52 protein-coding genes (1 of these 52 running past the window's edge) are annotated in these 56,924 nt (G+C 70.0%); 2 read left to right on the forward strand and 50 right to left on the reverse strand.

Annotated features, from left to right (window positions below):
- The 18 genes from D1643_RS11630 to lepA all read right to left on the reverse strand — a co-directional run.
- Positions 1-355, reverse strand: a 355-nt coding sequence (locus D1643_RS11630; protein ID WP_236643241.1) for a hypothetical protein, incomplete at its 3' end; no start/stop codon positions are given.
- Between the two features lie 5 nt (positions 356-360).
- Positions 361-2,985, reverse strand: coding sequence for a DUF87 domain-containing protein (locus D1643_RS00005; protein ID WP_160707372.1), 2,625 nt, complete (start codon positions 2,983-2,985; stop codon positions 361-363).
- Complete coding sequence (locus D1643_RS00010; protein WP_160707374.1) at positions 2,924-3,313, reverse strand: PrgI family protein; 390 nt, start codon at positions 3,311-3,313, stop codon at positions 2,924-2,926. Before D1643_RS00010 ends, D1643_RS00005 begins: the two co-directional genes overlap by 62 nt.
- Before the next feature lie 7 nt (positions 3,314-3,320).
- Positions 3,321-3,536: a hypothetical protein gene (locus tag D1643_RS00015; protein ID WP_160707376.1), complete on the reverse strand. Its 216-nt coding sequence runs from the start codon at positions 3,534-3,536 to the stop codon at positions 3,321-3,323.
- A gap of 634 nt (positions 3,537-4,170) precedes the next feature.
- Positions 4,171-6,765, reverse strand: a complete 2,595-nt coding sequence (locus tag D1643_RS00020; protein WP_160707378.1) for a type IV secretory system conjugative DNA transfer family protein — start codon at positions 6,763-6,765, stop codon at positions 4,171-4,173.
- 2 nt (positions 6,766-6,767) lie between these two features.
- Positions 6,768-8,045, reverse strand: a complete 1,278-nt coding sequence (locus tag D1643_RS00025; RefSeq protein ID WP_160707380.1) for a hypothetical protein — start codon at positions 8,043-8,045, stop codon at positions 6,768-6,770.
- Between the two features lie 99 nt (positions 8,046-8,144).
- Positions 8,145-8,426 (reverse strand): hypothetical protein, encoded by a 282-nt coding sequence (locus D1643_RS00030; protein WP_160707382.1) that lies wholly within the window; start codon positions 8,424-8,426, stop codon positions 8,145-8,147.
- A complete protein-coding gene (locus D1643_RS00035) occupies positions 8,423-9,610 on the reverse strand; it encodes a helix-turn-helix domain-containing protein (RefSeq protein ID WP_160707384.1) in 1,188 nt (395 codons plus the stop codon). Before D1643_RS00035 ends, D1643_RS00030 begins: the two co-directional genes overlap by 4 nt.
- Before the next feature lie 514 nt (positions 9,611-10,124).
- On the reverse strand, positions 10,125-11,117 hold the full coding sequence (locus D1643_RS00040) for a DUF4031 domain-containing protein (protein WP_160707386.1): 993 nt from the start codon (positions 11,115-11,117) through the stop codon (positions 10,125-10,127).
- Positions 11,118-11,138: 21 nt separating this feature from the next.
- Positions 11,139-11,588, reverse strand: a complete 450-nt coding sequence (locus tag D1643_RS00045; protein WP_370520226.1) for a low molecular weight protein-tyrosine-phosphatase — start codon at positions 11,586-11,588, stop codon at positions 11,139-11,141.
- Positions 11,589-11,604: 16 nt separating this feature from the next.
- A complete protein-coding gene (locus D1643_RS00050) occupies positions 11,605-12,147 on the reverse strand; it encodes a flavodoxin family protein (protein ID WP_160707390.1) in 543 nt (180 codons plus the stop codon).
- A gap of 112 nt (positions 12,148-12,259) precedes the next feature.
- The gene (hemW, locus tag D1643_RS00055) at positions 12,260-13,372 is read right to left on the reverse strand and encodes a radical SAM family heme chaperone HemW (RefSeq protein WP_160707392.1); all 1,113 of its coding nucleotides are present in this window, start codon (positions 13,370-13,372) and stop codon (positions 12,260-12,262) included.
- Positions 13,353-14,384 carry a tRNA dihydrouridine synthase DusB gene (gene dusB / locus D1643_RS00060; protein ID WP_160707394.1) on the reverse strand — a complete coding sequence of 344 codons (1,032 nt, stop codon included), beginning with the start codon at positions 14,382-14,384 and terminating at the stop codon, positions 13,353-13,355. Before dusB ends, hemW begins: the two co-directional genes overlap by 20 nt.
- On the reverse strand, positions 14,384-15,001 hold the full coding sequence (locus D1643_RS00065; RefSeq protein WP_160707396.1) for an AAA family ATPase: 618 nt from the start codon (positions 14,999-15,001) through the stop codon (positions 14,384-14,386). Before D1643_RS00065 ends, dusB begins: the two co-directional genes overlap by 1 nt.
- Complete coding sequence (locus D1643_RS00070) at positions 15,001-15,387, reverse strand: helix-turn-helix domain-containing protein (RefSeq protein WP_160707398.1); 387 nt, start codon at positions 15,385-15,387, stop codon at positions 15,001-15,003. The genes D1643_RS00065 and D1643_RS00070 overlap by 1 nt, the downstream gene beginning before the upstream one ends.
- An 83-nt stretch (positions 15,388-15,470) precedes the next feature.
- Positions 15,471-15,698 carry a hypothetical protein gene (locus D1643_RS00075; RefSeq protein WP_160707400.1) on the reverse strand — a complete coding sequence of 76 codons (228 nt, stop codon included), beginning with the start codon at positions 15,696-15,698 and terminating at the stop codon, positions 15,471-15,473.
- Position 15,699: 1 nt separating this feature from the next.
- Positions 15,700-15,972 (reverse strand): hypothetical protein, encoded by a 273-nt coding sequence (locus D1643_RS00080; RefSeq protein ID WP_160707402.1) that lies wholly within the window; start codon positions 15,970-15,972, stop codon positions 15,700-15,702.
- A gap of 2 nt (positions 15,973-15,974) precedes the next feature.
- A complete protein-coding gene (gene lepA / locus D1643_RS00085; protein ID WP_160707404.1) occupies positions 15,975-17,777 on the reverse strand; it encodes a translation elongation factor 4 in 1,803 nt (600 codons plus the stop codon).
- A 366-nt stretch (positions 17,778-18,143) separates the two neighbouring features.
- Here lepA and rpsT point away from each other — a divergent pair, with 366 nt between their 5' ends.
- The gene (gene rpsT, locus D1643_RS11980; protein ID WP_160707406.1) at positions 18,144-18,668 is read left to right on the forward strand and encodes a 30S ribosomal protein S20; all 525 of its coding nucleotides are present in this window, start codon (positions 18,144-18,146) and stop codon (positions 18,666-18,668) included.
- A gap of 59 nt (positions 18,669-18,727) precedes the next feature.
- On the opposite strand, the gene holA is transcribed toward rpsT, so the two are convergent.
- From holA to carA, 12 genes are all read right to left on the reverse strand, one after another.
- Positions 18,728-19,714, reverse strand: a complete 987-nt coding sequence (holA, locus tag D1643_RS00095) for a DNA polymerase III subunit delta (RefSeq protein WP_160707408.1) — start codon at positions 19,712-19,714, stop codon at positions 18,728-18,730.
- Positions 19,715-19,718: 4 nt separating this feature from the next.
- Positions 19,719-22,016 carry a ComEC/Rec2 family competence protein gene (locus D1643_RS00100; RefSeq protein WP_160707410.1) on the reverse strand — a complete coding sequence of 766 codons (2,298 nt, stop codon included), beginning with the start codon at positions 22,014-22,016 and terminating at the stop codon, positions 19,719-19,721.
- Between the two features lie 92 nt (positions 22,017-22,108).
- Positions 22,109-22,786, reverse strand: coding sequence for a ComEA family DNA-binding protein (locus D1643_RS00105; protein ID WP_160707412.1), 678 nt, complete (start codon positions 22,784-22,786; stop codon positions 22,109-22,111).
- A 219-nt stretch (positions 22,787-23,005) separates the two neighbouring features.
- Positions 23,006-24,226, reverse strand: a complete 1,221-nt coding sequence (gene thiI, locus D1643_RS00110; protein WP_160707414.1) for a tRNA uracil 4-sulfurtransferase ThiI — start codon at positions 24,224-24,226, stop codon at positions 23,006-23,008.
- Positions 24,226-24,486, reverse strand: a complete 261-nt coding sequence (locus tag D1643_RS00115) for a DNA-directed RNA polymerase subunit omega (RefSeq protein WP_160707416.1) — start codon at positions 24,484-24,486, stop codon at positions 24,226-24,228. The genes thiI and D1643_RS00115 overlap by 1 nt, the downstream gene beginning before the upstream one ends.
- Positions 24,487-24,493: 7 nt before the next feature.
- Entirely contained in the window at positions 24,494-25,066 is a 573-nt protein-coding gene (gene gmk, locus D1643_RS00120) for a guanylate kinase (RefSeq protein ID WP_160707418.1), read from the reverse strand.
- Positions 25,067-25,072: 6 nt separating this feature from the next.
- On the reverse strand, positions 25,073-25,381 hold the full coding sequence (gene mihF / locus D1643_RS00125; protein WP_160707420.1) for an integration host factor, actinobacterial type: 309 nt from the start codon (positions 25,379-25,381) through the stop codon (positions 25,073-25,075).
- Between the two features lie 309 nt (positions 25,382-25,690).
- Complete coding sequence (gene pyrF / locus D1643_RS00130) at positions 25,691-26,443, reverse strand: orotidine-5'-phosphate decarboxylase (protein ID WP_160707422.1); 753 nt, start codon at positions 26,441-26,443, stop codon at positions 25,691-25,693.
- Positions 26,437-27,369, reverse strand: coding sequence for a dihydroorotate dehydrogenase (locus D1643_RS00135; protein WP_160707424.1), 933 nt, complete (start codon positions 27,367-27,369; stop codon positions 26,437-26,439). The genes pyrF and D1643_RS00135 overlap by 7 nt, the downstream gene beginning before the upstream one ends.
- Entirely contained in the window at positions 27,369-28,166 is a 798-nt protein-coding gene (locus D1643_RS12155; RefSeq protein ID WP_370520228.1) for a dihydroorotate dehydrogenase electron transfer subunit, read from the reverse strand. The genes D1643_RS00135 and D1643_RS12155 overlap by 1 nt, the downstream gene beginning before the upstream one ends.
- Positions 28,167-28,256: 90 nt before the next feature.
- A complete protein-coding gene (gene carB / locus D1643_RS00145) occupies positions 28,257-31,490 on the reverse strand; it encodes a carbamoyl-phosphate synthase large subunit (protein ID WP_160707426.1) in 3,234 nt (1,077 codons plus the stop codon).
- Positions 31,491-32,852 (reverse strand): glutamine-hydrolyzing carbamoyl-phosphate synthase small subunit, encoded by a 1,362-nt coding sequence (gene carA, locus D1643_RS00150; RefSeq protein ID WP_160707428.1) that lies wholly within the window; start codon positions 32,850-32,852, stop codon positions 31,491-31,493.
- Positions 32,853-33,445: 593 nt separating this feature from the next.
- On the opposite strand from carA, the gene D1643_RS00155 reads away from it, so the two are divergent.
- Positions 33,446-34,459: an Ltp family lipoprotein gene (locus D1643_RS00155; protein WP_160707430.1), complete on the forward strand. Its 1,014-nt coding sequence runs from the start codon at positions 33,446-33,448 to the stop codon at positions 34,457-34,459.
- Positions 34,460-34,505: 46 nt separating this feature from the next.
- On the opposite strand, the gene D1643_RS00160 is transcribed toward D1643_RS00155, so the two are convergent.
- The 20 genes from D1643_RS00160 to D1643_RS00255 form a co-directional block, all read right to left on the reverse strand.
- Complete coding sequence (locus D1643_RS00160) at positions 34,506-35,477, reverse strand: FHA domain-containing protein (RefSeq protein ID WP_160707432.1); 972 nt, start codon at positions 35,475-35,477, stop codon at positions 34,506-34,508.
- Positions 35,474-37,378: a hypothetical protein gene (locus D1643_RS00165; RefSeq protein ID WP_160707434.1), complete on the reverse strand. Its 1,905-nt coding sequence runs from the start codon at positions 37,376-37,378 to the stop codon at positions 35,474-35,476. The genes D1643_RS00160 and D1643_RS00165 overlap by 4 nt, the downstream gene beginning before the upstream one ends.
- Complete coding sequence (locus D1643_RS00170; RefSeq protein WP_160707436.1) at positions 37,375-38,529, reverse strand: hypothetical protein; 1,155 nt, start codon at positions 38,527-38,529, stop codon at positions 37,375-37,377. The genes D1643_RS00165 and D1643_RS00170 overlap by 4 nt, the downstream gene beginning before the upstream one ends.
- 659 nt (positions 38,530-39,188) lie before the next feature.
- The gene (locus D1643_RS00175; protein WP_236643242.1) at positions 39,189-40,154 is read right to left on the reverse strand and encodes an ABC transporter ATP-binding protein; all 966 of its coding nucleotides are present in this window, start codon (positions 40,152-40,154) and stop codon (positions 39,189-39,191) included.
- A gap of 14 nt (positions 40,155-40,168) precedes the next feature.
- The gene (locus D1643_RS00180) at positions 40,169-41,173 is read right to left on the reverse strand and encodes an iron ABC transporter permease (protein ID WP_160707438.1); all 1,005 of its coding nucleotides are present in this window, start codon (positions 41,171-41,173) and stop codon (positions 40,169-40,171) included.
- Positions 41,166-42,122 (reverse strand): iron ABC transporter permease, encoded by a 957-nt coding sequence (locus tag D1643_RS00185; protein ID WP_201750869.1) that lies wholly within the window; start codon positions 42,120-42,122, stop codon positions 41,166-41,168. The genes D1643_RS00180 and D1643_RS00185 overlap by 8 nt, the downstream gene beginning before the upstream one ends.
- Positions 42,123-42,183: 61 nt before the next feature.
- Positions 42,184-43,167 (reverse strand): ABC transporter substrate-binding protein, encoded by a 984-nt coding sequence (locus D1643_RS00190; protein WP_201750870.1) that lies wholly within the window; start codon positions 43,165-43,167, stop codon positions 42,184-42,186.
- Between the two features lie 523 nt (positions 43,168-43,690).
- Positions 43,691-44,983, reverse strand: a complete 1,293-nt coding sequence (locus D1643_RS00195; RefSeq protein WP_160707442.1) for a dihydroorotase — start codon at positions 44,981-44,983, stop codon at positions 43,691-43,693.
- Positions 44,967-45,911 carry an aspartate carbamoyltransferase catalytic subunit gene (locus tag D1643_RS00200; protein ID WP_160707444.1) on the reverse strand — a complete coding sequence of 315 codons (945 nt, stop codon included), beginning with the start codon at positions 45,909-45,911 and terminating at the stop codon, positions 44,967-44,969. Before D1643_RS00200 ends, D1643_RS00195 begins: the two co-directional genes overlap by 17 nt.
- A gap of 3 nt (positions 45,912-45,914) precedes the next feature.
- Positions 45,915-46,511, reverse strand: coding sequence for a bifunctional pyr operon transcriptional regulator/uracil phosphoribosyltransferase PyrR (gene pyrR / locus D1643_RS00205; RefSeq protein WP_160707446.1), 597 nt, complete (start codon positions 46,509-46,511; stop codon positions 45,915-45,917).
- A gap of 374 nt (positions 46,512-46,885) precedes the next feature.
- Entirely contained in the window at positions 46,886-48,559 is a 1,674-nt protein-coding gene (locus D1643_RS00210; RefSeq protein ID WP_160707448.1) for an AMP-binding protein, read from the reverse strand.
- A 34-nt stretch (positions 48,560-48,593) separates the two neighbouring features.
- Positions 48,594-49,157 carry a helix-turn-helix domain-containing protein gene (locus tag D1643_RS00215; protein ID WP_160707450.1) on the reverse strand — a complete coding sequence of 188 codons (564 nt, stop codon included), beginning with the start codon at positions 49,155-49,157 and terminating at the stop codon, positions 48,594-48,596.
- A gap of 1 nt (position 49,158) precedes the next feature.
- Positions 49,159-49,695: a 2-oxoacid:acceptor oxidoreductase family protein gene (locus D1643_RS00220; protein ID WP_160707452.1), complete on the reverse strand. Its 537-nt coding sequence runs from the start codon at positions 49,693-49,695 to the stop codon at positions 49,159-49,161.
- Positions 49,692-50,543: a thiamine pyrophosphate-dependent enzyme gene (locus D1643_RS00225; RefSeq protein ID WP_160707454.1), complete on the reverse strand. Its 852-nt coding sequence runs from the start codon at positions 50,541-50,543 to the stop codon at positions 49,692-49,694. Before D1643_RS00225 ends, D1643_RS00220 begins: the two co-directional genes overlap by 4 nt.
- 2 nt (positions 50,544-50,545) lie before the next feature.
- Positions 50,546-51,616, reverse strand: coding sequence for a 3-methyl-2-oxobutanoate dehydrogenase subunit VorB (locus D1643_RS00230; RefSeq protein ID WP_160707456.1), 1,071 nt, complete (start codon positions 51,614-51,616; stop codon positions 50,546-50,548).
- Positions 51,617-51,623: 7 nt separating this feature from the next.
- A complete protein-coding gene (locus D1643_RS00235; protein ID WP_160707458.1) occupies positions 51,624-51,830 on the reverse strand; it encodes a 4Fe-4S binding protein in 207 nt (68 codons plus the stop codon).
- A 78-nt stretch (positions 51,831-51,908) separates the two neighbouring features.
- Complete coding sequence (locus tag D1643_RS00240) at positions 51,909-52,706, reverse strand: ParA family protein (RefSeq protein ID WP_160707460.1); 798 nt, start codon at positions 52,704-52,706, stop codon at positions 51,909-51,911.
- A gap of 2 nt (positions 52,707-52,708) precedes the next feature.
- On the reverse strand, positions 52,709-54,490 hold the full coding sequence (locus D1643_RS00245) for an AMP-binding protein (protein WP_160707462.1): 1,782 nt from the start codon (positions 54,488-54,490) through the stop codon (positions 52,709-52,711).
- 128 nt (positions 54,491-54,618) lie between these two features.
- Complete coding sequence (locus tag D1643_RS00250; protein WP_160707464.1) at positions 54,619-55,203, reverse strand: helix-turn-helix domain-containing protein; 585 nt, start codon at positions 55,201-55,203, stop codon at positions 54,619-54,621.
- 872 nt (positions 55,204-56,075) lie between these two features.
- Positions 56,076-56,924, reverse strand: the end of a protein-coding gene (locus D1643_RS00255; RefSeq protein ID WP_160707466.1) for a transcription antitermination factor NusB. Its footprint extends 1,122 nt past the window's final position; only the last 849 of its 1,971 coding nucleotides appear in the window; the start codon falls outside the window, past its right edge; its stop codon occupies positions 56,076-56,078.

A 56,924-nucleotide genomic window follows, 5' to 3' on the forward strand; every position in this document is an offset into this window, starting at 1 on the left:
GGGCCGCCGCGGCACGCCGGGCCCGGCCCGCCGCGGAGAGCCCGGCTTCACGGGCGGATGCCGCCCGGGCGAGGGAGCGGTCTCCCTCGTCGCCGTCCTGCCGATCCTCGCCGTAGGCGCCCGCCGCGGCGGAAAGGGGGCCCTTGAGCCCCTCTGCCGCACGCCGGGCGCGGCCCCTGCCGGCCCTGCCCGCAGGCGACTCGGCAGACCCGGGCCCGCGCCCGGCATGTCGCAGGCGGGAGGCTGATCTGCCCTCGCCGTGGGACGGGCGCACGGAGCCGCCCTCCTCGCGGAGGAGGTGGGCCCTGCTCGTGGGCTCGTCGGAGTGGCTGAGCTTGTCGGCGCCGCGTGCCATGCCGCCTACCCCTCCTCGGCGCCCTCGCGGCGCGCGTACTTGTCGGCGTCGGTGTTCCAGAGCTCGTAGAGCCGCTTGTCGGCGCGCGCGTCGATGCGGGCGTTGAACGGGATCTTCATGCCGTCGGCGATGATGAGTCCCTTGCCCGGGTCGGTGCGCGCGTCGATGCAGTCGCGCTGGGAGGACGACAGGGCGAAGGCGTCGGCGATCGTCTCGGCGTTGCCGACCTGCATCGGGAGGAACACGAGCAGCCCCGTGTTCTCATAAAGATGCTTCGCGATCGGGTGCTCGAGCACGCGGGTCGGGTGCTGGGTGACGCAGATCATGTGCAGGCCGAACTTCCGCAGCTCGCCGAAGAACGAGTCGAGCAGGTTGACGGCGGCCGGGTTGCTGAAGAGCACCTGGAACTCCTCCACCACCACGTAGGTGGGGCGCCCGACCCGGTGGTTCGCGAAGGTGGCGTTGCGCACGTGCTGGAGCATGGAGAGCAGGGCGAGCGTCTGGAGGTTGCGGCCGAGCTCCGAGCAGTCGTAGATGTTCAGGTACGGGGAGTCGGCGACGTTGGTGGCGCCGTCGAAGCAGTTCATGAGGCCGATCGAGTATGACTCGAACGCCGCGGCGATGCGGTCGCCCACCTCGTCTCCCTGGGCGACCAGCGCGTCGTAGAAGTCGGAGAGCGTCGGGCGGCCGGTCGTGCCCACATGGGGCTCGTAGACGATGCCCATGCAGCGCGAGATCATACCCTCCTCCTGCTTGGAGAGGCCCCTGTCCATGACGTCCTGGGCCAGGGCGAGGAAGAAGTCAGTGTTCTTTCGCACCTCCTTCATCGACAGTTCGCCGTTGCCGTCGCCAAGGTCGAAGGGGTTCAGGCGGGACTCGTGCGCGGGCCCGAAGCTGGTCACGGTGCCGCCGAGCGCCTCGCCGGTCGCGCGGTACTCGCCGTGCATGTCGAACACGAACCACTGGGGCGCGCAGGGGTCGGCGCACACCTTGGCCGCGCAGGACGGGTCGGGGGACTCTGCGGTTCGAGGCCACATGAGCTGCTGCCAGGTGAGGATGGACTCCACGATCATGCCCTTGCCCGAGCCGGTCATGCCATAGATCATCGTGTGGGGGCTCTTGAGCTCGTCCGGCGAGAGGAACAGCGGTGCGAGGCTCGTGCCGTGCGCCCCGAAGAAGAAGCTCCGCTTCGGGTCGTGGTAGACCTCCTCGGCGGCGAAGGGCACCATGATGGCCGCCTCGGAGGTCGCCAGGGAGCGGAAGTGGCCCTCCAGGCGCGTGCGCGCCAGCGGGAGCCCGGACACGAAGGCGTCCTCCTGGTAGGTGGGCAGCTCCACGACGTCGACAGACCACGCCTGGGCCTCGTCGACGATGAGCCGGACGTATCGCTCCATCTCAACGTCGGACTTCGCGTAGACGGTGATGAGGCCCTGGAAGTGCGCGAGGATCTGGTCCTCCTCCCGGATGAAGGAGAGAAGCTCGCGGCCCTCCTCCTCCTTCTCCTCGAGGGCTGGCGGCAATCGCGTGAAGTCGACGCCCGCGGCGCTCATCTTGGCCTGCATGTCCTGGATCTCGGCCTGAGTGACGTTGATGTTGTTCCTGATGGCCTTGAGCGTCTTGGACTTCGGCTGGGGGGCGAACGTGAGAGCGATGCTCATGGGGATCGGCAGCGACCGGATGAGCCGTATCGCGCGGTCGGAGAGCTCGCTGCCGAAGTCTCGGATGTGGAGAACCTTCACCTGGTGGCCCGGCATGATGATCTTGCGCCGCAGCAGCCGGTCGTCGTCCGGGTACGCCGCCCAGGTGGGAGCCAGGTAGTCGCGGGCGCGGCCGCGGCAGGCGAGGCGCTCGTAGGAAAAGAGGAAGGGCTCCTCGTCGCCCCGGATGAGCTTGTGGAGCACGCTCATCCGCTCCTGGCCGTCCAGGGGCGCGACGCTCACCTGGAGGCGCCCGAAGTGCTTCGTCACCGACTCGCGCAGCGCCGCCAGCTGGGAGGAGGCCCCCTCCAGGTCAGAGGCGGCGACCGAGTAGGTGAGGAAGTTGCGGCGGCGCAGGTCGCGACGGCCCTCGCGCTGCTTGCGCTCGACGATGCGGTTGTACTCGCGGGCGAGCTCGGCGCACTCCCCCACGACCGGGGCGAGCTGGGCCCGGCGCGAGACGGCCGCACGGTCCTCCGGGAAGTTGACCAGGTTGATCGTGTACACGCACGAGGTGGGCATGGAGGCGTGCAGCTGCTGCCACTTGTCGTAGATGTCGTCGCGAACGTCGCGCCGCTCGCCCTCATAGGATGCGTCTTGGAACTCGAGGGTCTGGCTGAACCGCCCGCCCGGCAGCTCGGCCACGCCGTCCTCGTGCATGAGCTCAAAGCCGACGAGGTCGTTCGTCGTCATGATCGGCTCGCGCCCGGTGGAGCGAGCGAGCGCCCTCGCGGCCCTCTTGGGGTTCGGCGCCTTGCCGGCCGCGCGGCGGCGGGCCTCCCTCTCGGCGACGGAGAGCTTGACCCCGCAGTCGGGGCAGTAGACGGCCTTCTCGCCGACCTTGGCGCGGCAAGACGGGCACAGCCGCGCCTCAGGCGCGCCCTCCGCAGGCTCGCTCGCAGCCTTTCCTCTTCTTAGACTTGGCATGGGCACGGGTGATCTCCCCTTCCTCGATCTCTGCTTGCTCCTGCTTGAACGTGATGACCGCTCCCCTCTGCCCGCCCTCCACGGCGCGGCGGACGAACACCTCCGCCGGCATGCCGTAGAGCGGCGCGAATCCCGCTATGACCGCGGGCATGGCCGGGATGACGGCGAGGACGGGGGCGACCGAGACGGACACGCCGAGCGGCACGAGCAGCAGCCAGAGCGAGGCTCCGAGGATGCCGGCGGCCACGCCCAGCGCGATGAGCTGGCGCGTGGTGAAGCCGAGCCGTCGTCGCTCAAAATTACACGTGTCCTGGTGGATCTTTATGGAGGCCATGGCTCGCCTAGCCGATGGCGAAGTTGGTGGCCTGCACGACGGCGGCCGCGGCGCCCGCGGCGACGAAGGCGATGGCGCACTTCTGGAGGTGCGCCTCGGCCATGCCGCCACCCTGCCCGCCCGAGGCGAGCTGGTTCTGCGCGTAGATGAGCAAGCCGAAAATGAGGGCGAGCGCGGCCACCAGGCCGCAGATGCCCAGCAGCACTGCCTTGATGTCTGCCATTGTTTTTCCCTTTCCTCGGAAAGGGGGCCGCCGGCGCTGGGATGACGGGGGGATGGCCCCGCGCCCGCGGGGCCTGGGCGCGACCCTCCTGGGCCGCGTTATGGGGTAAGATACGTCTCGCATCAGGTGGCCGGGGCCTGCCAGCTGTTCAGCCGCCGGATGCTCGCTCTCGGGTCGTCCCCGTCGTCTTCCCAGGCGGCCGGGCCCCCGGGTTCGGTCTTCGGGCCGCCGCGTCCTCGCGGCGGCCCTTCCTCTCTCTTTGATCCTCCTCCCTCGCATGCGCCCTGCGGCGCGCCTTCTCCTTCTATGGGCCGCCTGCGCGGCCTAAATCCCTCTGGGGCGGGACACCTTCCCCCGCGCCTCCCCGAGTGCCTTGGAGTCGGGGAGGCGGGCGACCTCCTTCTCTACCGCTAGCCCATTTTCAACACCTTCCTTCCATCTGCGCCGACGCGCCTTTGCCTCGCCGGCCGCCATGGGGTACACTTCCCCTTGGCGTCCCGTCTTCCTCCGGGAACGGGATACCTTCCTTAAAGCCCCCGCCCAAGGCCCCGTGAGGGGTGGAGCCCGTATCGGATCAAAGCACGGGCGGGGGTGACCGACCTCAAGGCGTCCCCCAGGGGGCGCCTTTCTCGTCTCAGCCCATCCGCCCCGCCTCCCTCCGGCGCCGGTACTCCTCGAAGTCGAAGCGCTCGGCGAAGCGCGGGAGCGGCATGAGGATTGAGCGGGGGTGCGAGCTCGACACGTAGCAGTAGTACGGGTGGCGGTTCGTGCGGAACTTCTTGTCCCTGATGATGGGCAGGCCGCTGATCTGCACGACGAGCTCGTCGTTGGGCATCTTCCTGAGCTGCGCGACGGACAGCACGGCGCGGCCCTGGGACTGGATGGACTCGGAGCTCGACTGCGGCACCGCCCCCGACCCGAACGTCCGGTTGGTGATGCGGGCGTAGACCGTCTCCTCGCCGATGCTCTTCGACACGTCCTCGAGCACGTCGGGCGTGTTGGAGCCCAGAAAGCACATCGTCGAGCAGTTGTCGAAGAGAACCGAGGCCTCCTTCTCCCCGTAGACGAGCTCCGCCTGGGCCTTTGACTGCATGTACATCGAGATGGACATGTTCCTCGATCTCACGACCGCTATGGCGCGGGTGAGGATGGGGATCTTGCCGATGGTCATGGCCTCGTCGATGACGAGGCGCACATGCCGCGGCAGGCGCCCGCCGTAGCGCTTGAAGGCCTTGTCGAGGGTGAGGTCGAGGGCCTGATAGATGATGAGCGCGGTGAGGAAGTCGTAGGGGCTGTCGGTGTCCTTCGTCACGATGAAGAGCGCCTGCTTCTGGCCCGCGTCTCCCAGCGTCTCCAGGTGAACCTCGTCCGCGGAGAGCATGTCGCGCACGTCGGGGGCCAGGAGGTTCACGAAGGCGGCCTGGCACGTCACGATGACGCTCTGGACGGTCTCCGGAGCCCCTGAGGCGAAGGCGTTGTAGCAGTGAAGGGCGAACGAGGAGGACTTGGAGTGCGGCACGTTGGCGGCGCGCACCACGCGCCCGCCGGACGCACGCGTCCCGGATCGCTGGGAGCGCCCCTGGGGCGCGCGCTCGGGCTCGAGGTACTCCCCCTCCTCCCAGCGGCGCATCAGCATGCTAAGGGGCGAGGGCCGGGACATGTCATTGCCCTCCGGGGTGGCCAGGTCGAGCAGGTCCATGCAGACGGGCAGCGTCCAGTGCCGCGGGTCGTCGTAGGCCTCCATGGCGTAGGCGATGAGCGACATGAGGCAGAGGCGCTTGGTGTCCTCCCAGAACGGGTCGCTGGCGGACTGGGCCTTGTCGTCGGTCTTGAGGTTGGCGACGAGGCAGTTCACCGTCTTGGTCAGCATGACGCCGTCAGGCACCCGGAAGGGGGCGATGACGCACCGGAGCGTGAGCCTGACGGGCCGCGGCTCGCCGGCGCGGAACGCCGGCAGGCCGGAGATGCTGACGGTCACGACGTCGTCCTCGGCCGTGGCCTCCACGCTCCCGTAGCGGCCCTCGATGGTCATGGCCTCGTCGGAGGCGGGGATCACGTTGCGGTCGAGGACGATCTTCACCTCCACGTCGGCCTCCCCGTGCGGGTTGTAGGACTCGACGAGGATCTCGTAGTCGATGCTCGTCCGCCGGTAGCCGAAGCCCGCGGCGACGGCCTCGGCCGAGGCGGGCGCCCCGGCCTCGCCGGCCCCCTCCTGCCGCCGCGCGTCGCCGCGCGTCTCGTAGGTCGCCCTGGCGCTGGCCCTGATGGCCGACTCGGCGTCGTGCGCCTCCCGCGCGGGGTGCTCGGCGGTGAGGGCCCCCTCCCCCTCGAAGGCGACGGACTCCTCCCTCCACGCTCCGTCCTCGGCGTGGCAGCGAGCCCGGACGCTTACCGAGCACGACGTCTCCGCGGCGTCCTTGGAGTCGGTCTCGTGCACGGGTATGTAGGCGAGCGGGTTGTAGCGCAGGCCGCGAAAGTCGATGGTGTTGATGACCTTCACCTCGACCCCGGCCGCGGCGAGCATGTTGCCCATGTCCCGCAGGGTGTCGCCCTTGGGGTCGGTGTGGATTATGTCGTAGCCCTCGCCGAGGCCGTCCTTCGAGCGCCGGCGGTTGGCCGTGGGCAGCAGCGGCCGGCCGGCGATGTGCTCGAGGAGGCCGACGGGCCCTGGGCGCACGGGCGTCAGGGCGTCGCCGACCGACTGCATGATGTCGGGCATGCACAGGTGGTAGGTCTTGCCGAGGCCCGACGTCCCGATGGTGTAGCAGTTCATGTTGCGCGACGCCTGGGCGGCGCGCGTCTTGCCGTCGTAGGCGTCCAGGACGATGCCGCTGTGCTCCGAGTAGAGGAGGTTGTTGTAGTGGTGGCGGTGGTCCATGAGGGAGGAGGCCTCCTCCTCCGTGGCCAGGCGCTCCGCTCCGTGCTCCTCGCCCGTGACGTAGCGGCCCCGGAAGGCCCCGGCGGCGGAGACGGCGGTGGCGAGCGCGCAGGCCCCGGCCACCACGGCGAAGGAGGCCGAGACCGCCGGCAGGTGCCAGCTTATGGCGAGCAGGTCGCCCGCGACGGCCCCGGGCAGCGAGGACATGCCGAGGACGAGCCCCGTCACGAGCTCGTCGGAGTACGCCATCCCGTGGGTGGCGACGCGGGCCGCGAGCAGCCCCGCCGCGCAGGACAGCGCGAGCACGGCGACGGCCCAGGGGGCCCTGCGGACGGCTTCCTTCAGTTTCATGCCTACCTGTTCACCACCTTCGACCTCTCCGGGGCGAGCGTCTCGTGGGCGCTCGCCATCCTGCGGCCCTCCACGCGGTCGACGGAGGGCGTGTAGGGCGCACGGCCCTCGCCCCGCGCCTTCCTCGCCGCCTCTCGGGCGCACGTCGCCTCGCCGGCGATGCTGCCGCCCCGGCTCGCGTCGAGCCGCGCCGCGGCGTCCCTCGCGAGCTCCCGGCTGCGCTCCTCGTCGCGAAGCAGCGAGGCGAGGTCTGACTCGGCCAGGCGCTCGCGCCAGTCCGGCTCGGTCAGCTTGACGTACTCGACGCCCTCCTCGGCGTGGGCCTCGTAGGAGACCCCGCACTGGGCGAGGGCCTCCTTGGCGAAGGCCGCCGCCTCCGGCGTCGCCAGGCTCAGGACGGGCATCAGCTCGCCGGGGGCCGCCAGGCACTCGGGGCACGCGGCGGCTCGGAACTCCTCGAGGTTGGCGAAGCGCTCGGGGCCCATGTTCGCGACCGACATCTGGCTCTCGACGAGGGCGAGGGCGGCCGGGGCCTGGGCGGCGTCGACCTCGAAGGTCGCGACGTCGCCGGCGACGGAGCAGGGCGCGGCGAGCCCCGCGCCCTTGAGGAGGTTTCGGAAGTAGCGGCAGTCGCGGTCGAAGGGCAGCGTCCTCACCTGGAGCCGCACGGCCCCGCGCCCGGCCGGCGCGGGCGCCAGGCCTGCCGAGGCCGCGGCGAGGTCGCGCCTGGCGGTCACCTCGGCCATCGACTGGAGCTCGATGAGCTCCGCGAGCTCGGGAGAGCGGCGGATGGCCTCCGCGAGGCGGACGTGGCCCGTCGAGGAGCGGGCGGCGGCATGGTCGACACGGCTGAACGGGGCGTGGAAGGCCGCGATGGGCTCCCTGTCGGGCAGGACGTGGCAGCGCGCCCCCTCGACGAGCGGGGGGTCGATCCAGTCCAGGGACTCGGCGGGGAGGTGCTCCACCTCGGCCTCGTCGAGCATGGACAAAAACGCCTCCTCGTCCTCGGGCTCGAGGTAGACGAGCTCGCAGGGCGCCTCGTCGCCGGGCTCCCCGGCATCGGGCATGCGGCCCTCCTCGGGCTCGTCGGGGCCATCGCCCTCGCGCAGGCCCTCCGCGGCGCGCTCCTCGCGCCGCTCACGCACCCGGTCCTCGATGCGCCGGCGGATCCCGCTCGCGCTCGAGCGCCCGCCGCCGTCAAGGCTGCGGACGAGGTCGGCGAGCGCCTGCTTCCCGTCTCGCAGGATCGCGGCCGAGATGTCGTCTCCGGCATCGGGCATGTGTCCTCCCTTCCCAGTCCTCGTCGGAGCGCGGACGCGCTCCCCGTGCAGATGATTCAACCATGTCGGCGGGCGCCTGGGACGCCCGCTAGGATCGTGTTACACGGCGCTCTCCCGCGGCATAGTCGGGGAATTCAGCCACTCCAGGGCCTCCTCTGCCGTCGCCGTCCAGTCGTGGGGGCCCTCAGGCGTCTGGATCCTGCACTCGAGCCGATCGGGGTAGCCCCACGTGCCCGGGCCGTACACGCAGGACAGGTCGAGGCCGCCGAGCGGTACGCGCGTCCTCTCCAGCCCCTCGGGGGCGCTGCTCTCGCCCACCCAGCGGATCCCCCGGGCGTCGAGGCCCGCGCGCAGCAGGGAGGCCTGGCCGGCGGCCGTCATCGGGCGGCCCCGCATCCGTCTTGCGAGGCGCGCCGGGCGGCTCGCGCACGGTCGCGCAGGATCCGGCGGGCCGCCGCCTTGCGCGATGAGGGGCGGCCGGCGTAGACAGTGGCCTTGGAGAAGGCCGCCACGCGCTCCTGCTCGGTCGGCGCCTCGCGGTTGAGGCGCAGTAGCTCGGCGTAGGAGGGGTCGACCTTGGCGAGCGCCCGCTCGCGCTCGTCCTCGGAGGCGGTGCGCAGCGCGCGCAGCTCTTCGGCGGTGAGCTCATCGGCGCCGGCGGCGTCCTCCTCGGAGCCGATGAGGTCGAAGGCGAGTCCGTCCGGGGACGAGAGCCAGTCGTGGAGCTGCTTCGCGTAGCGGGTGGTGCTGGGGTTGCTCGCCTTGTAGCGCGTCCGGTAGGCGCGGTAGGCGTCGAGGATCGCCTCGGGGGTGAGGCCGTCGCTGAGCTTGCCCTCCCACTCCCGGCGGGCGAGGGCGAGCGTCGATGAGGCGGGCGGCTTGAGAGACATCCGGCAGAGCTGCGCGAAGGGATTCTCCCCGGCGTCGTGCTGGGGCGCGGCCGGATCTATAGATTGATAATTATATTGATTGTTAATTATTGTTTGGTCGTTTTGAACTTGTTCAATTTGAACTTGTTCAAAACGACCAATATCAACTGACCTGGGGTTTTGCCGGTCGTCGGAGTTTTCCACAATTTGATGTTGGTCAAAATGACCAATATCAGCTGACCTGGGGTTTTGCGAGTTTTCCACAATGGAGCCGACTCCAGGCTCCACGTCCTCCGGAGCGCCGCCCGACGCCTCCGGCGCCTCCCCGTCGGTGGCCTTGGCGCGGGCGAGCTTGGCGAGCTCGGCGAGGTTGACCTCGGGCATGTCCACGATCTCGTAGACGTTGGTCTCGCGGCTCTTGCCGGCTGCCTTGTAGCGCGTGTGCACCTTGACGTAGCCGTAGGCCGTGAGGTGGCGCAGGTGCTTGTAGTAGCGCTTCGGGGCCATCCCCAGCTCCTCGAGCATCAGGGCGAGCGGCGGGAAGGCGCAGCTGCCGGTGCCGGTGTACGAGCAGAGGTAGGCGTAGATGGCCTTGGCCTCTGCGGTGAGGCGCTTGTCGCGCATGGGCGCCTTGGCGACGATGCCGTAGCCCTCGCTGCGGATGCCCTTGACCTCGATCAGGTTTGAGACGTCCATGGTCACCCCCTCCCCATAGACGCGAAGGCCCAGGATGCCCTGGGCCTGTGGTTAAATTCTGTAGTTGGGTGTGCTTCGCTTGCACGCCGCTTTGGGCGCGCTTCCGCCATGTGATAATTCACTTCAGGGACGTCCTTACTTGGTCTAAGGATTGATGCTTAGGCGGCATCGGCGTTGGAGCGTCCGATGCCAGCCGGGGTACGAGGGCCCTCGCGAGAGGGCCCTTCGCATGTCCGCGACTTGTCGAGGCCCATTCTTACGGATGGGCAACGGGCGAGTCAAACCGGCACGGCGGCTTCGGGCTCTCTGCCAGGCGTTTCTCCAGTTCAAAGCCTTCTTTTGCCCTCTCTTGCCTGTCGACTGTCTTGATTTATATGTTATGTAAACCTATAACTAAGAAAACGACGCCCTGTTGCCGCCAGGTCATTGCATGCGGATTCTGCCACCGCGCCTCTCCCCATCCTTCGGGAACGCGGTACCAGGATGGCTACACGAGCGTAAGGAAACCGTTCGGCTAGCCTTCTTCATTGAACGGATCGGCGCTCGGCGTTATCGTTCCGAGTGGTATGGGATAACCAGCCCTTGGGAAGGCGTGCGCGTTTCGGATGACGTCAAAGGGCTCGTGGAGCTGAATGGCCTGGATGCGCAGGCCGAGGTCACGCGCGTGGGCACGCAGCTCCTCGTCGTGCTCGACGACGGCGCGCAGAAGGCGCGGGTCGTCGGCGTAGAGATGGCACCACCAGCGCTCGTGCCCCTCGCGACGCTGCCGGTCGTTCTCCCATCGCACGGGGTCGAGGGCCGCTCCGCGCACCGATGCGAGCAGCTCCTCGGCATCTTCCCCGAATACCTGGCAGAAGGCCCGCTTGAGCCTTTGGAGCTCGTGGGCCTCACGCGAAGGCGCCAAGGATGCGCTGCGTGCGCTTCCCGTCCCCGCCGCCGCGCCATTCGTCACGCCGGCAAGCATCGCCTCGCGCAGCCGCTCAGCGAGGCGCGGATCCTCCAACCGGCTCGTGGCGTCTTCCACCGTGGCGGCCGAGGGCGGATCGGGCCGCTCGTCGGTTGTGCGCACGCCTCCTTCGGGCAGCTCGCCGCGCATGACGCGCGCGATGCGCTCGACGGCCTCGGGATACGGCCGTCGAGCGCGCATGTCGAACTTCGACGGCAGGATGCGCAGCTCGTCGTAGTGAATGCCCTCCCGGGCGAGCGCGAGGCGCAGCAGCTCCTGGCGCGCGTCGATGTCCGACCGGATGGTTCCGTCGTCGGCATAGACGGTGCAAAGGATATGGTCCCGGTCGCGGAAGGCGCTCTTGCGCGGCGTGTCGTCCTTGTGGATGTAGAAGCCGTTCACGTGGGCGAGCACGTAGTCGGCAGCGAGCGGGTCATGGCGCCAGACATGGCGCACGGCCTGAGCGAACGCGGCCCGGTACGAGGCGATGCGCATCTTGCGCGCCGCCTCGGGGCCGAAGTCGCCCACCAGGGACGTTATCTCTCCGCCAAGCTCGGGCATCACATCCTCCTTAGCCTGCGTCTAGAGGCGCAGGAAGGCCAGCAGGCCCTCGCAGCCGTCGCGAACGTCGTCGTAGGTGGCCTGGAAGTCGCCGGTGTACCAGGGATCGGCGATATCCCGCTCGCTGCCGGCGTACGCGAGCAGCTTGTGCACCTTACCCGCGGCATCGCCGCCGAACAGGCGCTCCATGTTACGGACGTTAGCCTCGTCCATGCCGATGATAAGATCCCACGCATCATAGTCGTCAGCACGCAGGCGGCGTGCCGTCTTGCCCTCGCAGGAGATGCCGTGCGCGGCCAGGATGCGCCGTGTGCCCGGGTGCACCGGATTGCCGAGCTCCTCAGAGCTCGTGGCGGCCGAGGCGATGACCAGGCGCTCACCCAGCCCGCGCTTTTCGGCCAAGTCGCGCAGGACGAACTCGGCCATGGGCGAGCGACAGATGTTGCCGTGACAGACGAAGAGGACGCGCACCGCGCGCCCCTCTGTCCTAGGCAAGGGAGGCCCCCAGGTCGTAGGCCTCCTGAAGGCCCGGGTTGCCGGCGATGGCGCCCACCTCATAGACGGCCTTCACCACCACCTCGCCGATGCTCTCCTGGCCGCAGTAGGCGGTGTTGACGCGGTAGACGTCGAGCAGCGGCTCGGCGCGCGTCTCGTCCTTGTCCTCGAAGCACAGCAGAAGCCCCGTCTGCTTGACGCCGAAGGGCTTCGCGATGCCGCAGAACATGCGGTCTTGGAAGGCGCGCAGCTGGGCCGGGTAGTTGTAGCAGTACAGCGGCGTGGCCCAGACGATGACGTCAGCCTCGCGCAGCAGCGGGTAGAACTCCTGCATGGCGTCTTGCTGGCAGCAGGCTCCCTCGTGGCTGAAGCAGTACTCGCAGGCCAGGCAGCCGCGGATGTCGGCCCGCCCCACCTCGATGCGCGTGACCTCATGGCCGGCGTCCTCGGCGCCGCGGGTGAACGCATCGGCGAGCTGCGCCGAGTTGCCGTTTACGCGGGGGCTTCCGTGCACCACCAGTACCTTCTTCGCCATGACCTCTCTCCTTTCCGGGTTCTGTGGTTTGTCGCAGACCATTATAAGCCCTCCTCGAAGGGCGCCAGCCTGCGGGAGGAGCGCCCGCCCACCCCGCCGGCTGCCGGCTCCCCTACGGCGCCAGGTCGAGCAGCCGCCCGTAGAGCTCGTTGCCGCAGAGCCAGCCGCGGTCGGTGGGTCGCCAGCGGCCCTCGGCATGGCGCACGAGGCCGAGGGCCTCCAGCTCGCGGAAGGCGTCGGGCACCTCGGGGATGAGGGCGGCCGCGCGGGTCACCGACTCGTCGCTTACGCCTGCCGCCAGGCGCATCCCGAGCATGAGATCCTCGGCCGCCATCTGGCGTGGATCGAGGTCGTCGGTTACCTGACCGTCGGTCACGCGCATGCGTCGCTCAGCGTTCTGGGTCATGGTGGCGGCGGCCCGGCCGAGGCCCAGGTAGGGCACGCCGGTCCAGTAGGCGGTGTTGTGGCGGCACTCGAAGCCGGGCCGCGCGTAGCTGGCCACCTCGTAGCGATGGAAGCCCGCCCCCTCGAGCACCGAGCGCGCCGCCTCCATGGCCTCGGCCTCGGCGTCGTCGTCGGGCTCGGCCATCTCGCCGCGCAGCACGGCCCGGTCGAAGGCGGTGCCTGGCTCGACGATAAGGGGATAGACGCTCACATGCGTCACCCCGCGCTCGACCGCCTCCCGCACGCTCGCCTCGAAGGACGCGGCGCTCTGCCCGGGAATGCCGCACATGAGGTCCACTGACACGTTTTCGAAGCGCTCCTGGGCGGCGCTGATAGCGCGACGGGCCCCCTCGGCGTCATGGGCCCGTCCGAGGATGCGCAGCACGTCGTCGTCGAAGGACTGCACGCCGAGGGACAGGCGGTTCACTCCGAGGGCCCACACGTCGCGCACGAGGCGCGCCTCGAGGCTCTCCGGGTTCGCCTCCATGGTGCACTCCACGTCCGGCTCGAGTCGCATCGACAGCGACAAGGCGTAGAGCAGGCTCGACAGGCGCCGCGCGCCCACGTGGCTTGGCGTGCCGCCGCCCAGGTAGACCGTCTCGACGGCCGCCAGCTCGCCCTCGCGGGCCTTGCGGCGTATCTGGAGCACCAGGCCCTCCACGTACTCGTCGATGGCGGGAGAGTCGCGCTCCACGGCGCTCGTGGCAAAGTCGCAGTAGCCGCAGCGGCGCACGCAGAAGGGCAGGTGCAGGTAGAGGGCCCTATAGGGATCGTGGGGCATCGTCGCTCCCCTCTCGCTCGACAGGTCCCGCGGCCGGGGCGCTCCCGTGGGCGCAGGCGATGGCCAGCAGCTCGTCGAAGACGGCGTCGAAGTCCTCGAGACTCGTGCAGTAGTTGATGCGCCCGCGCGCCGCAGCGGCGCCGGGAAGCCCCGCCAGGTACCACATGGCGTGCTTGCGCATGCGCACGATGTTGCGCCCCTCGCGCTGCTCGAGCAGCCGCGCATGGCGCCGAGCGAGCGCGATGCGCTCGGCGATGGTGGGCGCCGCAGGGGGCTCCTCCCCTGCCAGCGCGGCCTTCACCTGGGCGAACAGCCAGGGGTTGCCCTCGGCTCCGCGGGCTATCATCACTGCGTCGCAGCCGGTCTCGCCCGCCATGCGCACGGCGTCGGCCCCGCTGCGGATATCGCCGTTGCCCACCACGGGCATGGCCACGGCCTCCCGCACGCGCCGGATGACGCCCCAGTCGGCGCTCCCCCGGTAGAGCTGGAGCGCGTAGCGGCCATGCACGGCGCACGCGTCGGCACCGGCCGCCTCCATGCGCCGCGCGAACTCGGGCGCCGTCTCGTCGCCCTCGGCCCAGCCGCGGCGGAACTTCACCGTCACGGGGTGCGCGACGACGGCCTTCACGGCCGCGACGATGGCCGCGGCCAGCTCCGGCTCGCGCATGAGCGCGCTGCCGTCGCCCTTGGTCACGATCTTGCGGGCGGGGCATCCCATGTTGACGTCGAGATACGCGAGCGCATCCCCCATCTCGTCCTCGATCCACGCGGCCTCACGCGCCATCACATCGGGCTCATGGCCGAACAGCTGCACGGCCACCTTGTCCTCACCCGGCGCGAGCGCCAGCAGGCACCGGGTCTTCTCATTGGCATACGAGAGCCCCTTAGCCGACACCATCTCGGTGAAGGCCAGGTCGGCGCCCTGCTCGCGGCAGAGCGCGCGGAACGCCACGTCAGTGACGCCCGCCATGGGCGCCAGCAGCACCCGGTATCCCTCAAACAAGCCGTCCATCAGGTGGTTCCCTCCTTGCTCGCAAGCGAGTCGATGACCTTTTGGTGCCAGGTCGCGGCCGCAGCGTCGCGGTTCGACTCGATCAGGGTGCCGCGTTGGGCGCAGGCGACGTGGGTGAGCAGGCCCGTGTTGTCGAAGAGGTTGGCCTCGTCGCAGAGCGGGAGCGCCTGGCGAAGGTTCGCAAGCGAGGCCTCCCAGCGCCGCTCGACGAGCGCCGGATCGACGAAGTGGCCGCCGCAGCTGGCCCGATGGGCGATGCGCGCGTTCGCGATCTGCGGGCTCTCCACGCCCACGTAGTGCATGACGACGCGATAGCCCCGCTCGTGGGCATCGCGGATGACGCGCAGCGCCGAGCGCCCTGAGAGCGTCGTCTCCTGGTTGAATGAGCGGCCGGCGGCCAGGTGGCCGCGGATGAGCCGTACGGCCTCCTTTCCGGCGAGCAGCTGATGCGCAGGATCGGCCCAGTTCCAGCCGCGGGCGGCGATGATCTCGTCGGGGTTGACGCGCGGTATCTCGGGTGCCGGTGCGTTCCGCTGCCAGAGGCCCGAACGGTAGAGTGTCGACTTCCCCGCTCCGTTCACGCCGGCGAACAGCAGGTAGAGCGGCTGGCTTGGCATCAGAACACGCCCTCGTCGATGAGCGCGCGCTGGCGCTCCTGGAGGAAGAACGAGGCCACGGCCATGTAGAAGCGCGCCTCCTCGGGAGTGCGTGCCGCGCGGACGGCGTCGACGCCGAAAGAGCCCGCCAGCTGCTCGCGGCAGCCGTCGTAGAGGCGATGAAGCGCCTCGGGCTCGAACGCCGGCGGCTCCGTGGGCGCGGCCGCGCGCTTGCGGCGAGGGCGTCCCGGCTGCACGGGCGATGCGAGCCGCGCGGCCACCGACGCCTCGTCGACGGCCCAGGTCCGGCCGATCTTGGCGCCGCGGAGCGCGCCTGCGTCGAGCAGCGCGCGCACGCGGGCGGCGCTTACGCCGAGCCTCTCCCCCGCCTCGCTCGTGCTGATCATGGGATACCTCCATCTATTGCGTGACAAAAATATTTTCTAATCGCAATAGTAAACAAACCATCGCGGGACGGCAAGCGCCGCGGCTATCCAGCCAGCTTGGGGCCGAGGGCGGCGGCGAGGCAGATGAGGGAGACGAGGCCGAGAAAGCAGGCAAGCGCCCGGCCTGCCTGGCGGCGGGCCTCCTCGTCCATGGTGGAGAGGGCCTTCTCGTCCAAGCCGTTGAGCAGGCGCACGTCACCTTGCCAAAAGCGTGCGGCGAAGAAGAGCAAGAGCGCGCCGACGGCGATGAGGATGACGTCGGCGCCGCTCATCTCAGGCCCCCAGGGCGCCCAGGATGCCGGCGAAAGCGAAGACGATGAGGCCGAGGGCGGCCGCAACCGCCACGACGAGCCCGCAGCCGAGCAGGGGCGACGCCTTGGCCTGCTCCAGGTCCGCGGCGGCCTTGCGCTCGTCGAAGGCGTCGTCGAGCCAGCTGCCCTCCTCGGCGCGCGGCTGACGACGCGGCTCGCGCGCTTCGGCGGCCGGTCGGGCCCCCTCGGCCCAGGGGTCGGCGGCGTCTCGCTCGCGACGGGCGTGGCGCGCCACGGCTACTCGTCCACCTTGAGGATGGCCATGAACGCCTCCTGGGGCACTTCCACGTTGCCGATGGCCTTCATGCGCTTCTTGCCGGCCTTCTGCTTCTCCAAAAGCTTGCGCTTGCGGGTGATGTCGCCGCCGTAGCACTTGGCCAGCACGTCCTTGCGCTTGGCCTTCACCGTCTGGCGCGCGAGCACGCGTCCGCCGATGGCCGCCTGGATGGGCACCTCGAACATCTGGCGCGGGATGATCTCCTTGAGCTTGTCGCACAGCACCCGCCCGCGATCGTAGGCCTTGTCCTTGTGCACGATGAACGACAGCGCGTCAATGGGCTTGCCTGAGAGCAAGATGTCAAGCTTGACCAGGGACGACGGCTGATAGCCCAAGAACTCGTAGTCGAGGGAGGCATAGCCTTTCGTGTTGGACTTGAGCTTGTCGAAGAAGTCCATGATGAGCTCGGAGAGCGGTATCTCCCAGAGCATCTCCACCGTGGTGGGCGACAGGTAGTTCATGGTGACGAAGGTGCCGCGGCGCGCCACGGTGAGATCCATCACCGCGCCGACGTAGTCGGGCGGGATGAGTACCTTCGCCTTGAGGTAGGGCTCCTCGATGCGCTCGATGGAGCCGGGGTCGGGCATCTCCTGGGGCGAGTGGAGCGATACCATCTCGCCGCCCTTGAGGTAGACGTGGTACTCAACCGACGGCGCCGTTGCCAGCAGGTCGAGCCCGAACTCGCGCTCGAGGCGCTCCTTGACCACCTCCATGTGCAGAAGGCCCAGAAAGCCCACGCGGAAGCCGAAGCCGAGCGCGTGGGAGGTCTCCGGCTCCCAGACGAGCGCCGGGTCGTTGAGCGAGAGCTTCTCGAGCGCCTCCTTGAGCGGCTCGTACTGGTCGCCCTCGATGGGGAACAGTCCGGTGAACACCATGGGCTTGGCCTCGCGGTAGCCCGGCAGCGGCTCGTCCACGCCGCCGGTGACGCTCGTGATGGTGTCGCCCACCTTCACGAGGGAGACGTCCTTCAAGCCGGTGACCAGATAGCCCACCTCGCCGGTGTTGAGCGAGGGCAGCGCGCACTCGGCGGGGCGGCGCGCGCCCACCTCCTCCACGAGGGCCTCGGTGCCGGTGGCCATCATGCGGATCTTGTCGCCCTTGCGAAGCGAGCCGTCCACCACGCGGATGAGCGCCACCACGCCGCGGTAGGCGTCGAAGTAGCTGTCGAAGATGAGCGCGCGCAGGGGCGAGTCGGCCTCGCCTACGGGCGCGGGGATGTTGTAGACGACGGCCTCGAGCAGGTCGTGCACGCCCTCCCCCGTCTTGCCAGACGCGAGCACCGCGTCATCGGCGGGGATGGCCAGGCCGTCCTCGATCTCCTGCTTGACGCGCTCAGGCTCGGCGGCGGGCAGGTCGATCTTGTTGATGAGCGGGATGATCTCGAGGTCCGCGTTCATCGCGAGCATGGCGTTGGCCACGGTCTGGGCCTCCACCCCCTGGGTGGCGTCCACCACGAGCACCGCGCCGTCGCAGGCGGCCAGGCTGCGCGACACCTCGTAGGTGAAGTCCACGTGGCCGGGCGTGTCGATGAGGTTGAACTGATACTCCTTGCCGTCGTCGGCCGTGTACATGACGCGAACCGCCTGGCTCTTGATGGTGATGCCGCGCTCGCGCTCGATGTCCATGGAGTCCAGCAGCTGCTCTTGCATGTCGCGCTTGGCCACCGTCCCCGTGAGCTCGAGGATGCGGTCGGACAGCGTCGACTTGCCGTGGTCGATGTGGGCGATGATGGAGAAGTTGCGGATGTGGCTGAGGTCGGTCATGGCTTCTTTCCGTGGTTCGCGGGTACGGGCAGCGAGGGGATCTGTGGACGAATCGCGGGGATTTTCCCCGGCGAGGGAAATTTCCTTTGCGCGTTGCCGCAGGTCTTTGGTATTCTATCGCATTGTGTATCCAGCGATACGTACGCGCGGTGATTCCACCGCCAAATCTGCAGACGTGGCTGCGCTTAGAGATGACGCTCGCTGGCGACCCGGGGACGAAGCGCCCGACGGGTCGAGGAGACGGAGAAATCCCGCCCGCCTCCCGCTCGCACGATGTGCCTCAGGCGGCGCCTTGGCCGCTGCGCGTTCGTGTCGTTGGATACCGCATACGGGATACCGAACGAACGCGAGAAAGGCAATCATCCCATGGCTAACATCAAGTCCCAGAAGAAGCGCATCATCACCAACGAGAAGAGCCGCCTGCGCAACCGCATGGTGAAGTCCGAGCTCAAGACCGCCGTGCGCCGCGTGCGCGAGGCCGTGGCCGAGGGCGACGGCAAGGCTGCCTACGCCGCCGCGTGCGCCGCGTGCCGCCTGATGGACAAGGCTGCCTCCAAGGGCATCATCCACAAGAACCAGGCCGCCAACCGCAAGAGCGGCATCATGGCGCTCGCCAACACCGTGGTGACGGCCGAGGACATCGCCGCCTACGAGAAGGCCGCCCCGAAGGCCCAGAAGACCGGCTCCAAGAAGGCCGAGGCCAAGGCCGCTCGCAAGGCCGCCATGGCCGAGGCGTCCAAGGAGAAGGCGAAGCGCCGCGAGAAGCAGCTCAAGGAGGAGGAGAAGGCCGCCGAGCGCAAGGCCAAGGAGGCTGCTGAGGCCGCCAAGGCCGAGGCGGAGGCCGCTGCTGCCGAGGCCGCCGAGGGCGAGGCCGAGGAGGCTGCCGAGTAGGCTCGCCTCACATCCAGAGACGTGCAGGGCCCCGCATCGCGGGGCCCTTTTTCATGCCCCTAGACGAGCGGGCGGCGCGAGGTGATGGCGATGAGCCAGTCGCGGAAGACGGCATCGGCGTCTGAGCCGCTCTTCATGGCCTGCTCGGCGTCGCGGGCCGAGGCGAGGGCGGCGCGCAGCTCCTCGGCGGTGAACAGGCGCGCCCACTTGGGATGGTTCTTCACGCGCCAGTCGGGCAGCTTGAGCGCCTGGGCGAGCCCGGGCAGCCCGCTGCCGCGCCGCGCCATCGCCTGGGCGCACATGAGCTCGCGCAGGCGGCTTGCGCACATGGCGATGAGCGCGTGGGGCGAGGCGGACTCCATGCGACTGAGGCAGTCGAGGGAGGCGCGCAGGTCGCGTGCGGCGAACGCGTCGACGAGCTCCCAGGGCTTGGGCTCGGCCGTGCGCGCCGTGAGGGAGGCCACCTCCGCATCGGTGACGGCGGCGGTTCCGCGGTGCGCGAGCGCGATCTTGCGTATCTCGCTGTCGAGGTGGACGGTGTCCTCCCCCACCAGCTCGATGAGCTTGACCGCCGCGCCGTCGGTGAAGGTGACGCCGTGGGTGACCGCCATGGCGCGCACCTGGCGCGGCAGCTCGACGCGCTTCGGCGGGGCGCAGTCGATGACGGCTGTCTTGCCGAGGGCCGCGACGGCCTTGTAGAGGCGCGTGTTCTTCGCGAGCTTCTCCGCCTCGAGCGCGAGGACGGTGCTCGGGCAGGGCGACTTGAGGTAGGCGACGAGCGCCTCGGAGTCCGTCTTCTTGAGTTTCTCGGCGTTGCGCACGTAGACGAGGCGCGCGTCGCTCGCGAAGGGGATGGTGTTGCAGGAGGTGACGATGTCGGCGCCGACGGCGGTCTCGCCGTCCAGGTCATCGGAGTTGAACTCCATATCGCCAAGCGCCGACAGGCGCGTGCGCAGCCGGGCGAGCACAGCCTGGCGCTTGAGGGAGTCCTCCCCCACCACCAGGTAGGCGGGAAGGAGCGCGTCGTTTTTCTTCGAGGTAGCCATAGCGCTATTCTACCCGACTTTCCCCACCGGCGGGCCGCTGGGCGTCCACGCGCAGGGCGTCGGGCGTGAAGGTGACGGTGACATCGCCGTGGCGGTCGGTGCGGAAGGTCGTCGCGCCCGCGGCGTCGAGGGCGGCGAGGGGCTCGGGGCGCGGGTGGTCGTAGCGGTTGCCCTCTCCCGCGCTCACGAGGGCCACCGCCGGCGCGAGACGTCGTGCGAGGGCGCCGTCGAGGGAGACGGCCGAGCCGTGGTGGCCCACCTTGAGCACGTCGACGCGCCCGAGCGCGCCCGCGTCGGCCAGCTGGACGAGCGTGGGCGCCTCGGCGTCCCCGGTGAGCAGGGCCGACCAGCTCCTCCCCTCCCCGTCGGCCTTCGCCGTGGCGAGCAAGCAGAGGCTGTCGGCGTTGCCGCCCTCCTCGGCGAAGGCGCGTGGCCAGAGCACTGCCACGTCCAACGCGCCGCAGGTCAGGCTGTCTCCCGCTTCCACGCCCACGATCCCCGCCTCGCCGACGAGGGCGGCCGCCTCCGCGCGCAGGGCCGTGCAGGAGGGGCAGGGGCAGCCAAGCGCGTCGGCGGCCATGATGACGCGGCCCACGGGCACGGTGCCCGCCAGCGCGCCGAGGGAGGCGCAGTGGTCGTCATCGGCGTGGGTCACGGCCACGGCATCGAGGCGCCAGACGCCGTGACGAGCGAGTGCCCGCAAAAGGCGGCTGTCCTGGTTTCCCGTGTCCACGAGCATCGTCGCGCCGCCGCTGCGCAGGAGGATGGCATCGCCCTGCCCCACGTCGAGCATGATGATCTGCGTAGGCGCGAGCAGGGGCAGGACGAGGAGGGCCAGCGCAAGCGCCGCGCCTCCCGCCGCGGCGCCGCCCATGACAGCACGGGGGCGCGGCTGGGGCCAGGCGCGGTAGAGCGCCGCCGCCATCCCGCAGGAGAGCGCCGCCATGGGCAGCACGCCAAGGTCGACGGGGATGCTTGCCTGCGGCAGGGCGGCGAGCGCCTTCGTCGCGATGCTGAGGGGAAGCGTGGCCGCCGCGCCAAGCGCGACGAGGGGCCCAGCCGCGTCTGATGCGAGCGCGACGGCGATGGCGGAGGCAAGGCTCGCCAGGCAGGCGAGGACGAACAGCGGCGCGGCTAAGACGTTGGCGGGCAGCGCGATGAGGGGCAGTCGCGCGAAGAGCGCCGCGGCGTAGGGCTGCGTGACCACGGCCGAGGCGAGCGTGAGCGCCGCCGGCTCGCCCACCGCCTTGCGCAGCGGTCCGGGAAGGAAGGAGAGCCAGGATGCGATGAGGCTCGCGAAGAGCACGATCCCCAGGGTGGAGCCGGCGGATAAGGTGAAAGACGCGGAGAGGGCCGTCGGCGCATCGAGGGCGGGAAACGCGACGAGGCAGCCTCCGAGGGCCGAGAGCGCGGCCGGCCGGCGCCGCGCGAAGAGCGCGCCGAGGGACGATGCAGTCATGAGCGCGGCGCGCAGAGCCGAGACGGGCATGCCGGAGAACACGAGGAAGCCGCCGATGAAGGCAAGGGTGGTGATCGCCTGGGCCTGCCGCGGCAGGCGGAACGCGCGCATGAGGCCGCCGCAGGCGAGCGCCATGAGCGAGAGGTGCGCGCCTGACACCGCCACGAGGTGCGCAAGGCCGCAGGCCTGGTAGGCGCCGTAGCCGCCCACGGCGTCCAGCGGCGCGCGATAGCCGCAGGCGAGCGCCTGCATGAGCGGGGCGCCTGATCCGCCGTAGCGTGCCAGCCCCTCGATGGCCTTCCGCCTGAGGGCGCGCAGCGGGGCGAGCGCGCCCTCAGGCACAAGGAGCTCCCAGGCGCTCGCGGTCATTCGCCCGTCGATGCCGCGCTGCCAGCTGTAGCCGCCGGCTTCCTCGCCGGTAGGCTTGAGGGCGGCACGGGCCTCAACCACGTCGCCTGCGAGCAGGCCCTCCCCTCCCTCAGGGAGGTTGAGGCTGACGAGGAGGGCGCGTCCGCCAGCGTCACGGACGCGCGCGAGGGCGCGGTGGCCGCGATCAGCCTCGCGCGCGTCGTCGACGAGCGTGAGGTGCCAGGTGCCCCACTGGGGCTGCTCGACCGCCGTGGATCGTGCGTCAAGCGCGCCGACGAGGCCGCAGGCAGCACCCAGCACGGCTCCGAGGGCCAGGCACGCGAGCGCCGGCGAGCGCAGGCGCGCCCACAGGACGGCACCTGCCATGGCGATGAGGAGCGCGACGAGGGAGAGCGCGAGCAGTGCGGCGGGCTCTAGGGAGGCCGCGAGCGCGTAAGCGCCTGCCGCGCCGCCCCAGGTGCCAAGCCCAAGCACGAGCAGCGGCGGAAGGCTCGGGCGGACGCTGCGTGGCGCAGGCCGGGTGCGCGCGCGGCTGCGCAGGCGGCTGGCGAGGGGATGCGGCGGCCTCATACGCACACGGCGTCGCGCAGGGCCGCGAGCTTCTTCTCGCCGATGCCCGGGACGCGCATGAGGTCATCTACGGTGGCGAAAGGGCCGTTGGCCTCACGATCGGTGACGATCTTGGCCGCCGTGGCCTCGCCGATGCCGTTGAGCGTGACGAGCTCGGCAGCTGTGGCGGCGTTGAGGTTCACGCGCGCTTTGGCAGAAGGCGCCGGGGCGCCTGCGGCAGGGACGCTCGCCGAAGGCGCGGCAGCCTCCTGATCCTGGAGGGTGGGGATGACCACCTGCTCGCCGTCGACGACCACGCGGGCGCGGTTCACCCCGTCGGGGGCGGCATCTGCGGCCAGGCCCCCGGCGGCGGCCACGGCGTCATCGACCCGCGAGCCCTCCGGCACCGCGTAGACCCCAGGCGCTGCCACGGCGCCGCCGACGTGGACGTAGATGCGCGCGGGCTCCTCCGGCGTGGGGGCAGAGGAGCCCGCGCCGCCCTCCGGCGTGCCTGCCGCAGGAGCCTCGCTCGCGGGACGCACCTCGAAGGCAGGCGGGGCGAGCGCGCCCGCGAAGACGACGATGGCCCCGACGAGCACGGCCGCAGCTGTCAGCAGCACGCCGAGCGCGGCCGGTCGCAGCGCGGTGAGGTGAAGTCGTGAGCGGAGCGAGTCTGCACTGTCCTGAAACGCCATGGCGCCTGCCTTTCCCCGGGTACGTCCGTCCGAGGCTACCCGCCCCCGCCGACGCATGGTCGTCTCGCGGGCGGCGGGGCGAGGTGCGCGGAGCGACCGCGCTTACCCGCCCCGCGCCGCAGAGGGCTTCGAGGGTCGGCGCCCCCGCGGCCCAACGGAGGCTCCTGGCGCAAAAAAAAGGACGCCCGAAGGCGTCCCCTGCTACCGGTTGTCTCGCCCCTACTCCCCTGCGCGCGGCTTTCGCGGCCTGTAGGCAGGGCAGGCGTAGTCGTGGGGCTCAGCGGCTGCGGCCAGCTCCTCCACCCAGCGCTCGATGGGCAGATCGGCCTCGGCGGCCTCCACGTCCTCAAGGCGGGCATGGGTCTCCGGCGAGCGCGGCATGAACAGCGTGCAGCAGTCCGGCGCGTCCATGGACGATATCTCGAAGGTTCCCAGCTGCTGGGCCTGATCGATGATCTCGAGCTTGTCGTTGCCGATGAGCGGGCGGAACACCGGCAGGGTGACCGAGGCGTCGGTGGCGTGGATGTTCTCGAGGGTCTGCGAGGCCACCTGGCCGAGGCTCTCGCCGGTCACGAGCGCGCCGGCGCCTTCCCTCTGGGCGAGGCGCTCGGCGACGCGGAACATGAGGCGGCGGTAGAGGATGATGCGCAGCGAGGGGGGCGCCGTGAGCGATATCTCGCGCTGGCAGTCGCCGAAGGGCACCACGTAGACGCGGCCGATGCAACCCGTCTTCTCGAGCACGTGCGCGATGTCGTCCACCAGGTACTCCGAGGCGTCAGAGGTCTGCGGGCGGCCTGAGAAGTGCACGCCCACGGGCACGGCGCCGCGCCGGGCCATGCGCCACAGCGCCACCGGCGAGTCGATGCCCGAGGACAGCAGGCACGCCACGCGCCCGGACGACCCGACGGGCAGGCCGCCGATGCCGCGCACCGACCGCGCGTAGACGTAGGCGGCGCTCTGCACCACCTCTACCCCCACGGTGACGTCGGGGTTCTTCATGATGACGCGCTTGTCGGGGTGCGCGGCGCACAGCAGGGCCCCCACGTCGCGGTTCATCTGCATGGAGTCGATGGGAAAGTCGGTGTGGTTGCGGCGGGCGTGCACCTTGAAGCTCGCGAACTCCCCCGCCTCGGCGAGCGCGAGCAGCGCCGCCTCGCCCATCTGGCCCAGGTCACGCTCGCACTTGAAGCCGCACGAGACGCGCGCCACGCCCGGCACGCCGACGATGGCGTCCGCGCAGGCGACGGCGGTGCCGCAATCCGTGCCCTCGCGGAGGAACACGCACAGGCGCCCGGCGATGCGGTGGATGGTGACCAGGGGGTAGGCGGAAAGAAGCGCCTCCAGGTTTCTCAGGAGGCGCTTCTCGAATACGCTGCGGTTGTGGCCCTTCAGCCCGATCTCGTGGTAGTGGACCAGGATGATGCGCTGAAACTCCGCCATTAGTGGTTCTTGACGTCGATGGACTCCGGGTTGAAGGAGACCTCGCCGCGGGCGACCTCGGAGAACGCCAGGGAGAGCGGCTTCTTGTCGGCGGCGCGGGCGATCTCGACGGCGGTCTGCAGCTGGATGGCGCGATCGCGCTGGCCGCGCATCATGTCGTTGATGTCGTGGGCGCGCTTGGACGCCAGGGCGCACAGCAGGAAGCGGTCGTTGTCGGTCTCGCCCAGCAGGACGTCGATCTTAGGTTCGATGATGCTCATAGGTTGGTTATCCTCGCGGTTTCTCGGCTTGTTCGTCTACGTAGGCGACCAGGGCGTGGACTGCCTCGTCCAGGTCGTCGTTTACCAGCCGTATATCATAGCTCATTTTCTGGGAAAGCTCCACCTCGGCGGCGGCCATGCGCTCGGCGATGACGTCATCGGCCTCGGTGCCGCGTCCGCGCAGGCGCGCCTCGAGCACCTCGAGCGAGGGCGGCTCGATGAAGACGAGGCGCGCCGCGGGCATCTTCTCACGCACCTGAAAGGCGCCCTGGACGTCGATCTCCAGGATGACCTGGTCGCCTGCGGCCATGTGCTCCTCCACCGAGGCACGCGGCGTGCCATAGCAGTTGCCGGCATAGCGCGCCCACTCGAGCAGCCCGTCGTGGGCGACCTCGTCCATGAACTCCTCCTCGGTCTTGAAGAAGTACTGGACGCCGTCGCGCTCGCCCTCACGCGGGGAGCGCGTGGTGGCCGAGACGGACACCCACGCGTCCGGCACCTCCTGGAGGAGACGGGCCACGAGCGTGCCCTTGCCGGCGCCCGAGGGGCCCGAGATGACGAAGAGGTTTCCGTGCCTCATGCGACCTTAGCCCAGCCGCTCCAGCAGCGCGGTGCGCTGGCGGTCTCCCAGGCCACGCAGGCGGCGGCTCTCAGCGATCTGCAGCTCGCGCATGACCTTCTCGGCCTTGGCCTTGCCGTAGCCGGGCATGGTCTCGATGAGGGTGACCACCTTCATGCGGCCCACGACCGGATCCTCCTTCATATCGAGCACCTGCTCGATGGTGAGCTTTCCGGACTTCAGGTCATCGCGCACCTCGGCGCGGCGGATGCGGGCGGCCTTTGCCTTCTCGAGGGCCTCGGCGCGGGCCTCGGGGCTCAGCTGGGGAATAGCCATGGGGTATGTCTCCTTCTCTCCGGATGGTCTCGTGATACTGCCATGGTCGGGGGCGCCGCGTCGGCCCCGAAGGTCCGATTCCGCAGAATGCGCCGAAACCCCCTGATCGGGCGGGGCTTTCGGCGGCGCGGCCGCTTTCCATGGGGCCATTATGGGCAGCCGGCCGCGAAAAAGGCCCCTCAACGGGCCGAATTCCGCAAATCCACTACAAAATACCCGCATATGCTGGGCTTTTGCCGCAAAGCGAGCGAGGGGTGCGTCAGGGGAAGGCCCGCCCCCCTGCCGGGGCGGGCGGGCTCGCGTCGTGGCCTACAGGCCCTCGAGCTCGGCGGCGATGGCGTCGAAGGCCGCCACGGGGTCAGGCGCCTGGGTGATGGGGCGGCCCACCACGATGTGGGAGGAGCCGGCGCGGAAGGCCTCGGCCGGCGTCATGACGCGGCTCTGGTCGCCCAGCTCGGCGCCGGCGGGGCGTACGCCCGGCGTGACGATGAAGGCGTCGGGGCCCAGGATCTCGCGGAGCATGGCCGCCTCGAGGGGCGAGGCCACCACGCCGGAGATGCCCGAGAGGCGCGCCAGCTCGGCGAGCGCCGCCACCTGGTCGGTCAGGGGGCGCGTGACGCCGGTCTCGGCCAGGGCCTCGGCGTTCATAGACGTGAGCACCGTGATGCCGAGGGTGGCCGGCACGGAGCGGCCGGCGTCGGCGGCTCCCAGCTCGGCGCCGCGCTGGGCCGCCTCCATCATGGCGCGGCCGCCCACCGTGTGCATGGTGATCATGTCGGCGCCCGCGGCCGTGGCCGAGCGGGCCGCGCCCTCGATCTGGTGCGGGATGTCGTGGAACTTGAGGTCGAGGAACACCTTGAAGCCGCGGCGCTTGAACATCTGGATGATGGCCGGGCCCTCGGCGTAGTAGAGGGTCATGCCCACCTTCACCCACGAGGCCTTGCCCACCAGGGCGTCGGCCATGACGATGGCCTCCCAGCCGGTGTTGCAGTCAAGCGCCACGATGACGCGGTCGCGCGCCGGCAGCGCGTGAAAGTCGGCGACGAGGTTTCTCTCTAGCATTCGAGGGCTCCTATCAGTTCGTTGACGTCGGACACTCCCTGCTCCTCGCAGTAGTCGATGATGCCGTCGATCACGTCCACGGTGGCGCAGGGGTTGGCGAAGTTGGCGGTGCCCACGGCCACGGCGGTGGCGCCGGCGAGCAGGAACTCCACGGCGTCGGTGCCTGATGTGATGCCGCCCATGCCGAGCACGGGCACCTCCACGGCCTGGGCCACCTGCCAGACCATGCGCAGGGCCACGGGCTTGACGGCCGGGCCCGAGAAGCCGCCCACCACGCGGGCGAGCTGGGGGCGCCGGCGCCGCGCGTCCACGGCCATGCCGAGCAGCGTGTTGATGAGCGACACCGCATCCGCGCCGGCCGCCTCCGCGGCGCGGGCTATCTCGGCGATGTCGGTGACGTTGGGCGTGAGCTTGACGATGAGCGGGCGCTTCGTGGCGGCGCGGCACAGTCCCACCACCTTTTCCACCGAGGGGACGTGGCAGCCCATGGTCATGCCGCCGGCATCCACGTTGGGGCACGAGATGTTCACCTCGTAGGCGGCCACGGGGGCCTCCTCGAGGGCCTCGATGACGGCCACGTACTCGTCGAAGCTGTGGCCGGACACGTTGACGATGGCCGTGGCGCCCACCTCGGCGAGCCAGGGAAGCTCGTGCTCCTTCAGGTGCGCCACGCCGGGGTTCTGAAGCCCGATGGAGTTGAGCATGCCCGAGGGCACCTCGGCGATGCGGGGGCTCGCGTTGCCCTCCCAGCCGTGGAGCGACACGCCCTTGGTGGTGACGGCGCCGAGGGCGGCCACGTCCACGAAGTCGTGGTACTCCCGCCCGGCCCCGAAGGTGCCCGAGGCGGTGGTGACGGGGTTTCTCATGGCCAGGCCGCCCAGGTCGACGGCGAGGCTCACCTTGGTATCGCGGGGGGATCGCTGCATTACCACACCACCTCCGTCGCAGGGAACACGGGCCCGTCCACGCAGGCCCGGCGCTTGCCGTCCACGGTGTCCACCACGCATGACAGACACGCGCCCACGCCGCAGGCCATGCGGCGCTCAAGGGACACCTCGCAGAACACGCCGGCCTCGGCGGCCATGGCGGCCACCAGGCGCATGAGCGGCTCGGGACCGCAGCAGGCCACGTAGTCGAAGGGGCGCCCCTCCGCGGCGGCCGCTGCCAGGGCCTCCTCCACGAGCGGCGTGCAGAAGCCGGCGCGCCCGTAGGTGCCGTCGTCGGTGGAGCAGGCCGGCTCGCAGTCGAGGGCGGCGCAGAAGCGCTCGCGGGCCACGAGGGCGTCGGCGGTGCCGGCGCCCAGGACGGCGGTCACCTCCACGCCGGCGGCTGCCAGCTCGCAGGCGAGCGGGTGCAGAGGCGCGCTTCCCACGCCGCCGGCCACGAGCAGCGCGCGGGAGCAGCCCGCGGGGGGCTGCCAGCCGCGGCCGATGGGGCCGATCAGCTCCACGGACCCGCCGAGGGGAAGCGCCGTCATGCGCTCGGTGCCAAAGCCGAGCACCTGGTACATCATGTCCACGGTGCCCGCCTCTGCGTCGGCGGCGTAGATGCCGAGGGGGCGACGCAGGATGTGATCGTCCATGCCGGGGACGCGGACGTGGACGAACTGCCCCGGCCGCGCGCCGCCCGCGATGGCAGGGGCCTCCACGGTCATGAGCCAGATGTTGCACCCGATCTCCTCGTTGACGAGGATGGGCGCCTTCTCGTTGCAAAGGGTGGTCACGTCCGTCCTTTCCCGCCCCGCAGGGCGTTCATCGGTCTTGCGTCCAGGGGAAGCACTCGCCTCCCCCGCCTGCCGTAGCCTGCGCGCAGGCTACTCGGCGACGTGCTGGGGCAGGTCCTGCAAGGCTATCACCTTGAGTCCGGCGTCGCGCACTACCTCCATGCCGGCCACCATGGCCTGGGCGCCGGCCAGCGTGGTCACGTAGGTGACGCCGTGGCGCACGGCGGCCATGCGCAGCTCGTAGCCGTCGCCGCGGGTGGCGGTGCCGAAGGGGGTGTTGATCATGAAGGAGATCTCGCCGGCGGCGATGCGGTCCATGATGGAGGACGACCCCTCGTGGATCTTGCCGATCTCCTCGCACTCCACGCCCACGGCGCGCAGGGCGCGGGCGGTGCCCTCGGTGGCGGCGATGCTGAAGCCCAGACGCGCGATGTCGCGGGCGATGGGCACGAGCTCGCGCTTATCGCGGTCGTTCACCGACAGGAACGCCGTGCCGCCGGAGGGCAGCGCGTAGCTGATGGCCAGCTGGGTCTTGGTGTAGGCGGCCGGGAAGTTGCGGGCGATGCCCATGACCTCGCCGGTGGACTTCATCTCGGGTCCCAGCACCACGTCGGCGCCGGGGAAGCGGCCGAAGGGCATGACCGCCTCCTTCACGCTGAAGTAGTCGAGGCGCCGCTCGTCGTCGGGCAGGCCCAGCTCGGCCAGCTTCTCCCCCGCCATCACGCGGGCCGCCAGCTTGGCCAGGGGCACGCCGGTGGCCTTGGAGACGAAGGGCACCGTGCGGCTCGCGCGCGGGTTGGCCTCGATGACGTAGATGACCGTGTCCTTGATGGCGAACTGGATGTTGATGAGCCCCACCACGCCCAGGCGCAGGGCCAGGCGCCGCGCGATGGAGCGCAGGCGGGCCTGGACGGCCTCGGACAGCGAGAAGGGCGGCGTGCAGCAAGCCGAGTCACCCGAGTGGATGCCCGCCATCTCGATGTGCTCGAGGATGCCGCCGACGTAGACCTCCTCGCCGTCGCAGAGCGCGTCGAGGTCGACCTCCACGGCACCTTCCAGGAAGCGGTCGAGGTAGACGGGATGGTCGGGCGAGATGCGGGCCGCCTCGCCCATGTACTTCTCCAGCTGGGCGCCGTCGTAGACGATGGCCATGCCCCGGCCGCCGAGCACGTAGCTCGGGCGCACGAGCAGCGGGAAGCCTATCTGGTCGGCCACGGCGCAGGCCTCCTCGAAGGTGGAGGCCATGCCGGCGGCCGGGTAGGTGATGCCCATCTCGTCGAGGATGGCCGAGAAGCGGTCGCGGTCCTCGGCCAGGTCGATGGCCTCCGGACTCGTGCCCAGGATGGTCACGCCTGCCGCCTCGAGGGCCCGGGCCAGCTTGAGCGGCGTCTGGCCGCCGAGGGTGACCACCACGCCGTCGGGCTGCTCGACGTCCACGATGTCCATGACGTCCTCGAAGGTGAGCGGCTCGAAGTAGAGCTTGTCGGAGGTGTCGTAGTCGGTGGAGACGGTCTCGGGGTTGCAGTTGACCATGATGGTCTCATAGCCTGCTGCCGCCAGGGCGTAGCTCGCGTGGACGCAGCAGTAGTCGAACTCGATGCCCTGGCCGATGCGGTTGGGGCCGGCGCCCAGGATCATGGCGCGGCGGCGCTCCTTCGGCGCCACTTCTGACTCCACGGCGTCGTAGGTCTTGTAGTGGTAGGCCGTGGAGGAGGGGAACTCGGCCGCGCAGGTGTCGACGGTCTTGAAGGCCGGGCGCACGCCGCACATCTTGCGGCAGGTGCGCACGGTGAGCTCGTCAGAGCCGGTGAGATGCGCGATCTGCGCGTCGGAGAGGCCGTAGCGCTTGGCCACGAGGAACGCGTCGCGGTCGAGCTCGTCCAGGCGCATGCCGGCAAGCGCGCGCTCGACGGCCACCATGTCGGCCATGCGGTGCAGGAAGAACGGGTCGATGCCCGTGGCGGCCTGCACGTCGGCCACCGAGCGGCCGCGCCGCAGGGCCTCGGCCACGAAGAGGATGCGCTCAGCGGTGGGACGTGCCACGAGGTCGTCCAGGTCCGCGTCGGTGGCCTCCCCCTCGATACCGCGGCCGTCGCCGCCCAGGCCGGCGCGGCCGTTCTCGAGCGAGCGCATGGCCTTGCCGAGCGCCTCCTCGAAGGTGCGCCCGATGGCCATGATCTCGCCGACGGCCTTCATGCGGGTGGACAGCGTGTCGTCGGTGCCCTGGAACTTCTCGAACGCGAAGCGCGGCACCTTCACCACGCAGTAGTCGATGGAAGGCTCGAAGCAGGCCGGGGTGGCCTTGGTGATGTCGTTGGTGATCTCGTCGAGGGTGTAGCCCACGGCCAGCTTGGCCGCGGCCTTGGCGATGGGGAACCCGGTGGCCTTGGACGCGAGGGCCGAGGAGCGCGACACGCGCGGGTTCATCTCGATGATGACCATGCGGCCGTTGGCGGGGTTGACGGCGAACTGCACGTTGGAGCCGCCCGTCTCCACGCCGATCTTCTCCAGGATGGCGAGCGATGCCACGCGCATGCGCTGGTACTCCACGTCCGAGAGGGTCTGGGCCGGGGCCACGGTGATGGAGTCGCCGGTGTGCACGCCCATGGGGTCGAAGTTCTCGATGGAGCAGATGATGATGCCGTTGCCCGCGGCGTCGCGCATCACCTCCATCTCGAACTCCTTCCAGCCCTCGATGGACTCCTCCACCAGCACCTCGCCGGCTGGGGAGAGCTCGAGGCCCTGGGACACGATGAGCCGCAGCTCGTCAAGGTCGTGGGCGATGCCGCCGCCGGCGCCGCCCAGAGTGAAGGAGGGTCGCAGCACCACGGGGAACCCGAGGTCGGCCACGATGGCCTCGGCGTCGGCCACCGAGTAGGCGTAGCCCGAGCGCGCCGTCTCCACGCCGAGCTCGGCCATGCACTCGTTGAAGAGCTTGCGGTCCTCGCCGCGCTCGATGGCGGCCAAATCGCAGCCGATCATCTCCACGCCGTAGCGGTCGAGCACGCCGGACTTGGCCAGGTCGACGGCGGTGTTGAGGCCGGTCTGGCCGCCGAGGGTGGGCAGCAGCGCGTCGGGGCGCTCCCGCTTGATCACCTTCTCCACGAACTCGGCGGTGATGGGCTCGACGTAGGTGGCGTCGGCCAGGCCCGGGTCGGTCATGATGGTGGCCGGGTTGGAGTTGACGAGGATGACCCGGTAGCCGTCCTCCTTGAGCACCTTGCAGGCCTGGGCGCCCGAGTAGTCGAACTCGCAGGCCTGGCCGATGACGATGGGGCCCGACCCGATGACCAGGATGGACTTGATGTCTTCGCGCTTGGGCATTTAGGCCACGCTCCCTTCCGCGGCGGCGCCGTCCTCGGCGAAGCGCCAGCCGGCCAGGCGGTCCTTCGCGATGTCGATGTCCAGGTAGTCGTCCCGGCCGTCCATGAGGCGCGTGAACGCGGTGAACAGGTAGTGGGCGTCGGTGGGCCCGGGGGACGCCTCGGGGTGGTACTGCACGCTGAAAGCGGGGATGTCGAGGCAGGCGATGCCCTCGGCGGTGCCGTCGTTGAGGTTGACGTGGGTGAGCTGGATGCGGCCGAAGCGCTCGTTGGCGACGACGGGCGCGCACGCGGCCCGGGCCCAGAAGCGCAGGTCGTCCTCATGGCCCCTGAAGCCGGCCGAGAGCTCGGGCACAAGCTCGCCGAGCGAGGGGAACACGAGGCCGAAGCCGTGGTTCTGGGCGGTGATCTCCACGCGGCCGGTGCGCAGGTTCATGACCGGCTGGTTGCCGCCGCGATGCCCGAACTTGAGCTTCTCGATGGCGGCGCCGCAGGCCTTGGAGATCATCTGGTGGCCCAGGCAGATGCCGAAGACGGGCACGCGCCCGAGCAGCTGCTCCACCTGGCGATAGGTGCCCTCCACGGCCTCCGGGTCGCCCGGGCCGTTGGAGAGGAACACGCCGTCGGGGCTCAGGGCCAGCACGTCTTCGGCCGGGGTGTCCCAGGGCACCGCGGTGACGTCGCAGCCCACGCGCACGAGGTTCTCGAGGATGGAGCGCTTGGTGCCGCAGTCGTAGGCCACCACCTTGTAGCGGGGCGTGGCGGCGTCGGCCAGGGCGAAGCGCTGGCTGGCGGGCAGGTCAGCGACGGTGAAGGAGGCCGGCTCGGCACGCGAGACGGTGGCGGCCAGATTCACGCCGACGATGGACTGGCTTGCGCGGGCCTTGGCCACGAGGCTCGCCGGGTCGGCGTCGGTGGTGGAGAGCACCGCCCGCTGGGCACCATGGTCGCGGATGTGGCGCACGAGGGCGCGCGTGTCGATGCCCTCGGCGGCCACGATGCCGTGCTGCTCGAGGAAGGCCGGCAGGCTCATCTCAGAGCGCCAGTTGGACGGCGTGGCGCACAGGTCGCGCACGATGAGGCCGCGCAGGGTGGGGTGCTCGGACTGGCAGTCGTCCAGGTTCACGCCGTAGTTGCCGATCTGCGGGTAGGTCATGGTGATGATCTGGCCGGCGTAGGAGGGGTCGGTGATCACCTCCAGGTAGCCCTCGAGCGACGTGTTGAAGCAGATCTCGCCGAAGACCTCGCCCTCAGCGCCCGCTGCGGTGCCCTCGAACACGGCCCCGTCCTCGAGCGCCAGCACGGCGCGGCCGCGCGCGGGCTTCGTCGTGGACGCCAGCAGCTTATCGGATATCTCGCTCAAGCCTCTTTCCCTTCTCTTCTGGGCGACCGGCTCCTCCCCCGCCCCGCCGCGCGCTTCGCGTTGCGCGCAGGGCTCCCTCGCGCCCGGGTTCCCCGGCCCGAGGCGTGAAAACGCCCCCGTCACGGACGAGGGCGCACTGGTGGTGGGGTTAGGTTGTGTGTCGCGCACCTTGTCGGTCTCTCTGTACCGCCTTAAAGGCTGGAAGACAGTATACGCCGCCTGGGTGCGAATGGGCGCGGGAAGCGGGGAATTCCACGGCCGGCCCCGCGAGCGGCCCCCGCGCGGCACCCGCAGGGCGGGCCGTGGAGGGGCCGCGCGGGGCTGGCGCCCAGAGGAGAGCGGCGAAGTGAGCAGAATCGACGGTTTTGCGACGTTTCAGTCCCTCTTCGAAGGCCTTTGGCGTCGACAACGACACGAACGATCGAATATCGGTATCAAACGCGGAAGATCAGGCTATCGCGCAGCCTCCTCATGTCGCAAAACCGTCGATTCTGCTCACTTTGGGACGCCTTGTTGCGCAACGAAAGCCGGCGCTTCTCCCCTAGCATGGCCCCAGCCGGCTTGGAGGCTGGCTGAGGGAAAAGGAGGAAACCATGGGGTATCAGAAGACAATGGCGACGATGACGGCCTTCGCTCTCGTCGCTGGCCTTGCCATGACAGGCTGCGCGACGACGGACGGCGAGGGTCAGGGGGCGTCTCTCGCTGAGACGGGGGTCTCCCAGGCGGAGCCGACGCAGACGGTTGAGTTCGAGGGAGTACGGTTCTCCATCCCTGAGAGCTATCACGAGGGAGCGGCGCCTTCCGATTCCAAGGAATCAGTACTCTACATTGACGAGGAAAAGAACGACTACCTGATCCTCATGAAAGTGGAGCTTCCAAAGGAGGCGGGCACGATGCGGGGCGAGCAGATAGTGCACAGCCTCAAGTCGGCTGCTGAGGCGTTCCCCAAGTCCCTTCTCGGGGAGGAGGTGGAGAGTTACTGCGCCCACCACGACGACTCGTTTGCCATGCCCATCTTCGCTGTCGACCCCTTTGAGTACGAGGGGGATCATTACGCCATTCGATCCATTGGCGTGAACGGCAGCTTTTTCATCGTCGCCCAGGCAGTGTGCTCCGAGGACAACCCCGAGAGGCTGGATACCATGCTGAGCTCATGCGAGTACGTGGACACGCCAAGCTATGACCTCGTCCATGCCGCCACGGCCCTTGTCTGCGGCGAGGATGCGGCCCGGAGTCTTGGGGCACAAGCCAAGAGCGAGCTGCAGAGCGCCGTACGTCAGCAACAGCAGGAACTCGTCGACGAAGCGAGGGCGAAGGCCACGCCTAGCCAGAAGAGCGCCACGGACAGGGCGAAGCGCTACTTGGAGGTCAGCGCCTTCTCCAAGGAGGGCTTGATAGCGCAGCTTGAGTACGAGGGGTTCTCTCACGCAGACGCCGAGTTCGGCGCCACCTGGGTGGTCGTCAACTGGCCGGAGCAGGCCGACCGTAAGGCTAAGAGCTACCTGGAGATAAAGTCGTTCTCTCGATCGGGACTCATCGAGCAGCTTGAGTACGAGGGCTTTACCCGCGAGGAAGCTGAGCACGGCGCAGATTCCGTGGGGCTGTAAGGAGGCGGGGCCGCGTCGGGATGACGCGGCCCCTCTGTTTTTCGCGCTATCCTGGGAGGCCCTCGATGAGGACGAAGGTGGTGGACTCGCCGAGGCGCAGCTGGTCGCCAGGGGCCACCTCCACGGGGGCGGCCTGCCACTTCCGACGCTCGGCGGCGGGCGGCTCCACCGTCATCTCCTCGCCGGTGAGGCCGCTCACGAGCACCGTGCCGTTGCGCGAGCCGAGGCCCTCGACCCACCAGCGCCCCGCGTTGTCGCACCAGAGGCGCGCGTGCAGGCCCGACACGTCGGGGCCCACCTTGCTCACCGCGCCCTCGCCGAGGGCCAGGGCGCCGATCTGCGTGCCCTCCTCGCTCGGGGCAACCCAGTGGGGCTCTCCCACCACCAGGCTGCCCTCCAGGCGCAGCAGGCCGAGCCAGGGGGCGGTCGCCGCGTCGAAGGCCTCCTGGCGGGGAGCCAGCGCATCGGCGGCGGGCGGCGGCGTCATCAGACCGCTGCCGAACATGGAGAAGGCGAAGCCCTGCGTCTCCGTGGCGGCGCGGCCCACGTCAGCTGTGCACGCGGCGGTGATCATCAGCACGAGCGCCGCCTCCGCCCGCTCGGTCTCCGAGAGCGACTCCTCCTGGCGGATGCGCTCCATCAGATTGCGGTAGACGGTCGCGTCCTGGCCGGCGGCCTCCAGGGCCCGGTCCATGGCGCGTCCCTCCTTGCCGAAGACCGCGGCCATCACATCAGAGCGCCCCCGCGACGAGCGCCTGGCCGAGCTCAGCCGCGCGGCCAGGCGCAGGGCCCCGGCCGTGTAGTCGCAGAACAGGTGGTCGCCTAGGGATGCGACCGGCGCGTGCACCACGAAGCGGGAGAGCCACGTGCGATCCTCCACGCGGCTCTGGGGGCTGTGCCCATCGGCGAGGGGCCTCCCGGAGAGGATCATGGTGGCCAGCTCCCGATTGCTCACGCCGCCGTGGCGCTTCATGATGTCGAACAGCACCGCGACGGGGGTGCTCGCAGCAGGACTCATCGCATCTCCTCAGGAACGGGATCATCGAACTCGTAGACGGCCTCCGGCTCGGCCGGGGCGCCATCAGCGTGGGCCGCTGGCGCGCCTGCGGTCAGCGCCGATGCGTCGGCGGCAACCAGGGAGCGCGCCTCCGCGGCAGCGGGATCTGCGCCCCAGGGCAGCACGGGGCGCCGGGCGGGCCCCTCCCCCGCCTTCTTCGCCGCCGGGCGCGGCGCGCGGGGCGGGGCCAGGGCATAGTCGGCCGCGAACAGCGGCATCGGCGCCACGGCGGCCATGAGCAGCGCGCCGAAGAGGGAGTCGCGCACCTCCGGCGCCGGCCAGCTGCCGAGGGCCACCAGGACCGCCGCCGCAACGCCGACAGCGAACGATGCAGCGGCGGCCCGGATGAGGCCGGCGCCCGACCAGCGCGCCCGTCCGCGGGTCAGCAGCCCCGCCAGGCACGGCGCCAGGAGCACTACCGAGGTCGCGGCTCCCGGCAGCGGCCCCGACCACCAGGGGTCGCCGGCCGGCAGGCTCACCGCCATGCCGTCTGTCAGCAGTCCGGCGGACGCCGCCACAGACGCCACCAGGGCCGCGGAGACAGCGCCGATCATACCCCGGGCCACCTTGCGGCCGAGGCCGCGCCGTCTCGGCGAGCCTCCCTCGCCATCGGGGCCGCAGGGCGCGAGGGGCTCGCCACGCAGAGCGCAGCCGATGTTGCCCGCGTAGTTGCGGCAGAAGCGGTCGAGGGCGTCGCGCAGGGCGGCCGCTGACGGCCGCCGCTCCTGGTCAGGCGAGAGGGCTGCTTCCAGCAGCGGCTCCAACTGGGAGTCCACCGAGGTGAGCGCCAGGCGCACCGCGTTGCCTGAGGGCGCGCTCTCCAGGGCCGCCGACGCCTGGCCCACCGCCACGGCCACCTCCGGCTCCTGGCCGAGGATGCCGGCGATGTCCGCCGCCGCCCCATGGGCGCCGCACAAGGGCTCGAAGGCGAACTCCGTCTTGATGCGGTAGGCGGAGCGGTGCCCGCGCTCGGCGCGGCCGGCAAAGCTGAGGTCGTAGGGCGGGTGGCCCTCCAGCAGCCGGTAGAGCACGCTCGCGGCCGCGTAGACGTCCACCGCCGGCGAGTGACGCAGCGCCTCGGCGGCGGCCACGTCCTCGGTGAGCATCTCCGGCGGGGCGTAGTCGGCGGTGGCGCCACGGTGCTCGCCGAGGCGCCCGGTGACGGCGGTGCTGCCTTCGTCGAGCACCGCCGAGGAGCCGAAGTCGATGAGACGCAGCTCGAAGACGCCCTCTTCCACTTGGTCGCATAGCGAGAGGCGCGCGGTCTCCACCATCACGTTGGCGGGCGAGATGTCCCGGTGAGCCAGGCCGCACTTCAGCAGGTCCATGCGGGCGAGCAGGTCGAACAGATCGCGCCCGATGCGGGCGGCGGTGAGGGGGCTCAGGCGCCCGGCATCGTCCACGGCCAGCTGGCGGGCCGCGCGCTCGAGCGTGAGCCCCTCGATCCACTCCATGACCACCACGGGCACGCCATCCGCCAGGCCGCGGCCGTAGAGCCGAGGGAACCCGCGCAGGCCACTCAGCCGCTGGTGCGCGCGGAACTCCTCCTCGAACGTCGCGCGGAGCGCTGCCTCGGCAGCCTCGTCGGCGCCCTCGGGGAGCACCAGGAACTTGAGCGCCAGGCGCTCTCCCCGCGGGTTGGCGGCCCGCAGGACCCGTCCGACGCCGCCGCGGCGCTCGGAGGCCTCGTCGACGAACACGGTGGTGAACCGGCGCAGGTAGCCCTCCCGCGCGCCGTCAGCCAGGTACTCGACCGGCTCGAAGCCCTCGATGCGCACGAGCGACATCGCGGACGCGGGCTCGGCGGGATGGGACACGCCGACGTTGGCCGGCTGCGCCATGAGCAGGGTCGCGTCGCTCACAGGCGTATCTCCGCGGCCGTCTTGCGGTACTGGTCCCAGCTGACGGGATTGCCCGTGCTGGAGCTGTAGGGCAGGTGCGCGCTCCACGCCTGCACGTCGTTGTTGGGATCCTCGTTGCGGACGTTGGCCTCCCACGCCTGGGACAGCTGGGACATCAGGGTCTCGAGCCGGCTGTAGGCCTCGGTCATCTTCACGTAGGCGCCGTACCAGCGGGACTGCGACCAGACCTGCATGCCGTCGCTGCTGTTGCAGACCGCGCGCATGCGGTCCGACACCCGGACGAGCCGCTCGTGGATGGGGTAGATCTCCTCCGCGCAGCCCTGGGCGGCGGCCTTGCGGGCGCCGTAGTCCGTCGACCGGCTGAGGCTCTCGTACTGCTTGATACGCGACCAGGCCTTGTCGGAGCAGGCCTGCAGGCCCGCCAGCTCCTCGACGAGCACCTGGTGGATCTGGGCCTCCATGGCCTCGGGGACCGGGCCGCCCTGCTCGGGGGAGAGCGCGGGCTCTGGCTCAGGTTTCGGCGCCGGCGCAGGCGCGGGATCGGGAGTCGACCCAGCGGAGCCTTCGGGCGGGGTCGTGGTCGTCGGCATGTCGGCGGAGGCGCCGCCCGAGCCGCTACCGCTCGAGGACGCACCGCCTGAGGAGGGCGTTCCGGACGAGGAACCCCCGCCGGCAGAGGCGCCCCCGGAGGCCGCATTCGCGGCCGAGCCGAGCCCGCCGAGGCTGGCGAGCGGTCCTCCCGATCCGCCGGTGGGAAGGGAAAGCCCCAGGGTACCGCCTGCAGCCAAGGCGCTCGTGCCGGGAAGGGCGGTCCCTGCGTCTGAGCCGCCTGCGGCTGCGGGGGCCATGCCGCCCTCCGTCTGGGCCAGGCTCCCGTCGGCCGATGCCGTGGCCGGCTCGCCGTCGACTGTCCGCTCCGTTCTCCCGAGCGGCCCCCAGGGGACATAGCCGCCTGACGAGCGTCCCTGGCCGGCCATCATCTGCAGAAGCGGGCTCTGCGCTGCAAGGCCGGGAAGCGCCTGGGCGTAGGTCAGCACGCCGGCGCCGGCAACGACGAAGGAGAAGGCAAGCACCGCCAGCAGCTTGGGGGTCAGGGAGGCGCGTGCGAAGGCGCGGCCCGCAATCGGCCACGACCGAGAAAGCCTGCTCACGAAATCACCCCATCTTCCCCTGATCGTCGCGGAAGCGCCGCGGTTTCCCTTCTCCTCCGCGCACCCGACGCGCTCGATGGGGAGAGTGTAGCACGAAGCCGCGCCGCCGCGGGGGGCGCGGAGCCGTTCGCCAGCATCGCGGCGTTGGCGGGTCGGCGAGGTCGCGAAGTCTGCGGGTCGTCGCCCCCGACTCCGTGCCCGGCGTACCCGGGGCCCACGGCTTCGCCGGCTAGGGGCTTCGCCGTCGGATGCGCTCCCCCTTCGTCCGGCGGATGCCGTAAGAAGAAAGTTTGACAGCAAATTCCGACGGTTTGTTGCGCAACAAGTCAGGGCGGCGTGCAAAACTGGCCAAAAAAGACGACCTGACGACGAATTCAGGGCGAAGGCGGGCGCGTGGCGCGGAAAGAGCCCGCGGCTGCTGAGCGTGACCTGGGGTTTTGCGTAAGGCACCGCGGGCAGGCGCTCACAGAGGGCCGACCTTCGTCGTCAAGTCGTCTTTTTTGGCCAGTTTGGGCCGACGGTCTGCGCAAGGCGACGAACAGCCGGCGAAGAAGTCGCCTCCGGCGGCGCCGGGCAAGCGTCCCGCCCGCGGCCTCAGAGCCGCGTCCAGGCGGCCCGCACGCAGGTGGACGGGCGGGGGGAGGCTCCCCCCCCCCGCCCTACTCCCCGGCCAGGCGGTAGCTCACGAGGGAGGGGCGGCCCGTCCAGGGGTCGGGCTCGATGAGCGCGTCGAGACCGAACACGTCGCGCAGCAAGGGGGCGGTCATCACCTCGGCGGGGGTGCCGGCGGCACGCACGGTCCCGTCGCGCAGCGCGATCATCCAGTCGGCGAAGCGCGCGGCCAGGTTGAGCTCGTGGATGACGAGCGCGATGGTCTTGCCCTGCTCGCGGTTGAGGGCGCGCAAGAGCTCGAGCACCTCCAGCTGGTGGGCCATGTCCAGGTAGGTGGTGGGCTCGTCGAGCAGGATGAGCCCGGTGTCCTGGGCCAGCGCCATGGCGATCCAGGCGCGCTGGCGCTGGCCGCCGGAGAGCGCGTCGAGGGAGCGGTCGGCGAACGCGTCCAGGTGCGTGAGGTCGAGGGCCCAGTCGATGATGGCGCGGTCGTCGCGGGTGAGCCGCCCGAGCCCGCGCTGGTGCGGATAGCGCCCGTAGGCCACCAGCTCGCCCACGGTGAGGCCGCCGGGGGCCTGGGGCGACTGGGGCAGGAGCGCCATCTGGCGCGCCACCTCGACGGTGGGCAGCTCGGCGATGGCCTGCCCGTTGAGGTAGACCGCCCCGCCGCGCAGGGGGATGGTGCGCGCGAGCGCCTTGAGCAGCGTGGACTTGCCGCAGCCGTTGGGGCCGATGACGGCGGTCACGCGCCCAGCGGGCACGGCCACGTCCATCGGCTCGATGATGACGCGCTCGCCGTAGCCCACCGAGATGCCCTCGCCGCGCAGGGCCGCCTCGGCGAAGCGCTCGCAGGAGCTGTCGCAGCCCTCGCAGAGGGCGGGCTTTGCCTCGGCGCTCGCGGCCGGGGCGGGGCCCGTCGCGCGCTCAGGGGCGTTCGCCTCCGAGAGGCCGCGTCGCCCGGCCGCCCCCTCGCGCTCTGGGGACGCGCCAGACCGCGCGATGCGCTTGTCCATGGCCTTCTCCTTCCTCACGACTTCGCCAGCAGGTACAAGAAGTAGGGCGCGCCGATGACGGCGGCCACGATGCCCACCGGTATCTCGTTGGGCATGAGCAGCGTGCGCGACACGATGTCGGCGGCCAGCATGAGCACGGCCCCCACGAGCACGGTGGCGGGGATGAGCACGCGGAAGTTGGGGCCCACCAGGCGGCGGGCCAGGTGCGGGCAGACGAGCCCCACGAAGGTGAGGCCGCCGCCCACCGCGCAGCACAGCCCCGAGCAGCCCACGGCCACGGCGAGCAGGCCGGCGCTTGCGCGGCGCACGTTGACGCCGAGGCCCGTGGCCGCCGCCTCGCCGAGGGCCAGCACGTTCAGGGTGCGCGCCGCGAAGAGCGCGATGGCGACGAGCGCCCCCAGGCCCACGGCCAGCATGGCCACGTTGGGCCAGGTGGCGCCCCAGATGCTGCCGGCCAGCCAGTTCTGGACGAAGGCGTAGTCGCCGTCGCCCATGCGCAGCATGAGCAAAGACGTGACGCTCGAGAGCCCCGTGGCGAGCGCCACGCCGATGAGCAGCAGCCGCTTGGGCGAGGACGCCCCGCGCACCACCGACAGCCGCCAGCCGAGGAGCGCGGTGATGAGCGACCCGGCGAAGGCGAGGGCCGGCAGCGCCACCCCCGCAGGCAGGATCCCGGCGGGCGCGAACACGATGAAGGCGGCCACGAGCAGCCCGGCGCCGGCGTTGATGCCGAGCACGCCAGGATCGGCCATGTCGTTGCGCGACACGCCCTGGAGCAGGCAGCCCGCCACGGCCAGGCCGATGCCCACGAGCATCGAGGTGAGCACCCGCGGCAGCCGCAGCTCCACGAGGGTGTAGGCGAGCGACTGCGGGGCAGTCCCCGTTATGACCTGGCCCAGCTCCTCAAGCGAGATGCTGCGGTAGCCGGCGTTCACGTCAGCCCAGAGCGCCAGGGCCGCCAAGACGGCGAGCACCGCGAGGACGAGGGCCGTGCGGACCCTTCTGCGCGCATCAGCCAAGGCCGGCCTCCTCCCTGCGGGCGCACCAGATGAAGAACGGCACGCCGATGGCGGCGAAGATGAGCCCGATGGGCACCTCGCCCGGCGCCGCGAGCGTACGGGCGAGCACGTCGGCCACGAGCATGAAGAAGGCCCCGCCCACGATGGAGGCGGGGATGACGGCGCGGTAGTCGGCGCCCACGAAGCGACGCACCACATGGGGCACCATGAGGCCCACGAAGGCCACCGGCCCGGCGAGCGCCACGGCCGCGCCGGCCAGCACCAGCACCGCTGCCAGGCACAGCGTCCGCGAGCGAGCCACCGGCACGCCGAGCCCGAGAGCCGCCTCCTCGCCGAGTGAGAGCACCGCCACGCGCCGCGAGAGCGCGCAGGCGGCGGCGAGGGCTGCCAGGATGAAGGGGGCGGTGAGCGCGAGCGACTCGGCGCGAATGCCGGCCACGCCGCCTGCCGTCCAGAACGTGAGGCTGTAGCCGATGTTGAAGAAGATGGCCACGCCCTGGGCGAGCGCCGTGAGGAACAGGCCCACGGCGCAGCCCGCCAGCACCAGGCGAACCGGATCCACGTCGCGGCGCCGGAAGCTCACGGCTCCGTAGACCACGGCCAGGGCCAGGGCAGCGCCGACGAAGGAGCAGAGCACCACGCCCGAGAAGCTCATCCCCGGCAGGAGCGCCAGACAGAGCGCGAGCGCGAAGGCCGCGCCGGCGTTGATGCCAAGGAGCCCCGAGTCGGCCAGGGGGTTGCGGGTGACCCCCTGCATGACGGCGCCGGCCACCGCGAAGGCGGCCCCCACCAGCACGCATCCTAGGGTGCGCGGGCCGCGCAGCTCCAGCACGGCCACGTGCTGCTGATCAGCCATGTCGGGATTCACGAGCGCGCTGATCACCTGGTCGGGCGGGATGGGGGTGCTTCCCAGGAACAGGGAGAGCCCGGCGGCGAGGGCCACCGCCACGGCTCCCCCTACGAGGAACAGCGATGTGCGCAGGCGCGGCACGGACGAGCGCTCCGGGTGCCTAGGCCGCGCTGCCGCCGTGGGCGCGGAAGAAGTCGGTGAAGGTCTCCAGCTGGTTGGTCAGCGTGATGGGGTCGCGATGCATGAAGGCCACCTGCTCATAGGGCATCACGCGGCCGGCCTGCACGGCGGGCAGGTTCTGCCACAGCTGCGAGTCGTCCACATAGGCGCTGTCGGCGCCGTCGAGCACGCCGTAGCAGATGAAGTCGCCGGCGTACTGCGGCAGGGCTTCCACCGAGATGACCTCGTAGGCCTCATCGCCCTCCACCATCGGGCCCTGGATGGCCGCGGGCGCCTTGAGCCCCCACTTGTCGTAGAGGATCGAGCCGCCGCGCGCGAAGTGGCTGCCCATGACGTAGATCTCCTGGGGCCACACCTCCAGGATGGACACGGTGCGGTCGCCCACGATGCTGACCATCTCGTCCTTGACCGCGTCCACCTTGTCGTTGAACTCGGCGATGTAGGCATCCGCAGCCTCCTCGCGGTTCACGAGCGAGGCGAGGTAGCGGAAGAGGTCCTCGTCGGAGCGCGTGCCGTCGGCGACGTAGACGGTGGGCGCGATCTTGGCGTACTTGTCGTAGTCAGCCTCGGTGATGGTGATGATGAGGTCGGGCTGCTTCTCGGCAATCATCTCGAGGGAGGTCTCGGCTGACACGGTGTTGAGCGGCTCGATGCCGTCGCACAACCCCGCGAGGAAGGGGTTGTTGAGCGCATAGGGCGAGGCGATGACCGGCTTCACGTCCACGGCCAGAAGCTCGCCGAGGTAGTAGTCGGAGACGATGACCTGGGGATCGGCGGGAATCTCCACCGGGCCCTTGTCGGTGTCGACGGTGCGGGTGGCCGACGCTTGCTTGCCGGATTCCCCGGCGTTGGAGCCAGCCGACGAGGCGGCCCCTCCCCCGCCCGAGGAACAGCCGGCCAGGGGGACGGTGAGGGCCGCGGTCGCCATCAGCGCCGCGAAAGATCGACGGGTCATCGACTTCATGGTGTTCCTTTCGCTCGGGGCATCGCGCGCGGCCGGCGGCCAGGTTCTGCGCCTGCCTCGCCCGCCTACGGTGCGCCGTCTATATTGTTTACTAAATATAACTTATGGTGTCACAAATTATCCGAGGTTTACTTTTCTTCACGAATCAGCCAAAACCATCGGACGAGCGCTATTGTACGGGTGCTTTCCCGGCCGTCGGGAACCTGTTAATCCCCTGGGGCGGAACCGTAGCGCACTCGGGGGGTGTTCTTGGCCATTTTTGCCGTGGCTTACGCTGACTTTGCGAACTCGGTAGCGCAGCAGCGAACTCGCCACAACGCTGACCTGGAAAAACGTCTGGCCAAACGAAGGCGAATCCAGCTTGAGGGGCTGTTGGCTGCGTAAACCAGGGTGTTTTTGGCCAGAAACTCGAGATCCCCGCGTCGAGCGCAGGCCAAGGACGACGCAAGCCTCCGGTGGGTGCAAAAAAAGGCGGCCCTGCAACGGGGGCCGCCTCCTCAGGCCAGTGAATGGACGCGAGGCGCTACTCGACGATGGCGCCGTCCTCCATGGTGGCGTAGCCGGCCACGTAGGTGTCGGTGGCGCGGCCGGTGAGCTCAGCGCCGATGAAGCCGGAGTTCACCGCCTTGGAGAGGAAGTCGCCCTCCTCGACGACCCACGTAGCGGCGGGGTCGATGACCGTCAGGTCGGCCACGGAACCGGCCGCCAGCTTGACGGGCTCCTCGCGCAGGATGGCGCGCGGCGCCACGGCCATGAGCTCCACCAGGCGGTCGTAGCCGATGACGCCGGCGCCCACCAGGTGGGTGAGCACGAGCGCAAGCGAGGTCTCCAGACCGGTCATGCCGAAGGGCGCCAGCTCGAACTCGCGGTCCTTCTCCCAGGCGGTGTGGGGCGCATGGTCGGTGACGATGGCGTCCACCGTGCCATCGGCCACGCCGGCCACGAGCGCCGCGGCGTCCTCGGCGGTGCGCAGCGGCGGGTTCACCTTGAGCGCGGTCTGGTACTCCGGCCCGATGGCGTCCTCGGTGAGGAACATATGGTGCGGCGTCACCTCGCAGGTGACGGGCAGGCCCTCGGCCTTCGCGGTGCGCACCAGGTCAAGCCCGCGGGCGGTAGTGACGTGCTGGATGTGCAACGGGCAGCCGGTGAGACGGGCAAGCGCGATATCGCGGGCGATCTCGATCTCCTCGCCCTCGGCCGGCCAGCCGAGCATGCCCAGGCGGGTGGAGGCCACCCCCTCGTTCACCTGGCCGTCACCCACGAGCGCGTCGTCCTGGCAGTGCACCATAACGGGCACGTCGAACTGCTTGGCGTAGTCCATGACGCGGCGCATCATGCCGGCGTCCTGGATGCCGCGGCCATCGTCGGTGAAGGCCTGGGCGCCGTGGGCGCGCATGTCGCCCATGTCGGCGAGCGTGTCGCCGTCGAGGCCCTTGGAGCAGGCGCCGGCCACGATGACGCGGCACTTCCCCACCGCCGCCGCGCGGGCCTTCACGTACTCGACGCCGAGCGCGTTGTCGATAACGGGCGAGGTGTTGGGCATGGCGCAGACCGCGGTGAAGCCGCCGTGGGCGGCGGCGCGGGTGCCCGACGCGATGTCCTCCTTCTGCTCGAAGCCCGGCTCGCGCAGGTGCACGTGCATGTCCACCAGGCCCGGGACGATGACCTTGCCGGAGAGGTCGCGCTCGACGCCCTTCTCCATGACCAGGTCGTGGCCGATCTCGACGATGCGGCCGTCGCGGATGAGGATGTCGGTCACCTCGTCGAGGCCGACCTGCGGGTCGATGAGGCGGGCGCCTTTAAGCATCAAAGCCATCGTTGGAACCTCCTAGCAGAAGATAGAGAGCGGCCATGCGCACGAGCACGCCGGCGTAGACCTGGTCGAGGATGACGGAGCGCTCGGGATGGTCGGCCATGAAACTGTCGAGCTCCACGCCGCGGTTGATGGGGCCGGGATGGCAGACGAGCGCGTCGGGCTTCATGAGGCGGTCGCGCTCGCGGGTGAGGCCGAAGAGCTGGTTGTACTCGCGCAGCGACGGGTAGGGCGCGCCCTCGAGGCGCTCGCGCTGGATGCGCAGCATGTAGACGACGTCCAGCTCGGGCAGGGCCTCGTCGAGGTGGTAGGTCACGTGATCCGCGCCGAGCACATCAGGACGGGCTGGCATGAGGGTGGGGGGTGCGATGACCGTCACCTCGCAGCCCATGATCTTGAGGGCCGGGATGAGCGAGCCGCACACGCGCGAGTGGCCGATGTCGCCCACCACGCCCACGTGCAGCTTGTCGAAGGAGCCCTTCTTCTCCCAGATGGAGTACAGGTCGAGCAGGGCCTGGGTGGGATGCTGGTGCTTGCCGTCGCCCGCGTCGATGACCGACACGCCGGAGACGTCGGCGATCTTGCGCGGCACGCCGGCATGCTTGTCGCGCACGACGATGCAGTCGATCTTGTAGGCGCACAGCGTCTCCACCGTGTCCACGAGGCTCTCGCCCTTCACCGTGGAGGTAGACGACCCGCCGAAGTTCAGCGAGTTGGCCGAGAGGCGCTTCTCGGCTATCTCGAACGACGAGCGCGTGCGGGTGGACGGCTCGTTGAACATGTTGACCACAGTGAAGCCCTTGAGCGTGGGCACCTGCTTGATGCGACGCTCGTTGACCTGCTTGAACTTCTCCGCCGTCTCGAGCATCAGCATGAGGTCGTCTGCGGAATACTCGGTGATGTCAATCAGATGCTTGTGGGAAAACGACATCCCTTACTCACCTCCGGTCTTCTGGATGGGCGCGGCGCCGGCGCGGTCGCCGGGGCCCATGGCCAGGATCTCGACGGCCGAGGTGCCGTCGATGTCCTTCAGGAACAGGCGCACGTTCTCGTCGGAGGACGAGGGGACGTTCTTGCCGACGTAGTCGGCGCGGATGGGCAGCTCGCGGTGGCCGCGGTCCACGAGGACCGCCAGCTGGACGGCGGCCGGGCGGCCGATGTCCATGAGTGCGTCGAGCGCGGCGCGGATGGTGCGGCCCGTGTAGAGGATGTCGTCGACGAGGATGACGGTCTTGCCGTCGATGTCGAACGGGATGTCGGTGGAGTGGACCTCGGGCGCAAAGTGCGTCATGAAGTCATCGCGGTAGAAGCTGATGTCGAGCGCACCGAGCGGGACGGCCACCCCCTCGATCTCCTCGATCCTGCTCGCCAGCATCTTGGCGAGCAGATCGCCGCGCGTGACGATGCCCACCAGGGCGATGTGCGCGGCTCCCTTGTTGGTCTCGAGGATCTGATGCGCCATGCGCGTCAGCGATCGCTCGATCTCATCGGCGTCCATACAGATGGACTTGACGGTTCCTGCGTCGTTCATACACACTCCCTTCTCAGTCGAAAGTGCGTACAGGCGAAACCGGCCGTACCTCCGGCGCAAGCGCTGGCTCGGGCGGTGCAGGGCAAAAAAACAAGCCCCGTCCCCTCTGGGCCAAGGCTTCCTCCGTCGTGCCCCTCTCAGGGGCGGTGGTGCGTGCCTTGTCGGTCTCTCTGTACCGCATTTAAAGGACGCTGCCAGTATGCGCCCCTCCCGCCCGAAGCGCAACCCCCGAAGTTGTGTTTTTGCGGGAGGGGCGCGCCAACGCCCCGCCAAGGGCGCCGAAAGGGCGCGTCCGGGCCGATCATGCTGAAAGGGGGCGCCTGCCGCGTTGCAGCAGACACCCCCTTCGATGGCCCGAAGCGAGGGAGCCCCCCCTACTCCTCGATGCCGTCGTTGGTGCGGATGAGCTTGCGCTTGATCTTGCCGCCGATGGTCTTGGGGAGCTCGTCGACGTACTCGACGATGCGCGGGTACTTGTAGGGAGCCGTCGTCTTCTTCACGTGGTTCTGAAGCTCGCGGGTGAGCTCGTCGGAGGGCTCGAAGCCCCGGGCGAGCACGATGGTCGCCTTCACCACCTTGCCGCGGATGGGGTCGGGCGCGGCGGTGACGGCGCACTCCACCACGGCCGGGTGCTCGACGAGCGCGCTCTCCACCTCGAAGGGCCCGATGCGGTAGCCCGAGCACTTGATCACGTCATCGTTGCGCCCGACGAAGAAGCAGTAGCCGTCCGAGTCGCGCCACGCCATGTCGTGGAGGTTGTAGTAGTCCCCGCCCACCGCCTCGGCCGTCTTCTCGGCATCGCCGTAATAGCCCACGAACAGGCCCGGCGGGTAGGCCTCCTTGAGGCCGGTCACGCAGATGGCGCCTTCCTCGCCGTCGGCCACCTCCGTGCCGTCGTCGTCGAGCAGGCGCACGTTGAGCAGCGGCGAGGGCTTGCCCATGGAGCCGGGGCGCGGCTCGACCCACGGGAAGGTGGCCAAGAGCACCGGCCCCTCAGTCTGACCGAAGCCCTCGCGGATCTTCTTGCCCGTCAAGCGCTCCCAGGCCAGGGTCACCTCGGCGTTCAGGGGCTCGCCGGCGGTGGCGAAGTTCTCCACGCTCGACAGGTCGTAGGCGGCCACGTCCTCCTGGAGCATGAAGCGGTACATGGTGGGCGGCGCGCAGAAGGTGGTGAGCTGGTAGTCCTGGATCTTCTGCAGCAGCTTGGTGGGCACGAACTTGTCCATGTCGTAGGCGAAGATGGTGGCGCCGGCTATCCACTGGCCGTAGATCTTGCCCCAGCCGAACTTGGCCCACCCCGAGTCGGTCACCGACATGTGCAGCTTGTCCTCCTGAACCTGCTGCCAGTACTTGGCGGTGATGATGTGGCCGAGCGGATGCGCGAAGTTGTGCTCGACGGCCTTGGGGTTGCCGGTGGTGCCGCTCGTGAAGTACATGAGCATGATGTCCGACGACGTGACGCCCTCCCCGCCCGTCGGGCGCGCGAACTTCTCGGACTTGCCGGCGATGAGGTCGTCGAAGTCCACCCAGCCCTCGCGCGAGCCGTCCACGATGAACTTCTCGAGGAGCGAGGGGCACTCCGGCAGGGCGGCCTCCACCTGCGTGCAGACGTACTCGTCGTTCACGGCCACGATGGCCTTCACGTCGGCGCTGTTGACCCGGTAGGCCACGTCCTTCTTCGTCAGCTGCAGCGTCGCGGGGATGATGACGGCACCCAGCTTGCAGAGGGCCACGGCGCACACCCAGTACTCCCAGCGCCGTCGCAGGATGCACATGACCACGTCACCCTTGCCGATGCCCATCCCGCGAAAGGCGTTGGCCGCCTGGTTGGAGAGGCGCATGAGGTAGCCGAAGGTGAACGTCCGCTCCTCGCCGGCGTCATTGCACCAGACGAGCGCGCGCTTCTCAGGCTCGACGCGCGCCCACTCGTCCACGACGTCGAAGCCGAAGTTGAAGTCGGCGGGCACGTCGATGCGGAAGTTTTCGGCGAAGTCCTCGTAGGAGTCGAAGTCGATGCGCGGGCAGTACCTCTTCAGCACGTGGTTCATGGTGTGGTTCCTCGGTTCTTGGCTCTGGTGTTCCCTACTCGGCGATGATGGTGATGAACTTGGCCGGCACCTCACCGCCGCAGCGCTGGCCATGGGGTATCTCGGGGTTGAAGTAGACGCTGTCCCACTGGGCAAGCTCGATGTCCTGGTCGCCGATGGTGACGACGACGGTGCCCTCGATGACGAAGTTGAACTCCTGGCCGTGGTGGGTCACGAGCTCGGCCGGCTCATCGGAGGGGTCGAGCACCACAAGCAGCGGCTGCATGATCTTGTCGCGGTAGCGCCAGGCCATGTCGTCATAGCGGTAGCCTGGGAAGCGGTCGACCTCCTTGCCCTCGCCGCGGCGCACCACGTGGAAGGTGTCGAGCTTGGCAGCCGTGCCCGTGAGCAGCTCGGTCAGGTCCACGCCGAACTTGCGCGCCATGTGGTAGAGCGCCGAGATGGGCACGTCCTCGCCGGTCTCCTCCCAGGCGCGGTAGGTGCCCGGGCTCACGGCCAGCTCGGCGGCCATCTCCTCGACGCTCACGTCGCAGGCCTCGCGCAGGCCCTCCATGCGCAGGCCGATGTCGGCCAGGCTGCGCTCCCTGTCCTCTCCCATGCTAGGCCTCCATTCCCAAGTCGACGGCCTGCTTGTTCTTCTCGATGAGGGCGGCCTTGCGCGGCGGCACGCACTTCTCGATGGCCGCGTCGAGGGTCGCGCGGCTGCAGAAGCCGGTGACGGCGAAGAGCTTGCCCAGAAGCACGATGTTGGCCAGGCCTTTGAGGCCAGCCTCCTCGGCGAGCTTGGTGGCGGGGATGCCGTAGGTCTCCACGCCCTCGCGCACGCGCATATCGGCGATCATCGAGGTGTCGGCCACGATGACGCCGCCAGGGCGCACCGCGTCGACGAACTTGTCGTAGGAGGGCTGGTTGAGGGCCACGAGCACGTCAGGCGCGGTGACGAGCGGGCTGCCGATGGGCTCGTCGGACAGCGTCACCGAGCAGTTGGCGGTGCCGCCGCGCATCTCGGGCCCGTAGGAGGGCAGCCACGATACCTCGCGGTCGTCGATGAGGCCCGCGTAGGCGGCCACCTTGCCGGCGAACAGCACGCCCTGGCCGCCGAAGCCGGCCAGCACGATTCGAAGCTCTGCGCTCATCGGGCGCCTCCTTCCTCGCCGGTGGCGGGGTTGACCAGCGGACATGCAGCCGCGCGGGCAGCCGCCGCCTCGGCGGCGCTGGCGTAGCCGTCGGCCACCACGTCTTTGTACACGCCCAGCGGATAGTAGGGCAGCATGTTCTCGCGCATCCAGGCGAAGGACTCCTGCGGGGTGAGGCCCCAGTTGGTCGGGCAGGTGGAGACCACCTCGACGAGCGAGTAGCCCCGCCCGTTGATCTGGGTCTCGAAGGCCTTCTTGATGGCCTTCTTGGCCTTGCGCACGTTCTTGGGGCTGTCCACGCACACGCGCTCCAGGTACGCCACGCCGTCAAGGGAGCTCAGCAGCTCGGAGACGCGGATGGGGTAGCCTGCCGTGGCCACGTCGCGGCCGTACGGCGAGGTCTGGGTCACCTGGTTGGGCAGCGACGTGGGGGCCATCTGGCCGCCGGTCATGCCGTAGATGGCGTTGTTGATGAAGATGACCGTGATGTTCTCGCCGCGGGTGGCCGCGTGGATGGTCTCGGCCATGCCGATGGAGGCCAAATCGCCGTCGCCCTGGTAGGCGAACACGACGTTGTCCGGATGCACGCGCTTCACGGCGGTGGCCACCGCCGGGGCGCGGCCGTGGGCGGCCTCGATCATGTCGCAGCCGAAGAAGTCATAGGCCATGACCGAGCAGCCGACCGGGGCCACGCCCACGGCGTCGCCCTCCACGTCCAGCTCGTCCAGGCACTCGGCCACCAGGCGCTCCACGATGCCGTGGGTGCAGCCGGGGCAGTAGTTCGTCACCACGGGAAGGAGCGCGTGGGGGCGCTCGAAGACCACCGTGGCCTCAGCGTTGTCCGCCATTCCTACTCACCGATCCTCTCGTTGATCTCCAGGATGCGCGCGAGGACCTCCTCGGGCGTGGGCACCATGCCGCCGGCGCGGCCGAGGAACTCCACGGGCGCGCGGCCCTCCACCACCAGGCGCACGTCCTCCACCATCTGACCCATGTTCATCTCCACGTCCAGGTAGGCCCGGGCCGTGCCGAGCGTGGCGGCCAGCGCATCCACCGGGAAGGGCCACAGCGTCACCGGGCGGAACAGGCCCGCCTTGACGCCCTGCTCGCGGGCGGCGTTGACGGCCGAGCGGGCCACGCGGGCCGAGGCGCCGAAGGCGACCACCACGATGTCGGCGTCGTCGCACTGATAGGTCTCGAAACGCTGCTCGGCGGCCTTGATCTGCTCGTAGCGCTCGTAGCGCTCGAAGTTGAGGCGCTCAAGGTCCTCGGCGGTGAGGTAGAGCGAGTTGGCCACGTTGTGGGGGCGCTGGTGCTTATGGCCGGTGGTGGCCCAGGGCTTGGCCGGCAGGTCGGCCGGGTCCACCGGGTCGGGCAGCACCACGGGCTCCATCATCTGGCCGAGCAGGCCGTCGCCGAGGATCATGACCGGCGTGCGGTAGCGGTCGGCCACGTCGAAGGCGTCGAAGGCCACGTCCGCCATCTCCTGCACCGTGGAGGGTGCGTAGACGACGACGTGGAAGTCACCGTGGCCGGTGGCGCGGGTGGCCTGCCAGTAGTCGGACTGCGAGGGCTGGATGGAGCCGAGGCCCGGGCCGCCGCGCTGGATGTTGATGATGACGCCGGGCAGGTCTGCGCCGGCCATATACGAGATGCCCTCGCCCTTGAGCGACACGCCCGGGCTCGACGAGGACGTCATGACGCGCGCACCGGCGGCCGAGGCGCCGTAGACCATGTTGATGGCGGCCACCTCGCTCTCGGCCTGCAGGTAGGTTCCGCCTACCTTCGGCATCTGCTTGGACATGTAGGCGGCCAGCTCGGTCTGCGGGGTGATGGGGTACCCGAAGAAGAAGCGGCAGCCGGCGCGCAGCGCGCTCTCGGCCAGGGCCTCGTTGCCCTTCATCAGCACTTTCTCTGCCATGGTTCGCCTACCTTTCCACCGTGATGGCCACGTCGGGGCACATGAGGGCGCACGAGCAGCAGCCCGTGCAGCGCGCCTCGTCGACGCAGCGGGCCGGATGGTAGCCCTTCGGGGTGATCCGATCCGGGTCGAGCTCGATGATGTGGACCGGGCAGGCGTCTGCGCACAGGCCGCAGCCCTTGCAGAAGCCGTCGTCCACGATGATCCTTGCCATGGGCGTCCTCTCTTCCTCCTCGCCCGCGAACGCGGGCTCTCCTGACTGTTCGTGAAAGGCCGCGCGAGGCGGCCGGTGCTAGCTCTCGGTTTCCCAGGGGGTTCGTACCACGACCTCCACAGGATAGACGAAGGCGCCCGGAACCTGGGCGCTCAGCTCGTCAAGCTCCTGCCGAGCGAGCCGTTTGGGGGCGGTAGCGAACGCGAGGGGAAGCCCCGCGGCGCAAGCCGCCTCGCCGGCTGCCGGCAGCGCACGTGCCACCACTGCCGCGTCGGTGTCGGCCTTGAGGTGGGCGTTGGCGACGAGGGCCGTGGCCCGCAGGCGCGCCTTGACCTCCACCTCGCCGAGGACCGCGAGCGCCTCGGCGGCGCCGGGCGTGAGGCTGCGGTAGGGGTTCACCACGTACCAGAGGGCGTGAGGCCCCGCCGCGATGGCCGCGGAGAAGCGCCCGAGGGCCGTGGCGCCCGCGTCATCCCCACCGACGTCGATGATGAGGCGGAAGGGGCGCGCGCTCGGCTCCCCCGCCCGGGCGTAGGCCTCGGCGATGGCGGCAGCCACCCCACCGGTGAGCGAGGGCACGTCCAGGCTCGTGCCGGCCTCGGAGAACACGGGCGCCACGAGGCGCGCGCCGGCGGCCTCGAGCGCGCCGCGGTACTCGCTTGAGCGGAAGTAGGGGTTCACCACGTCCAAATCGGCGAGCACCACCTCGTAGCCGGCCCGCGCCGCGTCTATCGCCAGGTTGAGCGCGAGGTTGGTCTTGCCCACGCCGTAGTGCCCGACGATGACGGTGACCGGCGCGAGGGAGGCCAGGACGGCCGCGCGCCCGCAGGCACCGGCGTCGCCTTCCGATGCGGCGGGGGCCTGCTCCTCCCCCATCGCTACACCAGCCCCTCCGGCGTGGCATCGGCGGCCTCGTCGGCCTGGCGGATGGCCACGCGGCGGATCTTCCCGTTCACGGTGCGGGGCAGCTCGTCGACGTACTCGACGATGCGGGGGTACTTGTAGGGCGCCGTCTGGTTCTTCACCCAGCGCTGGAGCTCGCGCGTGAGCTCGTCAGAGGGGCTGAAGCCCTCGGCCAGCACCACGGTGGCCTTCACGGCCGCGCCGCGCAGCGGGTCGGGCACGCCGGTGACGGCCACCTCGCGCACGGCGTCGTGCTCGAGCATGACCGACTCGATCTCGAACGGGCCGATGCGGTAGCCGCTCGACTTGATGACGTCGTCGTTGCGGCCGACGTACCAGAAGTAGCCGTCCTCGTCGCACCAGGCGGTGTCGCCGGTGTGGTACCAGCCATCGTGCATGGCCTCGGCGGTCTTCGCGGGGTCGCGGTAGTACTCCATCATGATGCCGGCCGGATGCGGGTCGATGCGAATGCAGATCTCGCCGGTCTCGCCGGTGTTGCAGCGGGTGCCGTCCTCGCGCTGGATCTCCACGTCGTAGAGGGGCACGGGCTTGCCCATGGAGCCGGCGCGCGGGGTGGAGCCCGTGAGGTTGCCGATGGTGAGCGGCGTCTCGGTCTGGCCGAAGCCCTCGTAGATGGTAAGGCCGGTGTGCTCCTTCCAGAAGTCGAACAGATCGGGGTTGAGCGCCTCGCCGGCGGTGGTGGAGTACGCGAGGCTCGACAGGTCGAAGGCGTCCACGTCGGCGAGCATCATGAGGCGGTACATGGTAGGCGGGCAGCACAGCGACGTCACCTGGTAGCGTCCGACGAGCGAGAGGATCTCGCCCGCGTCGAAGCGGTCGAAGTCGTAGGTGAGCACCGCGGCCTCCATGAGCCACTGGCCGTAGAACTTGCCCCAGACCGCCTTGCCCCAGCCGGTGTCGGCGATGGTGAAATGCAGGCCCTCTGGGTCGACGTTGTGCCAGTGCTTGGCCGTGATGAGGTGCGCGAGCGCGTAGCGGGAGTCGTGGAGCACCATCTTGGGGTTGCCCGACGTGCCGCTCGAGAAGTACATGAGCATGGGGTCGCCCACGCGCGTCGCGCGGCGCTCGAAGACGGCCGGCGCCTCGCGCACGCCGGTGTTGAAGTCGTGCCAACCGGCGCGCTCCACGCCCACGGCACAGACGCCCTCGGGGCCGGAGAGCTCCGCGCCCACCGGCTCGCCGCCCGCGCGCATAAGCGCGCCGGACTCGTCGCGCGGCGTGAGGCCGGCGCCGGCGGGGTTCACCAAGACGAGCGTCTCCACGCTCGGGCACTCGCCCGCCACGGCGTCCACCACATCCGCGATGTCGCCGGCGCTCGTGCAGATGACGGCCTTGACGTCCGCCCCGTTGAGGCGGTAGGTGAGGTCGTGTTCCTTGAGCATGAAGGTGGCCGGCACCATGACAGCGCCGAGCTTCGCCAGCGCGAGCGCCGTGAACCAGAACTGGTAGTGGCGGCGCAGGATGACCATCACGTAGTCGCCCTGGCCGATGCCGAGGCCCGCCAGGAAGCTGGCCGTCTTGTCCGACCAGGTCTTCATGTCGGCGAAGGTGAAGACGTGCTCCTCGCCCTCGGGGTTGCACCACACCATCGCGGTGCGCTCGGGCTCGTTCGCCGCGATGTCGTCCACCACGTCGTAGGCGAAGTTGAAGTCGTCGGGGGCCACGATGTCGAACGCGGTCAGGAGCCCTTCGGCGTCGTAGGCCTCGTTCACGTAGCGGAGGTTGATGTTTCTCATGGCTTGTCTCGTCCTTGCAGCTGAGGGGCGCGCTCAGGCGCCGCGCCGGGCGGAAGTTATCGGGAGGGTGCGGCGCTCGCCGGCACGCCTGGGGTCAGGCCGCGGGGCCTGGCCGGGCGCCGGGGCGCCTAGATAATCTTCTCGTCGTGGGGCTTGAGGACAACCGCGAGGAACACGCAGGGCTCGCCGCCGATGGCGATCATGCCATGGCCGCGCCCGGAGTCGTACATGAGGAAGTCGCCCGCCTCGAGCTCCTCTACGTGGTCCTCGTAGGCGAAGCGCATGCGGCCGGAGATGATGAAGTCGAGCTCCTGGCCCTTGTGGCGGGACAGGTGGATGGGCACGTCCTGCTCCTCGGGCAGGTAGGGCGCCGTGACCAGGAAGGGCTCGGCCAGCTTGTGGCGGAAGTGCGGCGCCTTGTGCAGGTACTCGAAGCCCGCGCGACGCTTGATGGACAGGCCGTCGGCCGCACGGGTGAGCGAGTAGCCCGTCAGGTGCGGGTTCTCGCCGGTGAGCAGCTCGATGACATCGACGCCGAACTTGTCGGCGCACTTGTACAGGAAGGTGAAGGACAGATCCTCCTCGCCCGACTCCTGCGCGGCGTACTCGGCCGTCGAGCGGCCGGTGGCGTCCGCCATCTCCTGCAGGGTGAGGTCGAGGTCCTCACGCAGCGCCCGGATGCGCGCGGCCACCTCTTTGATGTTCGGCTCCATGAAGCGACCTCCTTATCCGGTCTCGTGGTTAGCGTATCGGACTATTGTAGCGAAGCGGTATCGGCCTTCGTTTCGAAAGCGTTAAATCATCGGGGGCGCGCTATAGATTCTCCCGGTCACGCGTCCCCGCCTCGAGCGATCCCCCCGTCGAAGGCGCTTCCCGGATTTCTGGCCAAAAACGCTGCGTTTTACGCAGATGGAGGGGCCCTGGGGCGGGATTGCTCGTGGGGGATGCGGGGTTTTCCCTGGTCAGCGCCGAGCGGCTGCGAGGGGCGCGGTACGGGCGCGAAGGATTCTGCGTAAACTGCAGGGAATTTGGCCAGAAATCCGGGAATTCCGGGCGAGGGGGCAGGCTGGATGCGGAGGGAGCCGGCCTTTTGCGCTGGGGAGGCGAGGGGGGGGGTGGCCTCTCGGGCATGCGGAGCCTCTGGGGGCCGGCGGCGCTGAGCGCTCGCACGGCAGCGCGCTGGTGCCGAGCTTCGGCAGGGACTTGTCCCTACGGCTCCCGGTATCCATCCGCCAGCGTCTTGGCGCCGAAGTTCGTCGGGGTCTGTCTGACTTCGATGCCCACCAGGCCAGGGGCCTGACGCTGAAGCGGCTGCGCCGCCCGCATGGCCAGCCGCCCCCCGCGCAAGCGCAGGCCCCCGCCTTCCGCGCCGCCCGCCGGCCCAGCCGCTCCCTCGGCCCCCGCGCGCCGAAGCTCGGATCAAGGCGCCAGCAGGCGCGCCAGGGCCGGGGAGGGCGCCGGCGTTCGGCTCCGAGAAACGGGCGGGCATCGGGGGCATGGCGCGCATCTGCCGCTGCGCGCGCCGATCGAGCCCCGGCTCGTGGGGCCCAGGCGCGGCGGGACCGCAAGCGCGGCGGGCGCGGCCCTAGGATCGGCGGCGCAGGAGCGCGAGGAAGTGGGCGTCAGGGCCGCCCGGCTCGAGGGCCACCGAGAAGAAGGGCAGCTCCACGCCCAGGTCGGGACGGGCGAAGGGGATGATCTCGAAGCCGGCCCCCTGCTCGCTCGCGAGGAAGGCCTCCACCACGGCGGCGTTCTCCTCGGTCGTGACGGTGCAGGTGGCGTACGCGAGCGTGCCGCCCGGGGCCACGTGGGCCGCCGCCGAATCGAGCAGGCGCGCGCCGAGCGCCGCCTGCTCGGCGATGGTGTCAGGGCGCAGGCGCCAGCGGATGTCGGCATGGCGGCGCAGGGTGCCGAGCCCCGTGCAGGGGGCGTCCACGAACACGCGGTCGAACAGGCGCTCGCCCACGAGCGCGCCCAAGTCGCAACCGTCGCCGGTGAGCGCGTCTTCCACCTCGATGCCGAACTGGGCCGCGCGCTCGCGGAGGAGCTTCGTCTTGAAGGCGTGGGCGTCCACGGTCACATAACCCGACACCTGGTGCCCGAAGCGGCGCTGCGCGCAGGACTGGTCGAGGATGGTCTTGGTGGCGCGTCCGGCGCCTATCTCAAGGAACGACGCCGGCTCTTCCTCGCCCACCACGAGGCTGGCCACGGCCTGGGAGGTGGCATCTGAGACGAGCAGCAGCCCCTGGGAGAGCATACGGCGCACGCGCCCGTCAAGGAGCGCCAGGCCCGACGCCAGGCAGTAGCAGCCCTCCACGCGGCGGCCGGCCACCTCCACCGGCTCAGGCTGGCCATGGGCGGCCGCCAGGATGGAGACCACCTCCTCATCGGTCGCCTTGGCGGCGTTCACGGCCACGTACACCGGCGCGGGCTC

Origin of the sequence: Enterorhabdus sp. P55 (assembly GCF_009911695.1) — a bacterium.
Lineage (GTDB): Bacteria > Actinomycetota > Coriobacteriia > Coriobacteriales > Eggerthellaceae > Enterorhabdus.

Bases quoted from the DNA above. Each gene is read 5' to 3' on its own strand.
- thiI (WP_160707414.1), bottom strand. From the start codon at position 24,226: ATGGCGGAGTTTCAGCGCATCATCCTGGTCCACTACCACGAGATCGGG.
- D1643_RS00030 (WP_160707382.1), bottom strand. From the start codon at position 8,426: ATGACGGCCGCCGGCCAGGCCTCCCTGCTGCGCGCGGGCCTCGACGCC.
- D1643_RS00235 (WP_160707458.1), bottom strand. From the start codon at position 51,830: ATGGCAAGGATCATCGTGGACGACGGCTTCTGCAAGGGCTGCGGCCTG.
- carB (WP_160707426.1), bottom strand. From the start codon at position 31,490: ATGCCCAAGCGCGAAGACATCAAGTCCATCCTGGTCATCGGGTCGGGC.
- D1643_RS00225 (WP_160707454.1), bottom strand. From the start codon at position 50,543: ATGGCGGACAACGCTGAGGCCACGGTGGTCTTCGAGCGCCCCCACGCG.
- D1643_RS00155 (WP_160707430.1), top strand. From the start codon at position 33,446: ATGGGGTATCAGAAGACAATGGCGACGATGACGGCCTTCGCTCTCGTC.
- D1643_RS00115 (WP_160707416.1), bottom strand. From the start codon at position 24,486: ATGAGCATCATCGAACCTAAGATCGACGTCCTGCTGGGCGAGACCGAC.
- D1643_RS00245 (WP_160707462.1), bottom strand. From the start codon at position 54,490: ATGAGAAACATCAACCTCCGCTACGTGAACGAGGCCTACGACGCCGAA.
- D1643_RS00105 (WP_160707412.1), bottom strand. From the start codon at position 22,786: ATGGCGTTTCAGGACAGTGCAGACTCGCTCCGCTCACGACTTCACCTC.
- D1643_RS00175 (WP_236643242.1), bottom strand. From the start codon at position 40,154: ATGGACAAGCGCATCGCGCGGTCTGGCGCGTCCCCAGAGCGCGAGGGG.
- D1643_RS00010 (WP_160707374.1), bottom strand. From the start codon at position 3,313: ATGGCCTCCATAAAGATCCACCAGGACACGTGTAATTTTGAGCGACGA.
- D1643_RS00135 (WP_160707424.1), bottom strand. From the start codon at position 27,369: ATGCAGCGATCCCCCCGCGATACCAAGGTGAGCCTCGCCGTCGACCTG.
- D1643_RS00230 (WP_160707456.1), bottom strand. From the start codon at position 51,616: ATGGCAGAGAAAGTGCTGATGAAGGGCAACGAGGCCCTGGCCGAGAGC.
- D1643_RS00070 (WP_160707398.1), bottom strand. From the start codon at position 15,387: ATGATCAGCACGAGCGAGGCGGGGGAGAGGCTCGGCGTAAGCGCCGCC.
- holA (WP_160707408.1), bottom strand. From the start codon at position 19,714: ATGGCTACCTCGAAGAAAAACGACGCGCTCCTTCCCGCCTACCTGGTG.
- D1643_RS00025 (WP_160707380.1), bottom strand. From the start codon at position 8,045: ATGCCCGATGCCGGAGACGACATCTCGGCCGCGATCCTGCGAGACGGG.
- D1643_RS00050 (WP_160707390.1), bottom strand. From the start codon at position 12,147: ATGGCGAAGAAGGTACTGGTGGTGCACGGAAGCCCCCGCGTAAACGGC.
- D1643_RS00015 (WP_160707376.1), bottom strand. From the start codon at position 3,536: ATGGCAGACATCAAGGCAGTGCTGCTGGGCATCTGCGGCCTGGTGGCC.
- D1643_RS00020 (WP_160707378.1), bottom strand. From the start codon at position 6,765: ATGAAACTGAAGGAAGCCGTCCGCAGGGCCCCCTGGGCCGTCGCCGTG.
- D1643_RS00040 (WP_160707386.1), bottom strand. From the start codon at position 11,117: ATGCCCGAGCTTGGCGGAGAGATAACGTCCCTGGTGGGCGACTTCGGC.
- D1643_RS00195 (WP_160707442.1), bottom strand. From the start codon at position 44,983: ATGGCTTTGATGCTTAAAGGCGCCCGCCTCATCGACCCGCAGGTCGGC.
- D1643_RS00210 (WP_160707448.1), bottom strand. From the start codon at position 48,559: ATGAACCACGTGCTGAAGAGGTACTGCCCGCGCATCGACTTCGACTCC.
- pyrF (WP_160707422.1), bottom strand. From the start codon at position 26,443: ATGCTAGAGAGAAACCTCGTCGCCGACTTTCACGCGCTGCCGGCGCGC.
- D1643_RS00190 (WP_201750870.1), bottom strand. From the start codon at position 43,167: ATGAAGTCGATGACCCGTCGATCTTTCGCGGCGCTGATGGCGACCGCG.
- lepA (WP_160707404.1), bottom strand. From the start codon at position 17,777: ATGACCGACCTCAGCCACATCCGCAACTTCTCCATCATCGCCCACATC.
- D1643_RS00075 (WP_160707400.1), bottom strand. From the start codon at position 15,698: ATGAGCGGCGCCGACGTCATCCTCATCGCCGTCGGCGCGCTCTTGCTC.
- D1643_RS00160 (WP_160707432.1), bottom strand. From the start codon at position 35,477: ATGAGTCCTGCTGCGAGCACCCCCGTCGCGGTGCTGTTCGACATCATG.
- D1643_RS00215 (WP_160707450.1), bottom strand. From the start codon at position 49,157: ATGGGAGAGGACAGGGAGCGCAGCCTGGCCGACATCGGCCTGCGCATG.
- gmk (WP_160707418.1), bottom strand. From the start codon at position 25,066: ATGAGGCACGGAAACCTCTTCGTCATCTCGGGCCCCTCGGGCGCCGGC.
- D1643_RS00035 (WP_160707384.1), bottom strand. From the start codon at position 9,610: ATGGACGTCTCAAACCTGATCGAGGTCAAGGGCATCCGCAGCGAGGGC.
- D1643_RS00250 (WP_160707464.1), bottom strand. From the start codon at position 55,203: ATGGAGCCGAACATCAAAGAGGTGGCCGCGCGCATCCGGGCGCTGCGT.
- D1643_RS00200 (WP_160707444.1), bottom strand. From the start codon at position 45,911: ATGTCGTTTTCCCACAAGCATCTGATTGACATCACCGAGTATTCCGCA.
- D1643_RS00220 (WP_160707452.1), bottom strand. From the start codon at position 49,695: ATGAGCGCAGAGCTTCGAATCGTGCTGGCCGGCTTCGGCGGCCAGGGC.
- D1643_RS00240 (WP_160707460.1), bottom strand. From the start codon at position 52,706: ATGGGGGAGGAGCAGGCCCCCGCCGCATCGGAAGGCGACGCCGGTGCC.
- rpsT (WP_160707406.1), top strand. From the start codon at position 18,144: ATGGCTAACATCAAGTCCCAGAAGAAGCGCATCATCACCAACGAGAAG.
- D1643_RS00065 (WP_160707396.1), bottom strand. From the start codon at position 15,001: ATGCCAAGCCAGCCGCTCTACCTGCTGTTCGCCGGCGTGAACGGAGCG.
- dusB (WP_160707394.1), bottom strand. From the start codon at position 14,384: ATGGACGGCTTGTTTGAGGGATACCGGGTGCTGCTGGCGCCCATGGCG.
- mihF (WP_160707420.1), bottom strand. From the start codon at position 25,381: ATGGCTATTCCCCAGCTGAGCCCCGAGGCCCGCGCCGAGGCCCTCGAG.
- pyrR (WP_160707446.1), bottom strand. From the start codon at position 46,511: ATGAACGACGCAGGAACCGTCAAGTCCATCTGTATGGACGCCGATGAG.
- hemW (WP_160707392.1), bottom strand. From the start codon at position 13,372: ATGCCCCACGATCCCTATAGGGCCCTCTACCTGCACCTGCCCTTCTGC.